At 36.1% G+C, this 57,671-nt stretch carries 55 protein-coding genes, 2 pseudogenes and 2 riboswitches (1 of these 59 running past the window's edge); of the genes and pseudogenes, 45 read left to right on the forward strand and 12 right to left on the reverse strand.

The genetic code is table 11. From position 1 onward, the window contains the following. The 3 genes from FG383_RS03190 to FG383_RS03200 all read left to right on the forward strand — a co-directional run. A partial coding sequence (locus FG383_RS03190) for an acyl-CoA dehydrogenase family protein (protein ID WP_142605407.1) occupies positions 1-305 on the forward strand: 305 nt, incomplete at its 5' end. A gap of 194 nt (positions 306-499) precedes the next feature. Beyond that, entirely contained in the window at positions 500-1,585 is a 1,086-nt protein-coding gene (locus FG383_RS03195; protein WP_142605408.1) for a metallophosphoesterase, read from the forward strand. Positions 1,586-1,614: 29 nt separating this feature from the next. Then, positions 1,615-2,577 carry an MBL fold metallo-hydrolase gene (locus tag FG383_RS03200; RefSeq protein WP_142605409.1) on the forward strand — a complete coding sequence of 321 codons (963 nt, stop codon included), beginning with the start codon at positions 1,615-1,617 and terminating at the stop codon, positions 2,575-2,577. A 398-nt stretch (positions 2,578-2,975) separates the two neighbouring features. On the opposite strand, the gene FG383_RS21085 is transcribed toward FG383_RS03200, so the two are convergent. Further along, positions 2,976-3,086 (reverse strand): putative holin-like toxin, encoded by a 111-nt coding sequence (locus tag FG383_RS21085; protein WP_246096833.1) that lies wholly within the window; start codon positions 3,084-3,086, stop codon positions 2,976-2,978. Between the two features lie 369 nt (positions 3,087-3,455). Here FG383_RS21085 and FG383_RS03205 point away from each other — a divergent pair, with 369 nt between their 5' ends. Then, positions 3,456-4,499 (forward strand): ArsR/SmtB family transcription factor, encoded by a 1,044-nt coding sequence (locus FG383_RS03205; protein WP_142605410.1) that lies wholly within the window; start codon positions 3,456-3,458, stop codon positions 4,497-4,499. Continuing rightward, positions 4,496-5,734 (forward strand): MFS transporter, encoded by a 1,239-nt coding sequence (locus tag FG383_RS03210; protein WP_142605411.1) that lies wholly within the window; start codon positions 4,496-4,498, stop codon positions 5,732-5,734. Before FG383_RS03205 ends, FG383_RS03210 begins: the two co-directional genes overlap by 4 nt. A 485-nt stretch (positions 5,735-6,219) precedes the next feature. Here FG383_RS03210 and FG383_RS03215 read toward each other — a convergent pair whose 3' ends face one another. Next, on the reverse strand, positions 6,220-7,164 hold the full coding sequence (locus FG383_RS03215) for a LysR family transcriptional regulator (RefSeq protein ID WP_142605412.1): 945 nt from the start codon (positions 7,162-7,164) through the stop codon (positions 6,220-6,222). Positions 7,165-7,394: 230 nt separating this feature from the next. On the opposite strand from FG383_RS03215, the gene FG383_RS03220 reads away from it, so the two are divergent. The 13 genes from FG383_RS03220 to FG383_RS03280 all read left to right on the forward strand — a co-directional run bounded on the left by FG383_RS03220 (position 7,395) and on the right by FG383_RS03280 (position 20,587). Next, on the forward strand, positions 7,395-8,111 hold the full coding sequence (locus FG383_RS03220; RefSeq protein ID WP_142605413.1) for an enoyl-CoA hydratase-related protein: 717 nt from the start codon (positions 7,395-7,397) through the stop codon (positions 8,109-8,111). A 104-nt stretch (positions 8,112-8,215) separates the two neighbouring features. Continuing rightward, positions 8,216-9,424: a CaiB/BaiF CoA transferase family protein gene (locus tag FG383_RS03225; RefSeq protein ID WP_142605414.1), complete on the forward strand. Its 1,209-nt coding sequence runs from the start codon at positions 8,216-8,218 to the stop codon at positions 9,422-9,424. 50 nt (positions 9,425-9,474) lie between these two features. Further along, complete coding sequence (locus tag FG383_RS03230) at positions 9,475-10,467, forward strand: Bug family tripartite tricarboxylate transporter substrate binding protein (protein WP_142605415.1); 993 nt, start codon at positions 9,475-9,477, stop codon at positions 10,465-10,467. Positions 10,468-10,660: 193 nt separating this feature from the next. Beyond that, positions 10,661-11,209: an OsmC family protein gene (locus tag FG383_RS03235; protein WP_142605416.1), complete on the forward strand. Its 549-nt coding sequence runs from the start codon at positions 10,661-10,663 to the stop codon at positions 11,207-11,209. Between the two features lie 214 nt (positions 11,210-11,423). Further along, positions 11,424-11,873, forward strand: a complete 450-nt coding sequence (locus tag FG383_RS03240) for a tripartite tricarboxylate transporter TctB family protein (RefSeq protein WP_142605417.1) — start codon at positions 11,424-11,426, stop codon at positions 11,871-11,873. A gap of 97 nt (positions 11,874-11,970) precedes the next feature. Next, a complete protein-coding gene (locus FG383_RS03245; protein WP_142605418.1) occupies positions 11,971-13,464 on the forward strand; it encodes a tripartite tricarboxylate transporter permease in 1,494 nt (497 codons plus the stop codon). 39 nt (positions 13,465-13,503) lie between these two features. Then, positions 13,504-14,355, forward strand: coding sequence for a 3-hydroxyacyl-CoA dehydrogenase family protein (locus FG383_RS03250; protein WP_142605419.1), 852 nt, complete (start codon positions 13,504-13,506; stop codon positions 14,353-14,355). Positions 14,356-14,749: 394 nt separating this feature from the next. Then, on the forward strand, positions 14,750-15,778 hold the full coding sequence (gene splB, locus FG383_RS03255) for a spore photoproduct lyase (protein ID WP_142605420.1): 1,029 nt from the start codon (positions 14,750-14,752) through the stop codon (positions 15,776-15,778). A gap of 238 nt (positions 15,779-16,016) precedes the next feature. Continuing rightward, on the forward strand, positions 16,017-16,817 hold the full coding sequence (locus FG383_RS03260) for an NUDIX domain-containing protein (RefSeq protein WP_142605421.1): 801 nt from the start codon (positions 16,017-16,019) through the stop codon (positions 16,815-16,817). A 92-nt stretch (positions 16,818-16,909) separates the two neighbouring features. Further along, a complete protein-coding gene (locus FG383_RS03265; RefSeq protein ID WP_142605422.1) occupies positions 16,910-17,461 on the forward strand; it encodes a cysteine hydrolase family protein in 552 nt (183 codons plus the stop codon). A 30-nt stretch (positions 17,462-17,491) separates the two neighbouring features. Further along, positions 17,492-18,943, forward strand: a complete 1,452-nt coding sequence (locus FG383_RS03270; RefSeq protein ID WP_142605423.1) for a nicotinate phosphoribosyltransferase — start codon at positions 17,492-17,494, stop codon at positions 18,941-18,943. A 39-nt stretch (positions 18,944-18,982) separates the two neighbouring features. Continuing rightward, a complete protein-coding gene (gene nadD / locus FG383_RS03275; protein WP_142605424.1) occupies positions 18,983-19,597 on the forward strand; it encodes a nicotinate (nicotinamide) nucleotide adenylyltransferase in 615 nt (204 codons plus the stop codon). 555 nt (positions 19,598-20,152) lie between these two features. Continuing rightward, positions 20,153-20,587: a PilZ domain-containing protein gene (locus FG383_RS03280; protein WP_142605425.1), complete on the forward strand. Its 435-nt coding sequence runs from the start codon at positions 20,153-20,155 to the stop codon at positions 20,585-20,587. 264 nt (positions 20,588-20,851) lie between these two features. Here the strand turns inward: FG383_RS03280 and FG383_RS03285 are convergent, their stop codons facing one another. Continuing rightward, positions 20,852-21,856: a nucleoid-associated protein gene (locus tag FG383_RS03285; protein WP_142605426.1), complete on the reverse strand. Its 1,005-nt coding sequence runs from the start codon at positions 21,854-21,856 to the stop codon at positions 20,852-20,854. Positions 21,857-22,117: 261 nt separating this feature from the next. On the opposite strand from FG383_RS03285, the gene FG383_RS03290 reads away from it, so the two are divergent. Further along, the gene (locus tag FG383_RS03290; protein ID WP_142605427.1) at positions 22,118-23,395 is read left to right on the forward strand and encodes a M48 family metallopeptidase; all 1,278 of its coding nucleotides are present in this window, start codon (positions 22,118-22,120) and stop codon (positions 23,393-23,395) included. 67 nt (positions 23,396-23,462) lie between these two features. Here the strand turns inward: FG383_RS03290 and guaD are convergent, their stop codons facing one another. The 3 genes from guaD to FG383_RS03305 form a co-directional block, all read right to left on the reverse strand. Next, positions 23,463-24,830 carry a guanine deaminase gene (guaD, locus tag FG383_RS03295; protein ID WP_142605428.1) on the reverse strand — a complete coding sequence of 456 codons (1,368 nt, stop codon included), beginning with the start codon at positions 24,828-24,830 and terminating at the stop codon, positions 23,463-23,465. A gap of 175 nt (positions 24,831-25,005) precedes the next feature. Further along, positions 25,006-25,200: a hypothetical protein gene (locus FG383_RS03300; protein WP_142605429.1), complete on the reverse strand. Its 195-nt coding sequence runs from the start codon at positions 25,198-25,200 to the stop codon at positions 25,006-25,008. Positions 25,201-25,259: 59 nt separating this feature from the next. Further along, entirely contained in the window at positions 25,260-25,484 is a 225-nt protein-coding gene (locus FG383_RS03305) for a hypothetical protein (protein WP_142605430.1), read from the reverse strand. Positions 25,485-25,805: 321 nt separating this feature from the next. Here FG383_RS03305 and FG383_RS03310 point away from each other — a divergent pair, with 321 nt between their 5' ends. Beyond that, positions 25,806-26,006 (forward strand): cold-shock protein, encoded by a 201-nt coding sequence (locus FG383_RS03310; protein ID WP_142605431.1) that lies wholly within the window; start codon positions 25,806-25,808, stop codon positions 26,004-26,006. 102 nt (positions 26,007-26,108) lie between these two features. Here the strand turns inward: FG383_RS03310 and FG383_RS03315 are convergent, their stop codons facing one another. Next, positions 26,109-27,014 carry a DMT family transporter gene (locus tag FG383_RS03315; RefSeq protein ID WP_142605524.1) on the reverse strand — a complete coding sequence of 302 codons (906 nt, stop codon included), beginning with the start codon at positions 27,012-27,014 and terminating at the stop codon, positions 26,109-26,111. Positions 27,015-27,120: 106 nt separating this feature from the next. On the opposite strand from FG383_RS03315, the gene FG383_RS03320 reads away from it, so the two are divergent. Then, complete coding sequence (locus FG383_RS03320) at positions 27,121-28,095, forward strand: AraC family transcriptional regulator (RefSeq protein ID WP_142605432.1); 975 nt, start codon at positions 27,121-27,123, stop codon at positions 28,093-28,095. A gap of 225 nt (positions 28,096-28,320) precedes the next feature. Here the strand turns inward: FG383_RS03320 and FG383_RS03325 are convergent, their stop codons facing one another. Continuing rightward, positions 28,321-28,923 carry a LysE/ArgO family amino acid transporter gene (locus FG383_RS03325; RefSeq protein WP_142605433.1) on the reverse strand — a complete coding sequence of 201 codons (603 nt, stop codon included), beginning with the start codon at positions 28,921-28,923 and terminating at the stop codon, positions 28,321-28,323. A gap of 107 nt (positions 28,924-29,030) precedes the next feature. On the opposite strand from FG383_RS03325, the gene FG383_RS03330 reads away from it, so the two are divergent. From FG383_RS03330 to FG383_RS03365, 8 genes and pseudogenes are all read left to right on the forward strand, one after another. Further along, the gene (locus tag FG383_RS03330; RefSeq protein ID WP_142605434.1) at positions 29,031-30,446 is read left to right on the forward strand and encodes an aminotransferase-like domain-containing protein; all 1,416 of its coding nucleotides are present in this window, start codon (positions 29,031-29,033) and stop codon (positions 30,444-30,446) included. Between the two features lie 68 nt (positions 30,447-30,514). Next, positions 30,515-30,646, forward strand: a riboswitch (FMN riboswitch). Between the two features lie 148 nt (positions 30,647-30,794). After that, positions 30,795-30,936: riboswitch (FMN riboswitch) on the forward strand. 154 nt (positions 30,937-31,090) lie between these two features. Then, positions 31,091-31,729, forward strand: a complete 639-nt coding sequence (gene ribE, locus FG383_RS03335) for a riboflavin synthase (protein ID WP_142605435.1) — start codon at positions 31,091-31,093, stop codon at positions 31,727-31,729. A gap of 22 nt (positions 31,730-31,751) precedes the next feature. Further along, positions 31,752-32,366 (forward strand): annotated as a pseudogene (gene ribB / locus FG383_RS03340) (3,4-dihydroxy-2-butanone-4-phosphate synthase); the annotation flags it as partial. Between the two features lie 44 nt (positions 32,367-32,410). After that, the gene (gene ribH / locus FG383_RS03345) at positions 32,411-32,875 is read left to right on the forward strand and encodes a 6,7-dimethyl-8-ribityllumazine synthase (RefSeq protein WP_142605436.1); all 465 of its coding nucleotides are present in this window, start codon (positions 32,411-32,413) and stop codon (positions 32,873-32,875) included. Positions 32,876-33,020: 145 nt separating this feature from the next. Next, positions 33,021-33,149, forward strand: a pseudogene (locus tag FG383_RS03350) (DUF4275 family protein); the annotation flags it as partial. 132 nt (positions 33,150-33,281) lie between these two features. Then, positions 33,282-34,100, forward strand: coding sequence for a sugar nucleotide-binding protein (locus FG383_RS03355; RefSeq protein WP_185907833.1), 819 nt, complete (start codon positions 33,282-33,284; stop codon positions 34,098-34,100). Between the two features lie 20 nt (positions 34,101-34,120). Next, a complete protein-coding gene (locus FG383_RS03360; RefSeq protein WP_142605438.1) occupies positions 34,121-34,873 on the forward strand; it encodes a hypothetical protein in 753 nt (250 codons plus the stop codon). A gap of 143 nt (positions 34,874-35,016) precedes the next feature. Then, on the forward strand, positions 35,017-35,241 hold the full coding sequence (locus FG383_RS03365; protein WP_142605439.1) for a DUF6366 family protein: 225 nt from the start codon (positions 35,017-35,019) through the stop codon (positions 35,239-35,241). 317 nt (positions 35,242-35,558) lie between these two features. Here the strand turns inward: FG383_RS03365 and FG383_RS03370 are convergent, their stop codons facing one another. Further along, positions 35,559-37,493 carry a sigma 54-interacting transcriptional regulator gene (locus FG383_RS03370; protein WP_142605440.1) on the reverse strand — a complete coding sequence of 645 codons (1,935 nt, stop codon included), beginning with the start codon at positions 37,491-37,493 and terminating at the stop codon, positions 35,559-35,561. Positions 37,494-37,713: 220 nt separating this feature from the next. Between FG383_RS03370 and FG383_RS03375 the strand changes: the two genes are divergently transcribed. The 15 genes from FG383_RS03375 to FG383_RS03440 all read left to right on the forward strand — a co-directional run bounded on the left by FG383_RS03375 (position 37,714) and on the right by FG383_RS03440 (position 52,865). After that, a complete protein-coding gene (locus tag FG383_RS03375; RefSeq protein ID WP_221887500.1) occupies positions 37,714-38,403 on the forward strand; it encodes an RraA family protein in 690 nt (229 codons plus the stop codon). Positions 38,404-38,544: 141 nt separating this feature from the next. Next, positions 38,545-40,098: an ABC transporter substrate-binding protein gene (locus FG383_RS03380; RefSeq protein WP_142605442.1), complete on the forward strand. Its 1,554-nt coding sequence runs from the start codon at positions 38,545-38,547 to the stop codon at positions 40,096-40,098. 51 nt (positions 40,099-40,149) lie between these two features. Continuing rightward, positions 40,150-40,980, forward strand: a complete 831-nt coding sequence (locus tag FG383_RS03385) for a carbon-nitrogen hydrolase family protein (RefSeq protein ID WP_142605443.1) — start codon at positions 40,150-40,152, stop codon at positions 40,978-40,980. 192 nt (positions 40,981-41,172) lie between these two features. Beyond that, the gene (nikB, locus tag FG383_RS03390; RefSeq protein WP_142605444.1) at positions 41,173-42,096 is read left to right on the forward strand and encodes a nickel ABC transporter permease; all 924 of its coding nucleotides are present in this window, start codon (positions 41,173-41,175) and stop codon (positions 42,094-42,096) included. Between the two features lie 14 nt (positions 42,097-42,110). Next, positions 42,111-43,010, forward strand: a complete 900-nt coding sequence (gene nikC / locus FG383_RS03395) for a nickel transporter permease (RefSeq protein ID WP_142605445.1) — start codon at positions 42,111-42,113, stop codon at positions 43,008-43,010. A 12-nt stretch (positions 43,011-43,022) separates the two neighbouring features. Further along, positions 43,023-44,033: an ABC transporter ATP-binding protein gene (locus FG383_RS03400; protein ID WP_142605446.1), complete on the forward strand. Its 1,011-nt coding sequence runs from the start codon at positions 43,023-43,025 to the stop codon at positions 44,031-44,033. After that, positions 44,005-45,234, forward strand: a complete 1,230-nt coding sequence (locus FG383_RS03405; RefSeq protein WP_142605447.1) for a M20 family metallopeptidase — start codon at positions 44,005-44,007, stop codon at positions 45,232-45,234. Before FG383_RS03400 ends, FG383_RS03405 begins: the two co-directional genes overlap by 29 nt. Before the next feature lie 71 nt (positions 45,235-45,305). Beyond that, positions 45,306-46,271 (forward strand): ABC transporter ATP-binding protein, encoded by a 966-nt coding sequence (locus tag FG383_RS03410; RefSeq protein WP_142605448.1) that lies wholly within the window; start codon positions 45,306-45,308, stop codon positions 46,269-46,271. 249 nt (positions 46,272-46,520) lie between these two features. Next, entirely contained in the window at positions 46,521-47,294 is a 774-nt protein-coding gene (locus FG383_RS03415; protein WP_142605449.1) for a creatininase family protein, read from the forward strand. A gap of 26 nt (positions 47,295-47,320) precedes the next feature. Beyond that, positions 47,321-48,247, forward strand: a complete 927-nt coding sequence (locus tag FG383_RS03420; protein WP_142605450.1) for an AEC family transporter — start codon at positions 47,321-47,323, stop codon at positions 48,245-48,247. A gap of 413 nt (positions 48,248-48,660) precedes the next feature. Further along, positions 48,661-49,914 carry a Y-family DNA polymerase gene (locus FG383_RS03425; RefSeq protein WP_142605451.1) on the forward strand — a complete coding sequence of 418 codons (1,254 nt, stop codon included), beginning with the start codon at positions 48,661-48,663 and terminating at the stop codon, positions 49,912-49,914. Positions 49,915-50,077: 163 nt separating this feature from the next. Then, positions 50,078-51,088 (forward strand): DUF1835 domain-containing protein, encoded by a 1,011-nt coding sequence (locus FG383_RS03430; protein WP_142605452.1) that lies wholly within the window; start codon positions 50,078-50,080, stop codon positions 51,086-51,088. Further along, positions 51,085-51,174: a lipoprotein gene (locus FG383_RS21595; protein ID WP_185907834.1), complete on the forward strand. Its 90-nt coding sequence runs from the start codon at positions 51,085-51,087 to the stop codon at positions 51,172-51,174. Before FG383_RS03430 ends, FG383_RS21595 begins: the two co-directional genes overlap by 4 nt. Positions 51,175-51,544: 370 nt before the next feature. Continuing rightward, the gene (locus tag FG383_RS03435) at positions 51,545-52,015 is read left to right on the forward strand and encodes a DMP19 family protein (protein ID WP_185907835.1); all 471 of its coding nucleotides are present in this window, start codon (positions 51,545-51,547) and stop codon (positions 52,013-52,015) included. Between the two features lie 313 nt (positions 52,016-52,328). Next, positions 52,329-52,865, forward strand: a complete 537-nt coding sequence (locus FG383_RS03440; protein WP_142605453.1) for a DinB family protein — start codon at positions 52,329-52,331, stop codon at positions 52,863-52,865. 67 nt (positions 52,866-52,932) lie between these two features. Here FG383_RS03440 and FG383_RS03445 read toward each other — a convergent pair whose 3' ends face one another. Beyond that, positions 52,933-53,805, reverse strand: coding sequence for a LysR family transcriptional regulator (locus tag FG383_RS03445; RefSeq protein ID WP_142605454.1), 873 nt, complete (start codon positions 53,803-53,805; stop codon positions 52,933-52,935). A 122-nt stretch (positions 53,806-53,927) separates the two neighbouring features. Between FG383_RS03445 and FG383_RS03450 the strand changes: the two genes are divergently transcribed. Next, the gene (locus FG383_RS03450) at positions 53,928-54,857 is read left to right on the forward strand and encodes a DMT family transporter (RefSeq protein ID WP_142605455.1); all 930 of its coding nucleotides are present in this window, start codon (positions 53,928-53,930) and stop codon (positions 54,855-54,857) included. Positions 54,858-55,058: 201 nt separating this feature from the next. On the opposite strand, the gene FG383_RS03455 is transcribed toward FG383_RS03450, so the two are convergent. Together FG383_RS03455 and FG383_RS03460 are read right to left on the reverse strand one after the other, a co-directional pair. Continuing rightward, positions 55,059-56,468, reverse strand: coding sequence for an amino acid permease (locus tag FG383_RS03455; RefSeq protein WP_142605456.1), 1,410 nt, complete (start codon positions 56,466-56,468; stop codon positions 55,059-55,061). Between the two features lie 458 nt (positions 56,469-56,926). Continuing rightward, positions 56,927-57,671, reverse strand: the 3' portion of a protein-coding gene (locus FG383_RS03460) for a LysR family transcriptional regulator (protein ID WP_142605457.1). The gene runs 122 nt beyond the window's last position; only the last 745 of its 867 coding nucleotides appear in the window; its start codon lies off the right edge, out of view; the stop codon is at positions 56,927-56,929.

The raw sequence follows: 57,671 nt of genomic DNA on the forward strand, positions 1-57,671 counted from the left end.
ATCGAGCTGGTGAACTGAAAAACGCTGGCAAACGAAATACACGAGAAACGTCCCTTGCGAAGTGGCAAGCATGTGATTTTGCCAACCAAGCAGCTGATGATGCCGTTCAAATTCACGGGGCAAATGGCTACTCAGACGAATATCCAGTAGAACGTTATTTACGTAATTCTAAAGCACCTGTTATTTACGAAGGAACGCGTGAAATCCATACAGTCATGCAAGCTGAATACGTATTAGGATACCGTGAGGACAAACAGCTAAACAAAATGCTACCTGCTTGGGAGCAAGAATTGATCAAATCATAACTACATCAAAAGAGCATTTTACAGAGTTGACTTAACGTGCGATTAAGAAGTAATCGGCCATATATTAAATGGCTGGTTACTTTTCGTGTTTTTAAGTAGAAATAACTCTCTTATCTTTAGTTTTCATGAAAACATATTTTTAATTAGTTTTTTTGATATAATATTCTTAATATTTTATTTTTGGGGATGAGTTAATGATTGAAGTAAGGCAACTACAATTGGATAAAACAAAACGAATGATAGTCATTTCAGATATACATGCAAATCTACAGCTATTTAAAAATCTTTTACAAAAAGTAGTTTATACAGAGGATGATTATTTATTCGTCAACGGCGACCTATGCGAAAAAGGGCTAAATAGTTTAGAGGTAGTGGAATTTGTTAGAGACTTGTCTGAAAAATTCAGTAGTGTCTATGTAACAAAAGGAAACTGTGATCTAGTCCATCGTTATGTGTTTCATGGAAGTAAGGGCATCATTCCGTATATGAATAGACAAGAGCATTCCATTTTAAATGAAATGCTAGCAAACCATAGTAAAACATTAGATGATTTCAATAACTTAGAAGAATTAGCACACTTTTATCGCCAATATTTTCATGAAGAGATTGATTGGATAGAATCATTACCAATTGCTTATGAAACGGATGATTTTATTATTATTCATGCAGGTATCGAAAACAAAGAAAATTGGAGAGAGACAAAAGAAGAGACTGCTTTATATATGCAAGAATTTTATAACCAAGCGCACCAAGCTGAGAAATTAGTCATCGTAGGTCATTGGCCAGTCGTGAATTATCGTGCAAATCAAATTAGTTCCCATAATCCAATCATCGATCTAAGTAAAAAAGTCATTGCACTAGATGGGGGAAACCAGATAAAGAAAGATGGACAGCTAAACGCGCTAATTATCCATAATGGAACGTATACACATACATACGCCGATGAGTTAACAAGCGAAATGATTGTGCGAAAAGAATTTAAAGATTCGACGAAAAGGGTAGGAACTGTGACATATCCAAATTACGATATGCAAATAATACGACAAGAGAAATACTTTACCCTGTGTGAAAATACGAATCTCGGTATAGAACAATGGATTAAAAATGAATATCTACAATTGGAGAATGAAGCGATACTTTCCAAAACGGACGTGAGCACAACTTTTCTATCTGTTAAACAAGGGGAAAAAGTGTGGATGGTTGATAATGAATGTGATGGATATATTTTGGTTAAGAAAGAAAATGGAGAGGTTGGCTGGTTGCCAAGAAATTGCTTTTGAATTCGGAGGAAGAAAAAGGGGGAAGTGATATGTTAACAGAAGTAGCAGATGGTATACATAAATTAGTGATCAAATTTCCTACTGGAATGGGAGAGGTGAACTGCTATTTAATAGAAGGGACAAATGGGTATACAGTGATTGATACGGGAACTGATTCAATAGAAGCAAAAGATGGCTGGAAAAAGGTGTTATCTTCTGGGATCAAGATAGAGAAAGTGGTCCTTACTCACACGCATCAAGATCATATCGGTCTTGCGAAATGGTTTCAACAGGAGGTAGGGGTACCTGTTATTGTCTCCAATTTGGGATACAAAGAAATGAAAAAAAATCGGGGCTCGCATGGTAGAAATCGATTAAACAGCCTAATTATTAGACATGGGGGTGTTTCACTTCCTCATAAAATAAATGAAGATCCTCCCATTTATGATTTCGAACCGGATAGTTTTTTTGAAAACCATCAGCATCTTCAATTAGGTGAAGAATCGTATGAAGCCATTTGGACGCCAGGTCACGCTCCTGATCACTTTTGCTTTTATAATGAAAATAAGAAGATTATGATCGCTGGTGATCATGTATTAAACAGGATTAGTCCAGTAATTGGTCTATGGTCGGGAGAAGAAGCAAATCCATTGAAAGATTACTTTTTATCATTGACGGAATTGGAAAAATATCCAGCCGACATTACTTTACCAGGTCATGGCGACTTGATTTCTGATCTTCATACGAGAATACACGAACTCGAGGCTAAACATGAACATCGCCTACAACAAGTTTTACTGTCCGTGACAAGTGAAAGTAAAACGGCGTATCAAATTAGCTACGAAGTATACGGAACCGTAAATATCATCCTCAATTTAAGTTCTTTTATGGCAACACTTACTCGATTATTGTATTTGGAATCGATTGGAAAAGTGGAACGTCTGGAACTGGATGAGGTAGTAAGCTTCAAGAGGAAAGTGTATATAGGGGAGATTAGTATTAATAACAATTGAAAGGTAGACAAAGCAAAAATTATAAATCCATAAAGAGGAAAAACTGTGAAAGAATCGTCTTTTTTGTAGTATGGAAACAAATTTCGATTCTAGATTAAGACGTGGATTTTGTATTCTATGCACTTGTGTATTGACCTTCTACACTTTGTTGATTGCTTGATTCGAAAGTAGATTATGTTGTTTTAATAATGGATACGAGGATTTATCTTCGTTATATCACTTGTTTTATATGTGTTTTTGTATGACTATGATATAATGGACATATAATAAAAAAGACTGAGCGTCTCAGAAACGCCCAGTCAATGCAGCTGACATACCGCCTGAAGTGCGGTTGGCCAAGTTGTACGAGTGTTTCTAGAAAAAAGTAACTACCCTACACTTTGGTCGAGCGGAGGGGGTTACTTTTTTTTGTTGGTCTTTAAAGCAACTAAAGCAACAATCGCTGTTAACGTTGTTACTAGAAATATACCAAACTGAAATAGCATATTCATTGCCTCATAAGTTACCAAATCTAGGCACCCCCTTTCTCAAGGGAGTGCCAACCGCCCATCCGCTTAATATCACTGCTACTATTATTTTATCATTTTCACTATTAAATTTCATTAACCCGTCTAACTTAAAGAAGTAAAACATGCAACTAAGATTGTGAGGGAATAGAATCTTCTACGATTTTGAATAGAAATTCATCATTTCCATGAGTTTAGTGTGTAGTTTTATTTTTTTATGGAACTAGCTTAAATATACGTGAATTATACTGCAGACAATCTGAATTATAAGAATGTCTACAGCTTTAATTATCAGAAAAATAAATCTTTTGTTGATTCTATATTTATCGAATGATATATTCAGAGTATATAGAATATTAAAGAGGTGCTGTAATGGAGGTCTTAAATCTAACAAGTAGGAAGAGAGAAACGTATCAAGTTCAATTAAAATACTCCGTTTTATGGGAGTGTGCATTAGGAATTGCTGCAATTACGAATACGCCTATAATTAAAACACTAGAAAAACCAGTGGAATATTGGAAAGAAATAAAAGAATCACTACCTGTGAAACTATTAGTTGAATTAGACTATGTAGAAAACAAAAATACTTGGAAAGCCTTACTGCAGTTACTGCATCAACGAGACTTCACTGATTTAAAGGAGTTTACTAACTATATTCGGAAACTTTCCATGCCAGATTTCATATTTATTTGTATTCCATTTATTGGGAATAACTATCAAGAACTAAGAAGGAATGCCTCATTAGGTGAGCAATTGGCCATGAAGGAAATGATGAAAATTACGAAGGATAACTCCTTTTTTCCACGGTATATTGAATTCATTTGCCAGGTTAATAGCAAACGGTTAAAAGAACATCTTATCAGCGTAATGACGGGATGGTATGAGGAAGTTATTAAGAAAGAGGTGGAGCAACTTCATACTATTTTGCAAATAGATTATGAAATGAAGAGAGAGATGGCAGACAAAATGTCGACTGAAGAACTAGTCGAATGGACGACTGGGGGCATTACGTATTTACCTGAACTTAATGTATCCAATGTATTATTAATCCCGCAATACATTTATCGTCCGTGGAATATTGAGGCAGATTTAGAAAACACAAAAGTATTTTACTATCCAATTGCAAATGAAAGCATTACACCAAATGATCGGTACACACCAAATAATTTTTTAGTATTAAAACATAAAGCATTGGGAGATGAGGTGCGTCTCCGTATAGTTAAATTACTGGAAGAACAAAATCTTACGTTACAAGACATCACGGAGAAATTAAACATAGGCAAATCAACCATCCATCATCATCTGAAAATTCTCAGAGCAGCTAAGTTAGTAGAGATTATCGATGCAAAGTATGCGCTTAAAAGAAATTCGCTAGATATGTTATCAAAAGAATTAGAGTTTTATCTAAATCAATGAATAGGGGGAGAAGTAGCACCTTATGGAGGAACCGTCCGTTTTTAATCGTATGGATAGGTAATGTCATTTCCGAATTAGGCGGTGCATTTGGTACTTTTTGCAATTCAATTCTTATTTATCAGCTGACCAATTCGACGATGGCATTAGGAAGCATGTGGTTACTGTATTTTATACCTTCTCTTATTTTACAATTATTTATTGGCCCTTTTATTGACCGGTGGAGTCGAAAGTGGATTATGGTATTTTCACAGTGGACGAGAGGTTTAATCTTCCTAATACCACTTGCTTCACTAGCAATTGGAAATCTAGAAGTGTGGCATATTTATGCAGTTCAAATTGTAATAGGATTAATAACGCCTATTTATATACCTGCAAACCAAGCACTCACACCAACAATTGTCTCTAAAAATCAGTTAGCAGAAGCAAATGCATATATAGATGGAACTGTCCGATTAATGACTTTTCTAGCTCCGATCTTGGGAGGAATCGTTATTGAGTATATTGGCGTTATACCGACTTTGCTATTTGTATGTGGCACACTATTAACAAGTGGAGCACTTTTACTTTTTATTCAAGAAAAAAGAGTTTCTTTAAGTGTAAGGAAGTCCTGGCTAGAACAATTTATGGAAGGGATTTCTTATTTCTTTAAGCAACGGCTTATCGTCTGGTTAGGAATCTTTTTAGCATTCGTACAGTTTGGAGTAGGCGTGACAATGGTTGTCACCTTACCTTATATAACAAAAGAATTGTCCGGCAGCTACGCTGAATACGGCTATTTTATGGCAAGTTTTCCACTCGGCTATGTAATTGGATCACTACTAGTAGGCAAAATAACATGTAAGAGTCGTAGAGTTTTGATGTTAGGAGCATTGGTGATCGGTGGTCTAACATTTATCGCGCTAGGATTTAACCATAGCATTATTTTGGGCATAATGACCGAGATGATTGCTGGAATAGCGATGGCATTCTTCGGTGTCCATAACATAACCATCTTTCAGCAAACTGTTCCAAACGAATTGATGGGCAAAGTAGCATCTGTCCGACTTTTTATCATTAGAGGGGCAATGCCGCTAGGTGTACTTGTAGGAGGATTTTTAAGTGAACATTGGGGAATACGAGCACTTTACTTTTTAATCGGATCTATTATTTGTACCGTATCATTACTTGGTATATTTCTTCCTTACTTTAGGTTTATGGATGATTTTGATAGTAGGAAAAATAATGGCAGGACATAATTAAAAAAAATAGAAATAGAATACATTGGAACTACTTAATTCAGTTATGAATAAGATTTTATATGTGTACGGGTTTTAGTAAATATGGAATCTCCAATCATAGCATGCTTTTGACAACGTTAAGGGGATTAAAAATTGTCGATGCAAGCGATGCTTTCTTTTGCTGCCATGGAATTTAAAGAAAATGGAAAACTGGACTTGGAAAGGTTCAGAAATGACCTAATAGTGACCTCGGGGAGATCGACTAGTATCGATAATTGCATTACATTTTAAAAGAAGTAAAAAATTCAAAAAGGAGTTCGGAATATTTCATTCCAAACTCCTTTTGTCTACGCTCTTTGATTTATAACTACTAACAAGACCTTTGCTTTAGAAGGGCAATTTAATAAAGAGATGCTTTTTTGTATATTTGGAAAGAACAGGTCCATTACAGATGCGTATTATATAGGGTTATAGACCCTTTTTCCTATTTAAAATGAATAAAGTTATGTTGTTTTTGAATAGTCAGGTAAGTTGTGAACTCTTATAAAGTTTGAAGTTTGGATTTGTAATTCATCAATGAACTTTTTGGAAGCCAATGTTAATGGAATGCTCTTTTTAGTAACAATACCATGGACTGAGTAAGCATCAAAATTTTCTTCAATATAGATTGGAACGATTTGATTACTCAATACATAGGGATCAGATTGTACAGAGACATCGCCATAAAAACCAACTGCAAAGCTTTCTGAGATAACTTTTTTCATTGACTCAGAACTTCCAGATGTAAACACAATATTAATTTTGCCAAAGGGTTCTAGTAAGGATTTCATGAAAAAATTTGTAGAATAACCTTCATTAAAAAGAACAAGCGGGTACTGAATAATTTCTTTTAAGGAAACAGTCCTTCTTTTTGCTAAGGGGGAGTATTGACCAACATATGCTATTGTTTTACTAGTAAATAAGGGTTTAAAAGATAACCTTGGATCTAAGTCTTCATTATATCGCATTGAAACTAATCCAATATTGACCTTTTCTTCCAGTATAAGTTGATTGATAAATAAAGTACCATCTTCAAATACTTTTATTTGGACATCAGGATATTGATTTTTAAAAATATTTAAAGACTTCGGTAAAATATTCAGACAAAAGCTTGGAATTGCACCTATTGTTAAGGAGCCATTCAATTGATAATTTTGAACACTTATCATATCTTTTAACTCGTCAACTTTTCTTAATATATCTCTAGCTTGTTGAATAATGAGCTTACCAGATTCAGTTGGTGTGGTCCCTTGTCTTGATCGAGTAAAAATTTTTATATTATAATCTTTTTCTAAACTAGTTATAGATTGGCTAATCGTAGGTTGTGTTATTTGAAGACTTTCTGCGGCATCGGATATAGAACCAGTATCTGCAATTTCAACAATGTATTTTAAATGATCAATTTTCATGAACTCACTCCTTTTGGATAAGATAATGGTCTCTAATTAGCAGACAGTATACATAATTTACCTATTAAACGAAGTAATGAAAATACTTATCTAAAGGAATTTCCTATAGAAACATAAAAAAGTCGCACTATACAGAATATTATAACATGTGTTTTAATTTTAATTAATACCACTCTTCGATTTTATTTAATGTTTTGGCAATAGAAACTTAATTTGAAAGGAAGATTGCTTTGAAGGAAACTCAAGTGTACAACAATTTCCGATTAGATTTTATGAATGAAAACAAGATTTTGGCGGTTACATTTAATAGACCACCTGTCAATGCATTGATTCAGGAAAGTTATGAAGAATTGAGTTCAATTGTAGAATATGTTAATAATCATTCTGAAATATGTACACTCATTCTTAAAGCAGAGGGGAGAGTTTTCTGTGGAGGTGCAGATACCAAAGTACTAGCAAAAAACACTCCAGCTGAGGATATTATAAGGCGTCCTAAACTTCGGAAAGTTTGGGAAGATTTATATCACTGTGCTGTACCAGTTATTTGCGAATTGAATGGTGCGGCAGTTGGTATGGGGGGGGTATTAGTAGGTTGTTCTGATGTGATTATTTCGACAGAGGCAGGATACTTTGCAATTCCAGAAATCAATATTGGACTTATTGGTGGGGCAAAGGGTTTATCAAGAATTTTACCAGAACAAAAGATTAGAACAATGGCTCTTACAGGTATGAGATGTACTGCTCAAGATGCGTATCGACTTGGAGCAATAGAAGCAATTGTTGAAGAGAGCGAATTAAGTAGCACAGTAATGGAGTATGCAGAAACAATCGCAAGTAAGGGCTACAAGGTGGTAAGAAAGTGGAAAGAATCTTTTGCATTAACTGAACAATTAGGAATGAAAGAAGGTATTATGCTCGAGCAAAGCTTTAACCATGACCTTAAATAAGTTTGTTTAATGTAATAAATACAAAAGGAAGCTTAAGAAATATAATAATTGAGCTTGATTGATTTTAAGGAGAAATTAATTATAGGTGAGGGGGTTGATAGTTTATGAAACCTTTAAGTGGAATAAGAGTATTAGATTTTACACATTATATTGCTGGACCGCTTTGTTGTCAAACTTTAGCGGATCATGGAGCAGAAGTTATCAAAATTGAACCGTTAAATGGAGAACCTTCTAGGTCGGCATGGCCAATTTATGAAGATATAAGTATCTATTTTACTACGATGAATCGAAATAAAAAAGGATTGGCACTAAATTTGAAATCAGAAAAAGGTCAGGAGGTGATTAAGAAACTAATTGAAACCGCTGACATTTTAGTTACGAACTATACTACGGGTGTTCCCGAAAAGTTGGGAATTGACTATAAAACTATCTCTACTATTAATCCGAAAATCAGTATGGTTCATATAACTGGATTTGGTCTAACCGGTGAAAAGAAAGATAAACGAGCATTTGATGGCATTATACAAGCATTGAGTGGGTCTGCACACTTGACGGGTGAAAAAGACGGACATCCAATGAAATCTGGCTTATTTATTGCCGATCATATTGCAGGTTTACAAGGAGTTAATGGCGCATTGCTTGCTTTGCAGGCGAGAGAACGAAGTGGCAAAGGACAACTGGTCGATGTGGCAATGCTAGACTCGATGGTGTCGATGTTATTTGAAAATCTATCCCTTGTTTCTTTGCTTAAACAAAGTCCTAGCCGTATTGGTAACCGAAGCAGAAATGTCTTCTCTACTACCTTTCCTGCCAGTGATGGGTATGTATATATCGCGGCATTGTCACCAAAAATGTGGTTTGACTTTTGTGATTTGATGGGTCAATCTGAATGGGCGAGTGAAAATTCGAAATATAGCACAGTTTCTGGCAGATTAGAAGATTATGATGAACTTGAAAATCAAATAACGCACTGGACAAAAAGCAAAACGGTCATAGAGCTAATTAGATTATTAGAAAGTGCCTCAATCCCTTGCGGAAAGGTCAATTCAATAGAAGATGTACTTAATGATAAACACTTAAAAGATCGTAATATGCTAATTGATATAGAAATTGATGATATAAAAGTAACTGTGCCCGGTGTTGTTGTGAAATTATCAGACAGCCAAATTCTATTAAATAAGAAACCACCGGTAATAGGTGAGAATGCGATAGATATTTTATCTGAGATTGGTTATTCTTTATCTGCAATTAAATCTCTTTATGAATCAGGTGTAATTAATATGGAACAACACGATGCAGCCCATAAAGTTTAATTTCTTTATAATTATCAGAATAATACAAAAATAAAGAGGGGGAAAAGAAATTGAAAAAAACATCTTTTATGTTGCTTATGGCTTTATTTTTGGTACTTATGGCGGGCTGCTCTTCTTCAAGTGTAAAAGGTTCTACAAAGGAATCAACAGTTGAGGAGAAAGATAATTTTCCCGAGGAAACAATTAGGATAATCGTTCCTTATGATACTGGTGGGAGCACTGATACGTCAACACGCATTCTTGCGGAAGCGGTTTCAAAATATCTTCCGAATAACGTAACTGTATTTGTCGATAACAAACCGGGTGGCGCGTCTACAGTTGGTTTAACACAAGTATTTAATGCCAAACCAGACGGATACACCCTCGGAATCACTATGGAGACAGGGCTTGCAATAAAAACACATACGGAGCAATTGCAATATGAATGGGATAGTTTCGAAGAAATTAGTAGATTGGTAGCATCACCACAGTTATTAATTATCAGAAAAGACGCACCATGGGCAGATTTTGAAGAGTGGTTAGCGTATGTGAAGGAAAACCCAGGCAAATATAAATATGCTCATTCTGGAGTTGGCTCAATTGGACATCTTGCAATGGAAGAACTAATTGCTAAAACCGGAATCGATATTATTGGTGTTCCATACAGTGGGGGTGGACCATCAATGCAAGCACTTCTTTCTGGAGAAGTCGAAGGAACGATAGGTAATCCCTACCAAGTGGATGATAAACTAAATAGAATCCTTATAGATACTGCTGCAGAAAAAAGTGAATTATATGAAGCTCCTATATTTAAGGACTATGGAATTGAAATCGGGAACACACCGTGGATTGGGTTAATTGCGACACCAGGAGTGCCCGAAAATCGAATCGAGATTATCAACCAAGCTTTTAAAAAGGCACTAGAAGATCCTGAAACAAAAGAAAAATTGGTTAAATTAGGATTAGCACCATATTATGCGGGACCAGAAGAGTTCAGGGAGACGATTAAGGAAAGATACGATAAGAATAAAGTAATTCTAGAAAATATTAATGCTATTAAATAAATGAGTATTTCTTCATTACTGAAAATATAAAAAGTAGAACATTAAGTGGGCTTCATTGAACGGAAAGCTTGATACTCAGAAGTTAAATATCAGGTTAGAAAATGTTTACAAGTAATAATTTTAACTTAATTGTGTATGTCTAAAAACATAAGTAGATTCATCTTTTAAAAACAAAAATGAGGTGTATAAGTATATGGAAACTATCAATGAAATAAACATATCTGCATTAAAGGGCTATATAGAGGAAGTTAAAGTAAACGCTGAAAGTGCTATGGTAGACTACAAGGTTAATCTTCAATGGAAAGGTGGCACAAAAACAAAGGTTACAACAAATGGAATTAAATTTGGTGATCAAACTTTAGAAAGGAATTTTTCCTTTATTATCGATGAACCGGAACAGCTTTTAGGAGAAAATACGAATCCAACGCCACAAGAATATTTATTGGGTGGTATGGGTGCTTGTATGATAGTTGGATATTCTGTAGGTGCATCCGTAATGGGAATTACGCTTGAAAAGTTAGAAATCGATATGGAAGCAGGTTTAAATTTAAGAGGTTTTCTTGAGGTGGATCCTGAGGCGTCAATTGGGTTTAAAGATGTTAAATATACAATTCGAGTAAAAGGAAATGGAACAAAAGAGCAATTTGAGAAAATTCATCAGAAAGTAATAGATTTTTCCCCTAATCGAGCAACAATTAGTAATGCAATTACAGTTATACCTGATTTAGTTATTGAAGAGTAAAGTATATGTTTTAATAACCACGGAATTTGCTTCCTTGTTTGTGAACCTATTCTTAAAGGATCCATTATAAGAGAAGTGCTATAGCTTAAGTGAAGACTTTGACCTTGATTGTTTTGATACAGAACAATCAAGGTCAAAGTTGTATATTTAATGGAAAAACAAAATATTGTCTGGTGATTTAAAGTGTTACTAATATTATTGATGGGGGACCGCTATGAATTCAAAAAAGGCTACTTATATTGCTTTAACTTTGATAATAATTCTTGGGTTGGTATATTTGAAATCGGCAATAGATATGGGCTACGGAGATACATCAACACCAGGAGCCGGTTTTTTTCCAATATTACTAGTGTGTATGTTAGTTGTTTTGTGCATTGTAAGTTTAATCCAAACGATGATGAGGACAGACGATAAAAAAATTGACTTGCCGAATATTAGATTGATTTCACTAACAGTTATCATCTCATTTTTATTTATTCTCAGTTGGGTATGGTTTGGTTACTTTTACATTAGTTTGTTTGCCTATCTTCTTATATTAATGACAGTTTATTATTTTGAAGAAATGAATAAAAAGCGATTTGGTAAAAATTTAGTAATATCTTTGGTGCTTACAGTGTTAATTTATGGAGTCTTTGATTACTTATTAGGCTTAAACCTTACTTAATCAAAAAAAATCTTCATACTTAAAAGTTGAATTCTGAAACAACAAACTGTAGCTCTCTGGAAAGTGTGGACAATTTAATATTAAAGGAGTTGAAGGTATGGAGATGTTCAATTTTGATGTAGCAAGTTTATTTTCATTTTCTACTTTGTCCGCAATAATTTTGGGGACTTTAGTAGGGATTTTAATAGGGGCATTACCAGGTTTGGGTGCGGTACTTGCGCTAGTACTTATGCTTCCTCTTACTTATTCTATGGAGCCGATGGCTGCAATTCTTCTATTATTGGCAACTTATCAGGGAGCTGAATATGGAGGTTCAATCTCTGCTGTTATTCTTGGAATACCTGGAACACCAGCAGCATTAGTTACAGTTTTCGATGGTAATGCAATGGCTAAAAAGGGGGAACCTGGAAAGGCTATTGCTTATTCTTTAACAGCTTCTGTTTTTGGTGGTTTGGCTGGTGGGTTAGCACTAATTTTTCTATCTGCTCCACTTGTTAAGTTTGCCCTATCAATAGGGGAACCTGAATTTTTCCTAATTGGGTTACTTGGATTATTTGCAGTTGGTATGCTAAGTTCTACCGATATTGTAAAGAGTATGATTGCTACTGTGTTAGGTTTAATGGTTGGAACGGTAGGAATGGACGCTTTTACAGGGGAAACTCGGTTTACTTTCGGAAAAATTGAATTAATGGAAGGTATCGATTTAGTGGCATTATTAGTCGGTATGTTCGCCATTTCAGAATTATTACTAATGGTAAGTAAAGATTTAAAAGTTAAATATAAAACTGACCAAAAGGGTGTAAATAGTTTCATTACTAGGTTAGAAATGAAGAATGTAAGAAAAGTTATAAAGCCTATTACTATTGGTTCGCTTGTTGGGATTGTGGTTGGAATTCTTCCTGGTATGGGTGCCGGTCCTGCTTCTTGGTTTTCTTATACACTTGCAAAAAAGGCTTCGAAAAGTCCAGAAACCTTTGGTAAAGGAAATCCTGAAGGGATAGCAGCGCCAGAAGCAGCTAATAATGCAACGGTAGGTGGAGCTTTACTACCGTTATTAACGTTAGGAATTCCCGGTTCTCCATCTATCGCTATTATTATGGGAGCATTTATCATTCATGGGATCCAACCAGGACCGAAATTATTTACTGCTGAATCGGATTTAGTTTATGGAATTTTATACGGATTTCTATTAACAACTGTAGCTTTATACATTCTTGGTAAATTTATTACAGCTGGATTTGTAAAGATGCTAACAATTCCTAATCCAGTATTAATACCATTAATCCTAGGTATATCTTTTATAGGTGCATTTTCAGCACGTAGTTCATATTTTGATGTTTGGCTTGCACTCATTGTTGGGATTATCAGTTTAGCTTTAATTAAACTAGACTTTTCCCTAGCCTCCTTCGTCTTGGCCCTAATCTTATGTCCTATCATTGAAGAAAGTTTCCGCCGAAGCCTAATTCTATCTCAGGGAGATTATTCTATATTTTTCACTCGTCCAATTTCACTTATTTTGATTGTAATCATGATAATAATCCTTGGATTCGGGATTAAGGGTGCTGTAAAACGTAAAAAAGTAGCTGCCTAATTTTTATACAGAATATAATTGTAATTTAAATTGAAAGGGATGAATTTATTGCAAATTACTGTTGTAGGTGCGGGTGTAATGGGAAAGGGACTTGCTTATAATTGTGCAGTTTCTGGCCACGAAGTATTTTTGAACGATAAGAATGAAGAGATTCTTGCAAAAGCTAAAAAAGAGATTGAGAAACTACTAGAAGTAAGTTTTCAAAAAAGTTTTATTACTGAAGAAACATTCGAAAGTGCTAAAAATTCGATTAAGTTCGAATCTGAATTGAATATTGCAGCAAAAGACGCAAATCTTGTTATCGAAGCAGTACTCGAGAATATGGATTTGAAAATCTCGATATTCAAGCAACTTGATCGAATTTGTAACCCTGAAACCATACTAGCTACAAATACATCAACAATGAGCCCAACTGAAATTGGAGCTCAAACATCACGTCCTGATAAAGTTGTTGCTATGCATTTTTTTAACCCAGTGCATAAGATGAAATTGGTTGAAGTGGTTCGAGGATTGGAAACATCCGATGAAACAGTTGAGTTTGCTAAAGAGGTTTCTGCATCATTGAAAAAAGAAGCGGTAGAAGTAAATGAGTTTCCTGGTTTTGTTACTTCTCGCATGAATTGCTTAATTGGAAATGAGGCAATGAATATGCTAATGGAAGGCGTAGCATCTGCGAAGGATATTGACAAAGCAATGAAACTAGGACTTAACCATCCGATGGGACCATTGGAACTAGCAGATCTTGTTGGACTTGATACGAGACTTCGCAATATGGAATATTTATATCAAACGCTTGGGGAGAAATATCGTCCTTGCCCGTTACTTGTTAAATATGTGAAAGCAGGTCGCTTGGGTAAGAAGAGCGGTAGCGGTTTTTATAAATATAACTAGTGGATGTGAATAGAATGGAAAAATACAGTAATTTGTTGGTAGATAAAAAATAAACCTGACGAATATATTTCGTTCATTCGAACAATTGTAAATGCTTGAAAAGAAGTGTGCTCATTTCTATTTAAGAAGTTTCATTTTCAATTCTAACTATATAACCATAATTTTTATTTAATGTTTGAAGAATATTAATAAACTAGTTTATACCATCTTATTTTAGGTTTATGGATGATTTTTCCAGTAGAATATAATAGCAGGACATAATTAAATTTTTAAAATTTCTCAAACACTCACCCACAATTAAGTCCTTCTCATAATTTCTCGCTTTTAAGACAAGCTATATAAAAAGAGAAAGGTGATCGAATGGATAATAATTATGGAATAGGTAAATTGCTATATGAATAAACCCTTCACACCACAGCTTGTCTATTTTGAGCCGAATGCACTTGATTATCCTCTTGGAAAAGAACTGAAGGAAAAGTTCGAGAAAATGGGGATTGAAACGCGCTTTACGACGTCGCATAATCAAATTCGGGATTTACCGGGTGAGACGGATGCTCAAAAATATCGTATTGCAAAATCCACTTTAGTCGTGGGCATTCGAAAAACATTAAAATTTGATACGTCCAAACCTTCTGCCGAATATGCAATCCCTCTTGCGACAGGTTGTATGGGGCATTGTCATTATTGCTATTTGCAAACGACGATGGGCAGCAAACCATATATTCGAACATATGTAAACGTGGAGGAGATTTTTGAAGCGGCTGATCGCTACATCGAAGAACGCGCTCCAGAAATTACTCGGTTCGAAGCTGCCTGTACATCTGATATTGTGGGAATTGATCATTTAACGCATTCATTGAAAAGAGCAATTGAACATATTGGTCAAACGGAACTAGGTAGGCTACGTTTTGTGACGAAATTCCATTTTGTCGACCATTTACTAGATGCCAAGCATAATGGCAACACGCGATTCCGATTTAGCGTAAACGCTGATTATGTCATTAAAAGTTTCGAGCCAGGTACTTCTCCTCTCGATAAAAGGATCGAGGCTGCAGGAAAAGTAGCAAGAGCTGGTTACCCACTAGGCTTTATCGTTGCTCCCATTTATCTACATGAAGGCTGGGAGGAAGGCTATCGCCACTTGTTTGAGCGACTTGACGAGGAATTGCCCCAAGATGTTAGAGAGGATATTACATTTGAATTCATTCAACACCGGTTTACGAAGCCCGCGAAAAAAGTGATTGAAAAGAATTACCCAAAGACAAAATTGGAATTAGATGAAGAAAAAAGACGCTACAAATGGGGCAAGTATGGTATCGGTAAGTATATTTACCAAAAGGACGAAGAAGAAGAAATAAAATCTCATCTATACGGCTATATGGAAAAGTATTTTCCTAATGCCAAGTTAGAGTATTTTACTTGAGCAATAAAAAAATGCGTATGGCCCCGGACAAACTGGGGCTATTTTTGGTGTGTAACAAAGCAGAATAAAAAACAGTTAGCTGAATTAACATTCAATTAAGTATTCAGATTCCTCTTATATGTAGAATTTTCTTAAAACATTTTTAATAAAAGAGTTGCAAAATATACGAAGATGAAATAATATATAAACAAATAGTAATTCATTAATTACAAATTACTAAAAAGAATGAGGTACACAAATGATGAAGTATAAGACAGAAGAGGAATTTCTGAAGAACTATGATTCTTCTAAATACCGCACACCAGATGGTTATACATCGGATATCGCTATTTTTACGATTGTATCTGAAAAAGTATTAGAGAAAGCTCCTCCAAAGATGACACTGAATATTATGCTGATCAAACGAGCTGAAAAAGATAGTGATAATAATCCGAATATCGAAGGAGGAAAATGGGCGCTTCCTGGTGGTTTCGTAGATGCTCCGAAAAAAGAAACGGCTTACATGGCGGCAAAGAGAGAATTGAAAGAAGAAACAAATGTAGAAGGCTTGCATATAAAGCATTTTGGTGTTTATGACGAATTTGGTCGCGATCCTCGTGGATGGATGATTTCAAATGCCTTTTACGCGATTGTTCCTGACCAAAACATAGGGCAGCGACAAGCAAATGATGATGCTGCAGAGGTGGAATTGTTCGATATCGAAGAAGTATTCAAGTTAGATTTAGCTTTTGACCATCGTAAAATAATTACCGATGCGTTGAAGTCCATAAAAAAAGAGATGATTCAATCAACGGTAGCTAAAAATTTTCTGCCGAAAGAATTCACATTATCTGAATTACAAAGGGTACTCTTGACCGTGGGAGAGGATCCACGTATTTCCAATGATTCTGTATTTTTTACGAAAGCACCAAAGCTTCCATTTATCGAAAAGGTAATGGATGAAGAAGGAAAGCCGAAAAAAACAAATAGAAATTCATTTAGACCGTCACAGTTATATACATTTAATGACTTTGAAATTATTGAATCCATTTATCATTAGGAAAGTTACTTTCTTTCCTAATTATTATTAAAAATAGTAATTTGTAATTCTTTAATTACAAATTCAAAAACTAATTATGAGGTGAAGAAATTATGCAAAAACGTGCACTGATTAACATTGATTATACGGAAGACTTTGTAGCTACAAACGGTTCTTTAACTTGTGGAGAACCAGGTCAAAGATTGGAATCAAAAATTACCAAGCTGACGGAGGAATTCATTGCAAATGGAGATTATACGGTATTTGCTGTGGATGTCCATGAAGTCGGGGACAAATATCATCCAGAAACGAAATTATTTCCCCCTCATAATATTAGAAACACAACAGGTAGGAATTTATATGGTTCTTTAAAAGATGTATACGAGACAAACGAAGGAAGAGATAATGTTTACTTCATGGATAAAAAAAGATATTCAGCATTTGCTGGAACAGACTTAGAAATTAAATTGCATGAACGAGGAATTTCAGAGATACACTTAGTTGGTGTTTGTACAGATATTTGTGTGCTCCATACAGCAGTGGACGCTTATAACAAAGGATTTCATATTGTCATTCATAAAGATGCAGTAGCTTCTTTTAATCCAGCAGGAAATGAATGGGCATTAGGGCATTTTGAAAATTCACTTGGAGCAAAAGTTCTTTAAAAGTCAAAGTAATTAAAGGAGGAAAACAAAATGAAATATGCAGATGATAGTTTCATGTTACACACAGACCTATATCAAATTAATATGGTGGAGACTTATTGGAAGGATGGCATACACAATAAGAAAGCTGTTTTTGAAATGTATTTCCGTAAACTTCCGTTTGGAAATGGCTACTCACTGTTCGCAGGTTTGCAGCGTATCATTGATTTTATCGAAAACTTCGGGTTTTCGGAGAGCGATATCGCGTATCTACGGGAGGAAGGGCATTATTCCGAGATGTATCTTGAATACCTTAGTAACCTTACATTCACCGGAACGATTCGTTCCATGAAAGAAGGAGAATTGGTATTTGCTAATGAACCTATCTTGGAAATAGAAGCACCGTTAGCAGAAGCTCAACTAATTGAAACTGCCTTATTAAATATAGTGAACTTCCAGACATTGATTGCAACAAAAGCTTCCCGGATTAAACAAGTGATTGGTGAAGAGGTGGCAATGGAGCTCGGTACTAGACGCGCTCAAGAATTAGATGCGGCAATTTGGGGTACTCGGGCTGCTTATATCGGTGGATTTTCTGCTACAAGTAATGTCCGTGCAGGAAAATTATTTGGTATCCCTGTGGCTGGAACACATGCCCATGCAATGGTGCAAGCTTATCAGGATGAATATGTAGCTTTCACAAAATATGCAGAAGCACATAAGGATTGCGTTTTCTTAGTAGACACATACGATACGCTGCGTTCTGGTGTTCCTAATGCTATTCGGGTAGCCAAGGAATTTGGGGATAAGATTAATTTTATAGGGATTCGATTAGATAGTGGAGATATGGCTTACCTTTCAAAAGAAGCAAGAAAAATGTTAGATGAAGCTGGCTTTACAGAAGCGAAAATTTCCGCTTCTAATGATTTAGATGAATACACGATTATGAACTTAAAAGCACAAGGGGCTAAAATTGATACTTGGGGTATTGGGACAAAATTGATTACCGCTTATGATCAACCCGCTCTAGGCGCTGTATATAAATTAGTTTCTATTGAAAATGAAACTGGAGAAATGGTTGATACGATTAAAATCTCTGCTAATCCAGAGAAAGTAACGACACCGGGACGGAAACGAATATATCGTATTATTAATAACGTCAACGGTCATGCAGAAGGAGATTATATTGCTTTAGCTCATGAAAAGCCACAAGAGGAAGAACGTTTGAAAATGTTTCATCCGGTACACACCTATATTAGTAAATTTGTAACTGATTTTACTGCAAGAGAGTTGCATGTAGATGTAATAGCTGGCGGTTCTGTCGTTTATGAATTACCGACAATTCAAGAAATACAACGCTATGCAAACGAAAATCTAAATTTATTATGGAATGAATATAAGCGCACCATGAATCCAGAAGAGTACCCAGTCGATTTGAGTCAAGCTTGTTGGGATAACAAGATGGAGCGAATCCGTGAAATTCAAGATAAAGTGCTAAGATAACATTGTAATAGTGGAACAAGGGATTTGGAGGAATCAGTAATGGCTAAAATCGGTATTTATGGATCTTCATTTGATCCAATTACAAATGTACATTTATGGACGGCAAGCACTGTTGCTCATCGCTGCAAATTGGATAAGGTGATTTTGTTGCCTTGCTCAAGTAAAAGAAAAGACAAAAGATTGAAAACGGAAGATGAGCATCGTTGGAATATGCTTCAACTGGCTATTGAAGATGATAGTCGTTTTGTTGCAGATGATCATGAAATGAAGCAAGATGCTTGGAATATATATACGTATGACACAATGGTGCATTTTAAAAAGAAATATCCAATTGATGAAGTGTACTTCATTATGGGAGCAGATTTATTAGTGGATATTGCAAAAGGTGAATGGGCCAAAGGAAGAGAGTTAGTTTCTGAAAATAAATTCATTGTGATGGCAAGAGAGGGAGTAGATATGTTATCAACCATTAGTCGCTCTGCAATACTTAGGAACAATGATGATGGTTCAACCTTCCATTTAGTTGATAAGGGGTTGGCTATGGAGATTAGCTCAACGTATATTCGTGAAGAATTTGCTGTGGGTGGAGAACCGAAATATTTATTGCCGACTTCATGCTATGACTATATAAAAAAACATGGACTATATAGTTAAGGTGAGTTGAGATGAGTTTAGCAACTTCCAACAAACGATTAACACGTTCCTCAGTCATTCGGAGATAACCCCACTTGGTGTCAGAGCGGACTTTCTGATAGTCATGGCATGAGAATAGAATACAACCTATATACCTCATGCTCAGTAAAGCGCCGAATGAAAGGCCTGTGGTGGAATGAAAAAACATAGCGTATTGGTGTCGGATTATGGTGCATTTTAAGGTACTCAAGAGCGTTTTATGTTAGATTCTGCGGTTTCCCAGGAAATATTTCGTTTGTGAATTATCGCTTATTTCTTAATGAGCTACAAGAAAAGTTTAATACAATCGGAGTGTTACAAGGCGTGAGTTAGATAAAACGGTTGGTATAACAATATTCTATCGTGTATTAAGCGGATTGGACAATTTGAATTTCAATCCTGAAAGAGATACTCCCTTATTTCTAGGTGTATCTCTTTTTTTGAGTACTATTAATATTTATTTCGATATTAATGAAATTCGTCAAACTGTACTTTTTAGCTGCAATAAAATTTTTAAATTTTCAGGGCCAATGAACAATGGATGTAAGTCTATTCGGGATAGTTTTAGGTCTTGCGGCAATGGGTTCTTTAAAAACCCAAAAGGAGATGGAACCGTCCCCAGTCCAAGAGCGAAGAGGCTATTTTCGAATCGACTTCCACTACCCATTAGAAGCGTTGATGACCATTTCGGAATTGAACGAGAAAAAGGTTCAATTAGGAAACACAAGAATATTAGTTGAAAATTTGGGCCCAGCCGGATTACGTTTTTTATCAAAGATTAAACTACCTGTAAGTTCGGATATACTCTTAAAGTTTCAAACTACTATGGCTGATGAAGGCATGACCCTTTACGGAACGATTATCCATGATTCAGAACTAGAAGGATTGAATCGATATGGTGTTGAATTACTTGTGGATGAGGAAGAAAGAGGGAAACTTATTAAGCGGTTCAATCAGTTGCAGGTGCATTAAAGAAAAAGCCAGCTTCTGCCAGGGTATCCATTCGTTACAGAGAATGTGTTTACTTACTTTAAGCAGCTGTAAATAAAACCCGATTTTTAACAACCTTTTTTTGAAGAAATTGGGGATCAACCGAGAAATGTCTTCATAATAAGCTCATTTCCATAGTTAGTATGACAATATCATTATAAGTGTGGAGAAAATATCCTTTGTAAGCTAAACTATATTAAATCCCGCAACCCAATATATGAGTTGTGGGATTTTAGCATTTTTTGATTATACTTCTTCTTGGAAGTAGATTTTATAAAACTTTCGGTTGGTTGTTTCATCATAGCCAACTTCAATTAGTTCCTCTACTTGATTGATATCACGAACATTTACTTGAATTTCAATGTTGGAGTCGAGTTTAATTTTACGCTTATACGTTTTTTCTACTTTTTCGATCGCACTTTCGGAAATTACTGTTTCGTATGGTTTTACCGAGTTTACGATGACTTCTTTTTGTACTGGATCTGCCTTTTCAAATACGGTATCAATAAAATCATGTACCTGGAATTCTTCTTCAGTCCTAAAATAATCGAGCGTTTTATTTAAAAATCCTAATTTCTCCGTATTCGTAAAACTTTCTTCTTTTAAAATATATTTTTTGCATTCTGTTAACGCTAAATTCGTTTTATGGTAATGTTCATCTGCTACTTTAATTTTTAAAAAGCGTTCTTGCCAGTAGATAACATCTTCTTTCTTTTTTGTTTTTATAAAGACAGCGGGTGCTTGATCCGCTCCCATATCCACGATTATGGCCATATTATTGAGTTTCTTTACGTTAATACCGTCGACGCCATTGACAATCATTTTGTTTTGCTCGTTTTTCACATCTAAAAACATTTCTTTTTCTTCTATTTTTACGATGGCGATTACCTTTTTTACTTCCGTAGACATTAAACAGTTTTCGAACAGTCCAATAAACAAGTCTCCACTTTTAATATTGGGATGCCCAGATACGCTGTGTAAATGTGCGGCGATATGTTTTGATTGTTCCAGAAAGCTATCGTTATTATCGAAAATGGATGTCACATATGTATACACTTCATTTAACCCAATATTTGTTTCGTGAAAAAATTCGTATTGTTGCTCCAAATCCATTTTGTTAAATGCTAATTGTGTAAAGGCTGCTTCTAGCAATACTTCTGGCTGAGAAAATGCCTCTTCTCCTAAAACAAGCGCATCGCTTACATTATGAACGACATACTGTGCTAATTTACTTTCACTTACTTCTAGCATGGTCTTCACCTTCTAATCATTAGTTGTAGATAGTTTACCTTATCATATCTTGGATACTATTTGAATGGAATATTTTTAAAAGTCACTTTTAAAAGAGGGAAATTAAGGTAAGTTATACAATTGACTAAATATTGAGGTGATAAGACGGACTATGAATTACTGAAAAAAGAGTAAGTAACAAAGTAGATTGGAAAATCTGGTTCTATCTTTTACTTTTCTGATTACACTAAATAGAATAGGTGAATTGGGAGGGAAGAGAATTTGGCGAAAAAATGGGGAATAACAGCACTATTGGTATTTGGATTATATGCTTTAGTTATGTATGTTTATATCTTCCATAGTGGAAGTGGGGATATACCAGCAGGGTTGAAAGGGACTGTTGCGGATCCGAATGTTTTTATGACGGAGCGTGAATTGTATCTGAGTGAGGAATATTCAAAAATAAGAAATTTCCTCTTTTTTGTAATCACTCCTCTTGAATGGCTTATCTATTTATTTATTCTCATTACTGGTCTTTCTCAAGTATTTGAAAGATGGCTTCCACTAAAAAACAAATGGGCAATCGTGCAAAATGCAGTTTATTTATTTTTACTGTCTGTTTTCCTTTTTATCGCATTATTTCCAATAGATTATTACAGATATTATTTAAGTAAGTACTACGGAATAAGTACGCAAGTTTTTTCCTCATGGATGCGGGATAATGTCATTGATTTTTGGGTTACGCTCGGAGAGACTGTACTCATAGTAACCGTACTTTATTGGCTAATTAATAAAAGCACAAAGAGATGGTGGCTACATGCTTGGTTGTTAATGATTCCTTTTACGATCTTCCTTATGTTTATCCAACCAGTCGTAATCGACCCATTATATAATGATTTCTATCCGCTTACAAATAAAGAATTAGAAACGAAAATCTTAGCGGTCGCTGAACAAGCAAATATTCCAACAGAGCATGTATATGAAGTGAATATGGCGGAAAAGACAAATGCGCTTAATGCCTACGTTACGGGGATTGGAAGTAATGCAAGAATTGTATTATGGGATACGACGTTAAGCCGATTATCCGAAAATGAAATTCTCTTCATTATGGCACATGAAATGGGGCACTATGTGGAGAAACATATCTATTTCGGAATCGCAGGCTATCTGTTAACGACGCTTGTAGGACTTTGGTTAACAGCGAAACTAATGCCTTGGATCATCACGCGTTTTGGACGTGTTTTAAAAATTAAGCGACTAAATGCAATTCATTCGCTTCCATTATTTTTACTTATTACATCGTTTTTATTGTTCGTTTCAAGTCCAGCTTCAAATTATGTTTCTAGATACCAAGAGACTAGAGCAGATCGATATGCGATGGAGTTAGTGGCAGATCCAGAGGCAGCTGTGAGCACTTTCCAGGCACTGACGAAGGCTGGATTAAATGAAGTGAATCCGCCGCTACTCGTGAAATGGTTTCGATATGGTCATCCGACGATGTTAGATAGAATAACTAACGTTGCTGGTGAAAAAGAAACAATGGAGCAAGATGCCCCTTAAGTTTCAATAAATATACTTAAAAGATAGAAGTAGGAGGTGCTAGAACAAGCTAGCGCCTCCTACTTCATTACATGCGTGAATGTACTTTTTCACCTTGAACCCAGACTTCACGAATATTTTCCGGACGAACTAAATACATTATTTTTTGGAAGACATCGTGCAAATCTTCCTCTGCGTTAAAAATAGGAAGTTTTGCGGTCGCTAATTTCGTATCAATGGTTTGTACATCCCATGCATAATTTTCTGCTAAACGTCCGATTGGCAAGCTTAAACCTTCTCCTCCACCAGCAGTTGCCAAGTAAAAAGCTTCGTTAATCGTAATACGCGAATTTGGCACACCGCGTTCACTAGCAGGAAGAGCGGTATTCACACCATCTTCTAACATTCTAGATGAGATCACAGCCTGTCTAGCATTATCGAAAAGACTAGGAGAAAAACCACCGGAAATATCAGAGCCTAAACCAATCTCCACACCTTTTGCATGCAAATGAGCGATCGGAATAACGCTATTGGCGAAGTAAGCATTCGATATTGGGCAATGGCAAACGGCAGTTCCTGTTTCCGCAAAAAGATGTGCATCGTCATCATCTAAGAAATTACAATGTGCCATTACAGACTTATCACCTAATAGACCAAAATCATTCAAGGCAAAGGCATCGTTCTTTTGGAATCGATCTTGTACATAGCCATGTTCCCAATCACTTTCACTGCAGTGCGATTGAATATGGGTGTCGTATTTAGCAGCAAGCTCACCTAAACCTTTTAAAGCATCATCTGTACAACTTGGGATAAAACGAGGTGTAACTACGGGATACACACCTTGTTTAGTTGACTTAGCAAGTTCTTTTACAGCTATAATAAACTCTTCTGTATCTTCTAATGCGGTTTGCGTACTAGCATCGCGATAAAAGTCCGGATTTTGATCAGGATTATCCATGACAACTTTCCCAACTAGACCGCGTTGTCCTTTGTTCGCACATATTTCGGCTAGCATGAAACTTGCTTCTTTATGTACAGTTGCAAAATAAAGAGCTGTAGTCGTTCCGTTTGCTAGTAGCGTATTTACTACATCTTCATAGACATTTTTGGCAAATTCTAAATCCGAAAACTTCGACTCAATTGGGAATGTATATGTATTTAACCAATCATAGAGTGGAATATCTAGTGCTGTTCCAGATTGTGCCCATTGCGGAGCGTGCACGTGTAAATCGACAAAACCTGGTAAGAAGTACTGACCTTCAGCTAAGTGGTGAAAGTTTTCTGCTCCTTCATAAGAATTTAGTAAAACTGGATAGTCGGCATCTTCTGGTGCCACAACTTTCTCAATCATTCCGTTGTCATTAATGCAAAAAAGATAGTCTTTTAGAATTTTGACTTCTTTTGGTGACTCGCTTGTAAAAGCAGTCCCTTGAAAAACTTGCGCATATTTAATCATAAACTACACCTCATTGGTCGTATTTTAACAATATAATCGTAATTATAGGGCAATAAGAATAGGGCGTCTACGGTTTTTTAGGTTCGCTACAATGTTAAATAGATAAAGCCGAAGTTAAATACTATTTTTTTAGGGAAAACACAATAAAAGCGAGAGTGTAAATAGCTCTCGCCTTTCATATATGATTACTATGGTTGGTTTGTGATGCTTGCTTTTTTCTTTTAGAACTAAATTCCTCCGCAAACTCTTCTTCTAGATTATTGTTCGAGTCGTGGTTATTACTATTGGTTTTGTTTTTACTTTTGTTTTTGTAAAGATCTAAATTATTATGCGTTCTTTCATTCATTGTTTTTTTATTGTTTTTACTCATAGAAGTTCACCTCTTAGAGTTTATTGTGCTTCCTATTGGATATTTTATTCTTAAAGTGCTTATCTTCTTTTATTCTTCCCAAGGTCTTTCGTACTTGCTTTATTTTTATCTACTATTTTTTCAAACTCAATATAAACGTGATATGTGTTTTCATCGATTTCCATCACACTAATAACTTTTCCTTTCCTACCTTTAATCTTTATAGCTTCATCTACTGTAGGTATACTTCTTAACGCTTGATTGAGCACTTTAGTCTTGTTTTCATAAAAATGAACGGCAAACATCCCTATATCCCCTTTAATTCGTAATTTTACTATCTTTGAATTAACTCATTTTATGATTCTGAAGGGGATATAGAACTTTAAAATTAAATATAAGTTATTTATGAAAAAACAAGAGGGCGAAACATTCCAATTGCTCAAGCTGGCTAAATAGTTCAATCTGTTATATAATATGGATAGATAATTAAATTACTTTACTAGAAAATATGAATTCACATATTGTAAAAAGTAATCGCATTCGTTCGTTACTTTTTTAATATGTGAATTTTTTTATATCTGTTGGAGATAATATATTATTCAATATATTTTATGGAGGTTTTTTAAATGAAACAAGGTACAGTAAAATGGTTTAACGCAGAAAAAGGTTTTGGATTTATCGAAATGGAAGGCGGAAGCGACGTATTCGCTCACTTCTCAGCTATCCAAGGCGACGGTTTCAAATCACTTGACGAAGGTCAAAAAGTGGAATTTGAAGTGGAAGATGGTCAACGTGGACCACAAGCAGTTAACATCGTAAAACTTTAATTCTTTGGAATTAGGTCAATGTTAAGCGTAAATTGGAGACACTCTTTTATGGGTGTCTCTTTTTTGCGTCTTTTTTTACTTCTATGATAATTGTTTTTGTAACTAGGACGACTTTCTGTTGATTGCCAATAATAAGATCATCCCAATGATACAAGCTGTACCTACCCACTGAAATATTCCAAAAGGTTCTTTTAACCAAATGACTGTTGTTAAAACAGCAGCTAGTGGTTCTAAACTCCCTAACAGGCTTGTTTCTTTAGGAGAAAGACTTTGTAAACTTTCAATATAAAACCAAAAGGCTATCATTGTGCCGAATATGATGACGAATATTAAGTAGAAATAGGCTTCCATCGTTAAAGAACTCAAGTCTAATCGCCAAGGTGGATGGATGAAACTTAATGCAAAACCACCGATAATCATTGCCCAGCCAACGATGACTAGGGAATCATATTGTTTTAGTAAAGGAACGGCATATAAAGTATAAAATGCGACAGATAGCCCGGATAAAATACCCCAAACGATTGCAGGAGTAGGCACTGAAAGTTGAGAGGGAGAGCCATTTGTTAATAGGAAAAAACAACCGACTAATGCAAGGGAAACAGTTATCAAATCTTGCTTTGTTAAAACAGCTTGTCTTCGTAAAATTAAGTAAACGATAATCATGACCGGAGCTAGATATTGTAAGAGAGTTGCTACTGCAGCATTGCCATGCTTAATGGATGCCATATATGTATATTGAACTGCAAGCATACCGAGTAAACCAAAAATAATGAGTTTAGCAGCTGCCTTTCTATCTTTCCACACACCTAATATTTGAGAACGATCTTTTACAAAAAATTGAACGAGTAAAAGTAAACAACCGGCTATTAATAATCGTGTCGTTACGAGCCAATTGATATCAATAGCAAATTGTTGAAAGAGCTTTTGTGCAACAGTTCCACCAACTCCCCAAAACATTGCACCCGTTATGACAAGAAATAATCCAGTTTTTCTAGTAGGTCTATTCATCATTTCATCACCTTCTTAAATGTAATAATAGTATTATAATAAGTGAAAAAATGTTTTAATGATACTTAAACTGAATAGAAAAGTATAAATATATTGAGGTGATACAGTGCAAATAAAAGATTTCAAAGTGGATGAAACCTTAAAAGAGTTAACGAAACATCATACAGTCGTACTACCTATTGCATGCTATGAAACAACCATTGCTCAAAATATTCATGGATATATACCACTTCATTGGCATGAGGAAATACAATTTGTTTTGATTGTAAAAGGGGAAGCCATCTTTCAAATAAATGAAGAGAAACTAGTTGTGCGAGAAGGCGACGGGCTGTTTATAAATAGTGGCTGCCTTCATATGGCGGAGGAAAAGAACCAATCAGGATGTGTTTATATTTGCTTAAATGTAGATCCTCATTTTCTGTTACCACAAGAGCTGCGGGCTACCTATGTATATCCCTATATTCAAGCTACTAATATACCTTACTTATATATAAACGCAGAAGACTTATGGGGGAAGAACATTTTAGATGCTTGTATAAAAATTAACCAAAGTATTCAACGAAAGCTACCATACTATGAGATCGAAATTACTGGACAGTTAACGTTCATATGGCAGAACTTAATCATGAATGGTTTAAAATTAGAATACGATCAGACAGAAATGCTAAAAAGTCATCGAATGAAACAAATGTTAAATTGGATACATCTACATTATACAGAGAAAATCAGGTTAGATGATATCGCAAGAGCAGGTCAATTGAGCCGTTCTGAATGCTGTCGATATTTCAAACGAATATTAAAGACAACCCCGTTAAGTTATGTAATGGAATATCGAATTCAAAAAAGTTTAATATTACTGCAACAAGCAGAATCCAATGTAACAGAAGTTGCCTATCAAGTAGGGTTCAATAGTACAAGTTATTTCATCGATAAGTTCCGGAAGTCGATGCATATGACACCATTAGTGTATAAGAAAACTAAAGGGGAAGAGCAGCTACGACATCGTGATGTGTGCTTGCGAAAGGATTTATATTATCCTGAAATAGAAAATGTGGATGAGAGTATAAATCAAAACGAATGATGAATTTTTTCTCCGATATGAAAACGTCTCAAAAGATGTGGTTAGCTTTTGGGACGTTTTTTAAAGTTTTGCGTAGCATATTATACGTTATTGGCTACATACTGAGACGTTTTGCAAGATAATCAATCCAAATCGCAAATTAGCTTCTCCTAATCGCAAAATAGAAACCCCAAATCGCAAAATAACACTTCATAATCGCAAGATAGATTTATAGGGATTATAAATTTAACGCAAACCTATTAATAGATAAACTGCCGTACACCATATAAAAATAGCGGAGCATTTATTGAAAATAGTCATCAGCTTACCTGTCCCATCGAGCTTTTTCATCGTGGCTCCGGCAAATGTCAATCCCAAAAACCATAACCAAGATACCCCGATACAAGCCGTTGTAAATAACAATTGCTCTGTCCCGACGTACTTTAGGGCACTAGTCCCGATGACCCCAACCGTATCTAAAATAGCATGTGGGTTTAACAAAGAAACAGACATTGCAAAGACAATTTGTTTCTTCGCTTTTAAACTTTTCCCTGTTTCCAGCCCAGCAGGTTTGGACTTCCAAATCGAATATCCCATGTACAGTAGAAAAAGGATACCTACAATCATTAGTCCTAATCTTAAGCCCTCAAATTGCAGGACAATAACAGACAAACCAAAAACCGCAAGTAAGATTAGAAAAGTGTCACAAATCGCAGCTGTGATTGTAGCAGGAAATGCCTTTAACAAACTTGGTTGGGAGGCTCCTTGTGAAAAGATAAAGACGTTTTGTACGCCTAAAGGCAAGATAAGTCCAAATGCTAATAAAATACCATGTAATATTGCTTCCAATTTCAAAAACTCCCTTCCAATACTAGTTTAGCTATGTTACAACTAGAAGAAAACAACCAATTGGATGGTTTAGTAACCAACCAATTTATGAAAAGGGGATTATTATTTTGCAATGGAAACCAGATCGTCATTCCCATTTGTCTCTTCATATTCAAATTGTTGACTGGATGAAAACACATATAGAACGTGGGGAATGGACAGTAGGAACGAAACTTCCCCCGCAACGAAAGCTAGCCGAGTTGCTAGGAGTGAACCGAAGTACGATCATTGATGTACTAGATGAATTAAAAGCGGATGGATTGCTTGAAATGAAAAGAGGGGCTGGCACTTTTGTATCCAATAACTCATGGAATGTGTTACTTAATAAATCACAACCAGACTGGCATAAACATATACAAGCAAGTATTCATAAACCAAATTATCATACAATCCAACTCATAAATGAATATGAACAAGATTCTTGTATAATTAGGCTTGGTACCGGTGAACTTTCACCGGATTTACTACCAACGAAGCTTTTAGAACAATCACTTCAATCTATTTCATTAAACGCACGAGATATCGGTTATTCTGAACCGAAAGGAAGTAAAAGACTGCGAATAATTTTAAGTGACTATTTGCAGAAGCGAGGAATACATACTTCACCAGAAAGCATTTTAATCGTTTCAGGGGCACTGCAAGCTTTGCAATTGATCTCTGTTGGTTTACTTGAACAGCAATCGATTATTTTTCAAGAGCATCCATCTTATTTAAATTCGGTTCATCCGTTTCAATCAGCTGGTATGCAAATGGTATCCGTTAAGCGGAATGAACGTTTAGCTGAAACGTTAAAAGCTGGAAGCGGGAAAAAACAATCACTTTTTTATACGATTCCGACTTTGCATAATCCAACAGGGAGTAGTTTAACGCCTGAGGAGCGCAAAAGATTATTGGAAATATGTGCAGAACTACAAATACCAATAATTGAAGATGATGTGTATCATGAATTATTGTTTGAGGAATCACCACCAGCCATGAAATCTCTAGATCAAACGGGACAAGTTTTATATGTAGGAAGTGTTTCGAAAACATTAAGTCCGGGACTCAGAATTGGCTGGGTTGTTGCCCCTGAACCCGTTATTAATCGACTGGCAGATATTAAGATGCAGACGGATTATGGGTCGAGTGCATTTTCACAAGAAATTGTCGCTCATTGGCTTTCTTCTGGTTTATATGAGGAGCATGTTGCAAGCCTACGTCAGCAATTAAAAGGGCGTTCCTTGTTCGTGGAGAGTATTCTTAATGAAAATTTCCGTCGAATTGCTACATGGGAGAAATCAATGGGAGGCTTCTATATATGGCTAAGATTCAACGAACCAGTTGTAAATAAAGCGTTATTCTTGAAGCTCATAAAGCAAAAAGTCCTCATTAACCCCGGCTATATATATGATCCGAGCGATTTACATCATATTCGACTTTCCTATGCTTATGCCACTTTGGAAGAGTTAAAGGAAGGATTATATATTCTATTAAATAATATATAGTGTATATTGCTTAAGTTATTTTACGTGAATTTTCGAACTACAAGTGTTATACTACATTTTATAGATGAATAATCCTTCGGGGTCGGGTGAAATTCCCAATCGACGGTGATGCAAAAACTGCTAAGCCCGTGAGCCTTTTTAAGGCAGGATTTGGTGCAACTCCAAAGCCGACAGTATAGTCTGGATGGGAGAAGGATGTAGCAAGTAAGCTTATTTCCTTATGGGGTAAAATATACCTCTAAAGGTTTATTTAGTGATGCTTTCAACATAAATTTCCTAATCACCCCCGTAGAGATATGTCTATGGGGTTTTATTTTTGCAATAAAACCGAAATAATTTCATAAAAGTGTATTCCTTCGGGGTCGGGTGAAATTCCCAATCGACGGTGATGAAGAAATTCTAAGCCCGTGAGCCTTACTTTATTTAAAGATGGGCAGGATTTGGTGCAACTCCAAAGCCGACAGTATAGTCTGGATGGGAGAAGGATGTACGAGCAAGCTTATTTCCTTATGGGGTAAAACAACACCTCTAAAAGGTTTATTTGTCGATGCGTAAAACATAATTTCCCAAAACTAACCCCTTAGAGCTGATCTATGGGGTTTTCTTTTTGAACAAAATTTCTTTACAGAAAAGAGGTGTTTTGTATGTTCACGGGAATTGTAGAAGATTTAGGTAAGGTCAAATCGATGAAAAGCGGGCCTAATAGTATGCAGCTAACATTAGAATCTAAAAAGATTGTAGAAGACATCCACTTAGGTGATAGTATTGCAGTTAATGGTGTATGTTTAACAGTTATTTCTTTTTCTAATCATCTATTTACGGTAGACGTCATGCCTGAAACGGTAAAGTCTACAAGCATTCGGTCTTTGCAAACTGGACATGTCGTTAATCTGGAGCGAGCAATGCCTGCAAACGGTCGATTTGGCGGTCACTTTGTTTCTGGACATGTGGACGGAACGGGCGTTATTTTAAGAAAAAGAAAAGTAGAAAACGCAGTGTATGTAGATATTGGCATCAGTGAAGAATTGAGTAGGTACTGCATGCTAAAAGGATCGGTAGCAATCGATGGCATTAGTTTAACTATTTTCGATGTTCAGCCGAGACAGCTCACTGTTTCGCTTATACCACTTACATTTAGCGAAACAATATTAGGTATAAAAAAAGAGCAAGATGTCGTCAATATTGAAAATGATTTACTAGGCAAATATGTAATCAATCATTTGGATCGAAAGAAAGAAAGTTCGCCGATTACGATGGACTTTTTAAGACAAAATGGATTTTAAGATGTTAAAGGAGGTATTTTATATGTTCCATACAATTGAAGAAGCACTCGAAGATTTAAAAAAAGGGAAGATTATTATCGTTGTCGATGATGAAAGTCGTGAGAATGAGGGAGATTTTCTAGTGTTGGCAGATTACGCGACACCAGAAAATATTAACTTTATGGCAACACACGGTCGTGGGCTGATTTGCACACCTATAACGCAAAAGTTAGCAGATCGTCTTGAGTTGAATCCGATGGTCGAACACAATACGGATAATCATCAAACGGCATTTACGGTTAGTATCGATTATAAAACAACGGAAACAGGTATTAGTGCATTCGAGCGTTCTGAAACGATTTTACAATTGTTAAATGAAGAATCGGTTAGTTCAGACTTCCGTCGCCCTGGGCATGTGTTTCCACTTATAGCAAAAGAGAACGGAGTACTGGAGCGCCCAGGTCACACCGAGGCAGCAGTTGATTTTGCGAAACTTTGTGAGGTTCAACCTGCAGGCGTGATTTGCGAAATTATGAGTGTCGACGGCTCCATGGCGAGAGTTCCAGAATTACATACTATTGCAGAGACACATGATTTGAAGTTCGTGACGATTGAAGCATTAGTAAAATATCGACAGGAAAAAAGTACTAAAGCGACGGTTTGATTTTAAAAAAACATATTTTAACATAGGAGAGATGAAGAATGGGTAAAGTATTTGAAGCAACATTAATCGGAACAGATTTAAAAATTGGGGTAGTAGTAGGTAGATTCAATGAATTTATCAATGGGAAATTATTGGATGGTGCAATGGATGGATTGAAACGTCACGGCGTTGCAGAAGATAATGTGGATGTTGCATGGGTACCAGGTGCGTTTGAAGTACCTTTTATCGCAAAAAAAATGGCCGAAACAAAAAAATATGATGCGATTATCGGTTTAGGTTCTGTTATTCGTGGTTCTACGACGCATTATGATTATGTTTGTAATGAAACGGCGAAAGGCATCGCAAGTGTCGGTTTAACAACAGGTGTTCCAGTTATGTTCGGTATTGTAACAACAGAAACAATTGAACAAGCGATTGAACGTGCTGGTACGAAAGCTGGAAATAAAGGCTATGATGCTGCGGTATCCGCAATTGAAATGGCGAATTTGAATCGTTTGTTTTAATTAAATAATTTGATGAAAAAAAAGCGCTATCGTATTACAAATATGATAGCGCTTTTTGATATACTAAATTGTATATAACTAACTAGTATGAAAAGTCATGGAAAGATAGTTAAAGAATGAGGAAAATTTATGGAGATATAAAGAATTAAAGGTACAGGAAATACCAAAGTGGGGATATTATCTCCGCGAGCAGTGGCGGAAATGTTTTGCAAGCCATCTTTCAACTGAAGTACAAAATGCAATTGGGATCGGAATCTTCCATTTTATTAATTGATTTCAAATTAACGATAGGTAAATTATTGAGTAATGATGATTTTTTCGACCTCAAGTGAACTAAATATCTACTTGTTATGAATATAATCGAAGAAGCTGTTGCTTTATGAAAATTTTAGAAGGAGGTTTTATGTTGAAGAAAATTTTAATTTTGGGTGCTAGTGGGTTAGTTGGAAAGGCTATTGCTAAGGAATGTTTAAATGATTTTGATGTATATGGAACTTACTTTTCATCGAAAACAAACCTACCGGACGAAAAGCAATTCCAATTAAATATCCAAGATGAAAAAATACTACGTGACATACTTAATTTAGTTCAGCCTGATATCATTGTTTCCACTTTACGGGGAGATTTTGACGAACAATTAAAATTCCATAGGGTATTAGCTGAGGAATTGAAAAACGGCGATAGTGTACTTTACTTTTTCTCCACTACAAATGTTTTCGATGGAGACTTGTCCAAGCACCATAGCGAGGAGGATGAACCTATTTCTAAATCTGAATATGGTCAATACAAAATCAATTGTGAGGAAATGCTCGTACAATATCTTGGAAATCGTTCAAATATTATTAGAATCCCAGGAATGTGGGGAAAGAATTCACCTCGATTGAACACTATGAAAACGAATATTGAAACAAATAACCAGATTCAAGCCTATTCTAATTTAGAATGTAGTTTTCTATTAGATGTACACTTAGCTCATCAAATGCGCTTCATCTTTGAAAATGATTTAAGAGGAATATTTCATTTAGGTGCAGTAGACATGGTAAATGAATCGGCATTCCTAGAAAACTTAGTTAACCAACTTACTACTGCAGAGGTAAATATTCAGCGTAACCATTATCAAGACAAAGAGAGTACTTATTATTTCGGCCTCGTGTCAAATCGTAATGATCTTCCAGATTCTCTTAAAATTACGAATCAAGAAATTATTTCTCACTTGATACATTAAGCCTTATAGGGGAAATTGAAATGGAGAGGGTGTTTATGAAATATTTCTGTACAAATATCATATTTTTCATATTGATCATGAGTGGATGTTCTAATAATGGAGCAGAGAATGATTTAAAACAAGAAATTGAACAGTTAAAGCAGGAAAATGCAAACTTATCAGTAGGTAAAGAGAAATTAGAGTTAGATTTGAAAATAGTTAACGCGGAATCATCTAGAAAGAATGATCGATTAACTAGTGAAGTAAGTTCCTTGCAAATGGATTATGAAAAGCAACAAGAATTAATTAATCGGTATCAGAAAGTATTTGAATTTCCCATTTCGAGTAATCGTACCATCGCCGATACTTTAAGTATTTTTTCACCTGATCAAGTAAAAAAGGATAGCCAAATCGCGGGACTAATCGTTTCAGAAGTAAAAAAGGAAGCAGTTAATGACGCAACAGGTTATTTCATTAAATTTACTGGTGAATTTGAAGTCAGGGGCTCCATCATTCATGATATAAGTAGTGAAGGTGAATATTCCTTTATAGTTAAAGAAAATTTAGAAACGATACCACACACATTATGGCAATTTGAAAATGGAACAATCTACTTTGATATTACAAATGATGAAGATTTAAGAAAATCACTAGGCAACAAATTGGACGAATTGCCTGAAGAGGGTCAACTAGATATAATGGGTGTTTTTAAAAATTATTCGTATAACGAAGTACTTGAAACGGACTTCCTGCCGAGTTACGCTGAATTTGTCAGATTAATATCTGCGAATTGATCATTGATTTGTAGGGAGGGTTTCTTGTTCAACTAAAGTAGTTATGGAATGCGAAAGCTAAATGTACAGTTATGCTGCACCATTTCTCTATAAGGAATAGTTATGAAATATTACACCGAAATTATTCCTAGGGGGTGTTTAGTTTGAATAATCACGAGGAAACGCCTGAAGAAAAAAGAGAACGATTAAGACAAAGTGAGTTAAAAAATAATCCGACTGGTTCTCTAAACGATGCATTAAATAGAGGAAGTAATGGGAATTTAACAGATTTAACAGGTGGTATGGGCTGGAAAGGTACAGGAATATTAATTGTTGTTTTAATAGTTGGGTATGTTTTATATAAATTGTTTTTTCATGATTTTGCTTAACCCCAGAACTTTTGCTGTCCCTCACTTTTTCCGATTATTTTGGTCTATTACCAATAATATCTTCTTGAATAAAAACGAATGTTCGGCATATAATAAGAACAAACGTTCTTTATCGGAGGAGAAGAGAGACGATGCATGAAGGTTTAAAAGATCGAAAAATTATATGCATTGATAATGGAAGGAGAATACCCATTAAAGTGGATACTCTCCTCATTAAATTTAAAAAGGGTTCTTAGTTATATAGGTTAAATATTAATTAGATGACATCATGCATCTATGCAAAAACACAAGGGAAGTAAGAAAGGATTAGCATACATTTATCTAATATTTAATTCTTTTAACTTCCTATATAAAGTGGTTCTTCCGATTCCAAGTTCTTCGGCTAAGGCTGTTCGATCGCCATTTTGGATGTCTAAGTATTTTTGAATAATGGATCTTTCCGCCTCTGCTAAACTATCTTTATAGTTATCCTTTAGCACAAATTCAATTTTCTCATTTTCCGCTAGATGATGTAGTTGAATTTCTTCGATACATTCCTCTAAAAGCAGTCTATAGTAATCTAACTTGTTTCTGTTTGTTTCAGCTAAAATGGTAAATCGTTCAAGGATATTGTAAAGTTCTCTCACATTCCCCGCAAATCGATACGTCAGCAAGTCCGCACAAATGTCTTCGATTAAATGCTCAATTTGGCTAAAAAGTTCTTTTCGATGTTTCCATATAAAGTGTTTGGTAAGGGGAACAATATCTTCCGGCCGCTGTCTTAAAGGAGGAAGATTAATTTTTAAAACGTTCAGACGATAGTATAAGTCAGCGCGGAATTTGTTTTCTTGTACTAAGTTTATTAAATTCTCATTGGATGTAGCGATAATTCTAATATTAACCGGAATAACCTTATGACCGCCAATCCGAACAATTTCTTTTTCTTGTAGTGCCCTTAATAGCCTGGCTTGAAAGTGAATGGAAATGGAATTGATTTCGTCTAAGAAAAGAGTTCCAGGATGAGCTAGCTCAAAAAGTCCCTTTTTTCCATCTTTCGCTGCACCTGTAAATGCCCCTTTTTCATAGCCAAAAAGTTCACTTTCTAAGAGTGTTTCAGGTAATGCGGCGCAATTGATGGCGACGAAAGGATATGCTTTCCTGTAGCTATGATTATGGATACTCTGGGCAATTAGTTCTTTTCCTGTACCAGATTCTCCAGTTATTAAAATGGTAGAATCGGTTCTCGCAAACTTTTTAGCTTTTTCTATTGTGTGATGAATGATTTCACTTTTGTAAATCAAGTTACTAAATTCATTTTTGGCAACTAATCCTTTTGATTCAGTCTCGACCCTATAATTATGTTCGATTTGTTGAATTTCCGAAATATCTTGCAAAGTGATGATATTGCCAATTTTTGTTCCTTTTTGAGTAACAGCCACTTTACTAGTGTTCAAAGTAATGTGATCAAATTTTATAATTTTGTTTTGAAAAGCTTCATCTTGCGTAATTTCTCGAATAGAGCGATTTGGTATGATTTTTAACAGGCGATCGCCAATAATATTTTTTTTTTGTATATTAAGAAGATTCCAGGCCGATTCGTTAATAAGGGTAATCTTATCTTGTTCATCTGTTGCGATAATTCCATCTCGTACCGAATCAATAACAGCCTTAAGATGCTGCCTTTGATTTTCTTCCGCCCTTTTAAAGTGGATAATTTCAATTGCACGTTCAATGGATGCAATGATACTGACTTCGGAATATATTAATGTGCCTGATAGTCCATATTCTTTCGCATAAATAACCCCAGTCCCTGTACTGATGACTGTTCCTTTTGTATTTGAATAGGTTTCAATTTTCTGTCGTAACTCATCCTGTGTGTTGTAACTAATGTAGTGAAGTTGAACTTGCAAAAGCTCTTCTAGAATCGAATAATCATATTTAAGCTCTTCAAGGTCAGGCAATGTTATGGCAATTTTGTTTGAAAAGGGCAAAGATTTTTGAACAGCAAATAACATATCGATTGGTGTTACTTTTAGTTTTATAACGGGGATACTCGTCCGTTTTTCAAGAAATACTTTGAAAAAATGCCCTGTGATAATTATATCTGTTTCATTTTCTTCTAATTTAGTCAAAATCCTTGGGAGTGTAATAGAAAGGTCCCCTCCACAATCGAAGACGGTGATTTCAATATCACTATTTTTAAACTTTATCGTTGAGTTTCTTGCTAAATTCACGAATTCCCCTCGTCCCACAACCGCAATTTTTGTTTTCATATAGCCCTCCAACTAAAAGTTTTTATTTGTATATCTGAATATTTCGACTAAAATCAAAAAATCCCTTTTTTAAAACAATTGTTTCAGTTTTGGAACACTGACTAGTTCAGTTTCGAAAAAATAACTGATAAATCAGCAAATTGAAAGTTGGCACGGAAGTTGCATTAATAGATAACAAGAATATTTTCTGAATGTTCTTAATTTAGAAAGGGGGATGTTTGTGTTTACTGTTAAGCCAAGAGTTCAAGGGGTTACTCCAGAATTAGTTGATTTGTTTCAAGACGTTGGTACATCCACGATTGGTCATCTTACTGATTTTGGATTTTTAAAAGGGTTAAAACCATTATTTAGACCAATCCACTTCGTAGGTAATGCTGTAACAGTTCGTCTTCCACATATGGATTCAACAGCTGTCCATAAGGCTTTGGATTTTGTTGAACCTGGTGATGTCCTTGTCATTGATATGTCGGGGGATGTGGAAAGATCTTGTTTTGGGGGGATAGTATCCTACGCTGCAAAAGCTAAAAAAGTGGCAGGTGTCATTGTTGCTGGAAGCATTAATGATGTTGAGGAAATAAAGGAGATTCAATTGCCGGTATTTTCACTAGGAGTGAGCCCAATCACTACACGCATTCTCGGCATTGAAGGGGAAATTAATACAACGGTAAGTGTATGTGGGGTAAGTATTCATCCAGGTGACCTAGTGGTAGCTGATAATGATGGTGTGTTCATTATAAATCCAAAATCTGCAGCTAAATATGCGGAAATTGCGATAGAAAAGCAGCTAAGAGAGCCTGAGACAAAAAGGAAGATTGATTCTGGTATTTCGCTTGCTTCTATAAGTAAAGCTGATCGATTTTTTACGACTGAAGGGCAATCAGAGAGCAAGGAACCAACAAAAGTAATATAAAATAACATTCTGATTTTGCAAAATCAGCCAAGAGCATGTATATATCATCGGTTTCATTTTACTGCACCGGTGATTAATTTGTACATTAAATTACCGATAATTTAATTTTATACAATAAAATCATAAAGGTGGGAAATAAGAGTGAGGAGAACGAAAACTTTTAAATTTTGCTCTATCATGCTGTTGTTAGTATTTCTAGTCATTATGAGTGCATGTAAGTCAGCTGAGTCATCTTCATCAAGCGCAAAAAGCGATAAGAGTATAGTTGTTGCATTAACTGGGGAAGCGAATAGCTTAGATCCACATAACACGACAGATACAGCTTCTAAACAAATATATTCAGTAATGGCGGAAACATTAGTAAGTTTGAATGAAAATGGAGAAGTAGTACCACTTTTAGCGAAGAGTTGGGAAAATTCTGAGGATGGGAAGACTTGGACATTCCAGCTTGAAGAAGGGGTAGAATTTACAGATGGTACTCCATTTAATGCAGAAGCAGTAAAAATTAACTTTGAACGTGTCACAAACGAAGAGGACAAATTAGCAAGATATCCTATGTTAGGTCCATATCTTGATAGTATTACGGCTAATGGCGATTACGAAGTTGTATTTCATTTGAATAGTCCTGTAGGTCCTTTTTTGAATATTCTTGCTTTCCCTTCTGGGAGCAATATTATTAGCCCTAAAACAATCGCAGAAGGTATAGAGTCAATTAGAACAAACCCAATTGGAACAGGCCCTTATAAAATTAAAAACTGGTCACCTGGAACTGATACCGTTTTTGAAGCAAATCCTAATTATTGGGGTGGAACTCCACAATTAGACCAGATTACTTTTAAGGTTGTTCCTGAAAATGCTTCACGTGTACTGATGCTAGAAACTGGTGAGGTAGATATCATTTCAGACGTTCCAGCTACAGATATTGAAAGAATAAACAATAGTGAAGAGACAAAAGTAAATTCAATCGAAATCAACCGTACTTTGTATGTTGGAATTAATAACTCAGTAGCTCCTTTTGACAAGGTGGAAGTTCGCCAAGCATTAAACTATGCGATTGATAAAGTTGCGCTGACAAATGATTTATATGAGGGTCGAGTGAAAGAGAGTTCTGCCATCGTATCTTCTAAGGACCAAATGTATAGTAATGCGGGTACTTATCCATATGATTTAGAAAAGGCAAAGGAATTGTTAAAAAAGGCAGGGGTCAAGGAAGGTACTAAAGTAAGACTTGTAGCTGCGGGCAACGCTGTTCGAGATCATAAGGCTGGACAATATGTTCAAACTAGTTTGCAACTACTAGGATTTGATGTTGAGTTTCAAATGTTGGAGCTGAATGATTATTTAAATACTTTAGATGATCCAAGTAAATATGAACTCTATTTAAGAGGTGGGATTGCAAACACAAATGATGCCTATGACATCCTAAGGGATAGTTTTTATTCTGATAGTAAATATAATTATGCCCGTTATATAAATCCAAACATTGATCAGGCTATAGAAAAAGGTGCTATTGAGCCTAATATAGAAAATCGTAAGAAGATTTATGAAGAAGCATTTAAGGATATTAAAGAGGATGCTCCGTGGATTTTCCTTTATGAGGATACTGTGCACATCGGGATGAGGTCAAACATAGAAGGCCTGATTGTCCCACCAACACATCTTTGGAATTTCACAGAGGTACGCAAATCAAACTAGATTTATAGAGATATTATATAAGCAACTTTTAAAAAAATAGGAGTGAATAAAATGTCTTTTCAAATTGTAATGGCTCAGTTAGGTTCTTCAGAAAATAAACAAGAGAATTTAGAAAAAGCTGAAAAAGCATTGAGGGATTCAACAAATCTTTATGGGGCTGATATGGTTGTCTTCCCAGAAGCATTCATGAGTTATTTCGAAGTGGGAACACCAACAGAAGTAAAAATAAACGATGCTGAACCAATCGAAGGACCATTTGTATCTGCGATGAGTGAATTAGCAAGTAAATATGGGGTCTGGGTTGTATTTGGCATGCGTGAGAGTACGGAAGATGTAGATGATAAGAGAGTTTATAATTCAACAGTAGTTATAAATTCATCTGGCTTAATTGAAAGTGTTTATCGTAAAACGCATTTATATGATGCATTTGGAGGAAAAGAGTCAGATACTATTAAACCAGGTGATGCCTTATTCGAACCGATTGATACGCCTTTCGGAAAAATTGGATTGTTTGTTTGTTATGAATTACGATTCCCTGAAATCGCTCGTCATCAAGCGCTAAACGGGGCTGATATCCTTATTGTTCCTTCAGGTTGGGTAAAAGGACCGTTAAAAGAACACCATTGGGAAAATCTTGTAACGACACGTGCGATAGAAAATACTGTTTATGTAGTCGCTTGTGACCATGTGAATGATTACTATATGGGACAGAGTATGGTCGTTGATCCTATGGGAGTGGTAATAGCAAAAGGAAATGAAAATGAGTGTTTGATTCCGTGCCGAATCGATTTAAAGCGTGTTCAGGAAGTTCGAAAAAAACTCCCTTCTTATATACACCGTCAACCAAGCTTATATAAGGGTGCAGGGATTTATACATCCTGAAGTTTAATTGTCCGATCCTATTTAGCGTTTTTAAATGATTGTTAATTTCGAAGAGTTTAACTAATTTTACAAACTTTTTATAACGGAAATTGGGGACTTATTTTGTACTAGTCCCCAATTTACTTGGCTGCAATAGTTTTTGCTCACTCTAAATTAAAATGAAAAAGTGCCATAGATTGAGGGGTGGATAGATTGTCAATATATCTTGTTAAACGTTTATTGCATTTAATACCTACTTTAATTGGTGTTACATTATTTGCTTTTTTACTAGTAGCTGCTGTGCCCGGGGATCCAGCGCAAATCATTGCTGGGGAATCGGCATCTGAAGAAGAGGTGCAGATTATTAGGGATCAATTAGGCATTGACAAACCCTTATACCAGCAATATATAAGCTATGTCACAAATATCTTCAAGGGGGATTTAGGAACATCCTTGCGATCCAGCAAGCCCGTCTTAGATGAAATTTTATTGCGTTTTCCTACAACCCTCATTCTTACTGTCATGTCCCTGGTAGTGATGATTATCGTAGGGCTAATTGCAGGAATTGCTTCTGCCACAAAGCCAAATAGTATAAGGGATAACGTTTCCATGATGATTTCATTATTTGGAATTTCAATGCCGGTTTTCTGGATGGGGATCATGTTTATTCTTCTCTTTTCCTATTACTTGCCGTGGTTTCCTTCAGGTGGAAGTAGCGAATTCAAACACTTTGTCCTACCTTCGCTTGTCTTAGGGCTTTCTGCATCCGGAATTTTAGCGAGACTTACAAGATCAAGTATTCTTGAAATTGTTAATCAGGATTTCGTCCGAACAGCTCGAGCGAAAGGGGTTAAAGAAAAGTATGTCATCTACAAGCACACTTTGAAAAATGCTTTAATTCCGATTATCACCATTGTTGGTATGGAATTTGGCGTTTTATTAGGTGGAGCGGTGATTACAGAGACAGTATTTTCAATGAATGGAATTGGAAGATATGTTGTTGAATCCATCCAATTTAGAGATTTCCCAGCTATTCAAGGAAGTATTCTATTCATTTCAACGATTTTTGTTTTGGTGATTCTGCTTGTTGATCTTTCTTATAGTATTGTAGATCCAAGAATCCGATACGAAAATTAGAAAGGGGCTTTTAGATGGAAATAATAGAAAATGTGGTGTCACAAAAGGAAGTTGTTGCACCTGCATATGTACCACGTTCTCCATGGAAAATGATGATTCAACGTTTTAAAAAGAATAAGCGTGCGATGATAGGGTTGTACATTACCTCATTATTTGTCATTTTGGCCATATTTGCTCCGTGGATCTCTCCATACAATCCTTTTGAGTACAATATGAAAGCACTGCTACAAGCACCTAGTTTAAGTCATCCGTTTGGAACAGATCAATTTGGTCGCGATGTTTTATCTCGAATTATTCATGGTTCCCGTATTTCCTTAATGATTGGAATTGTTGGAGTAGGGATTTCTATCATAGTCGGGGTGACATTAGGAACAATGGCTGGCTATTTTGGCGGGATTTTAGATTCGATTATTATGAGAATCATGGATATCCTTTTGGCGTTTCCTGGATTTCTATTGGCACTAGCTATCATTAGCATTCTAGGACCAAATATGGTGAATGTTATGATTGCGATTGGTATTTTCTCTATTCCTACCTTTGCTCGAATTATGCGCAGCTCGGTCATTTCTATTAAATATAAAGAATTTATAGAAGCGACTAAATCGCTAGGGGGCAGTCACTTGTTTATCATCATCAAACACGTGATACCAAATTGTATTGCCCCAATTATTGTCTTATCTACGATGAGAATTGCGACAGCTATTTTAACAGCTGCAGGTTTAAGCTTCCTAGGATTGGGAGCTCAGCCACCTTCACCAGAATGGGGAGCAATGTTAAATGAGGGTAGGGAATATATTAGAGCTGCATCCCATTTAAGTACAATCCCAGGATTAATAATTATGTTAGTCGTACTAGGTTTTAATATGCTAGGGGATGGCCTGCGTGATGCTCTAGATCCACAAATGAAGATTTAAGGGGGAGTGACTTTGGAAAGTTTATTAGAGATTAATAATCTTAAAACTTACTTTTATTCCGAAAACGGTGAAGTTCCAGCTGTAGATGGAGTCAGTATTACAGTTAAAAAAGGGGAAACATTAGGAATTGTAGGAGAATCTGGTTCAGGAAAAAGTGTCACGGCATTAACAGCTATGAGATTAAGTCAAGGAAAGGTAATGGGCGGCTCCGTTAAATTTAAAGGAATCGATCTCCTATCCTTATCTGATGAAGAGATGAGAAAAATCCGTGGAAAGGAAATAGCGATGATTTTTCAGGAGCCCATGACATCGCTAAATCCAGTATTTACAGTAGGGAATCAAATTATGGAAGCCATTCAAACCCATATGGACGTTGGTAAGTCTAAAGCCAAGGAGAGAGCAGTTGAACTACTAGCCCTAGTAGGGATTCCACGGCCAGAACAAATTGTGAACGAATATCCTCACCGGCTGTCGGGGGGCATGCGGCAGCGTGTCATGATTGCTATGGCAATGGCTTGTAATCCGAGTCTATTAATTGCGGATGAACCGACTACCGCCTTGGATGTAACAATCCAAGCACAAATATTAGATTTAATGAGAGACCTTAAGGAAAAGCATAATACGGCAATAATGATGATTACCCATGATTTAGGTGTAGTAGCCGAAACGTGTGATCGTGTTTGTGTTATGTATGGAGGCAAAGTAGTAGAAGAAAGTGATGTTCAGGAGATTTTTAAAAACCCAAAACATCCTTATACACAAGGTTTGCTGAAATCTGTACCTACTTTAATAGATTCCGAACAACAGACAAGGCTTTATTCGATAGAAGGAAATGTGCCGATTCCTGGGTCATTGCGTGAAGGTTGTTACTTTGCCCCTCGCTGTGAATTTGCAATGGAAATATGCAGAACAAAAGCCCCTGCATTTAAAGAGGTGGAACCGGGGCATTTCAATCGCTGCTGGCTTCATGAATTGGACGAAAGGGGGGAACTCGATGTTAAACAATTGGTTGAATCAAATTGAAAACATGTTTGACCAAATGGTGGAGTGGCGAAGGTATATGCATCAACATCCAGAACTTTCCTTTCAAGAAGTAGAGACGCCAAAAATGATTGCCTCTATTCTTGAAAGTTTTGGAATCGAAGTTCGTAGAAATGTGGGAGAAAGAGGGGTTGTTGGGATAATATATGGAGGTAAACCAGGAAAAACAATTGCTCTTCGTGCTGATTTTGATGCACTTCCTATCCAAGATGAAAAGGACGTTCCTTATAAGTCTAAAGTAAACGGAGTAATGCATGCTTGTGGACATGACGGGCACACGGCCACTCTTTTAGCTGTAGCAAAAGTTTTACAAGATAACCGAGATCAACTTGAGGGTAATGTAGTCCTCCTTCATCAACATGCCGAAGAAAAATGCCCAGGCGGTGCGATTGCAATGATTAAAGATGGGTGCTTAGAGGGAGTTGACGCGGTATTTGGAACACATCTATTGACTAAAGTGCCCACAGGCTTTTATGGGTACAGAAAAGGCTATACCATGGCTGCAAGTGACCAATTCGCCATTAAAATTCATGGAAAAGGCGGCCACGGGGCATCTCCACACGAAACGGTTGATGCGATTGCTATTGGTAGCCAAGTAGTCAATCAATTACAGCATATTGTGAGCCGACAAGTGAATCCCTTAAAATCTGCTGTTGTATCAGTAGGATCATTCCACGCGGGAAAGGCCTCGAATGTAATTGCGGATTCAGCTGAACTAATTGGAACAGTTCGTACCTTTGACGAAGATGTGCGAGATCAGATTAAGAGGGAAATGGAAGTGATTGTAAATGGTATTTGTTCAGCCTTTCATGCTACCTACACAATCACTTATGAGAGTGGATATCCTGCCGTATATAACCATGCAGAAGAGACGGAAGCTTTTGTACAGGCAGTTGAGAAAAACATAGGAGAAGATACTCTTATTGAAATTGATCCATCAATGGGAGGAGAAGATTTTGCATATTATTTAAAACAAAAACCGGGAATGTTCTTCTATACTGGGGCTCGAAATGAAAGTATCAAAGCAAAGTATCCTCATCATCATCCAAAATTTACTTTTGATGAACAAGCTATGGTAATGGCTGGCAAGGGATTAATAAGCATTGTTCATCATTATCTAGTTTCGGAAGCTTCGAAGGCAGAGAAAAAGTCTGATACTGAAGCGGAGAAATCCTTCATATAAGAAAGGGATCGATGTTTGAATTTTTGTTCAAGCGTCCTATACATTTACTTTGGATAAAAAGGGGGCTTAAAATGAAGCAATCATTAGTGGAGATTAAGAATTTCAAAAAATATTATTCAAGCAAAAGGAGCTTTCTAAATCGAAATGTCAGTTATGTAAAGGCAGTTGATGGCTTGAACTTCACTATTTATAAAGGGGAAACTTTAGGGTTAGTAGGCGAAAGCGGTTGTGGAAAATCGACAACAGGTAGAGCGATTTTACAGCTTCAACCACCGACTGAAGGAGAAGTGTTATACGAGGGAGAAAATCTTGTCGGAATGAACACAAAGGATTTGAGAAGGGTTCGAAAGGAAATGCAAATGGTCTTCCAAGATCCATACGCTTCTCTTGATCCTCGGATGACAGTCGGGGAAATTATTTCAGAACCTCTTGAAATTCATAAAATAGCTTCAGGTAAAGAAAAAAACATTCGTGTGGATGAATTACTCGATACGGTAGGCTTAAGCAGCTACCATGCTAAACGTTATCCTCATGAATTTAGTGGAGGACAGCGCCAAAGGGTAGGTATTGCGCGAGCGTTAGCGCTAAATCCAAAATTTATCGTGGCGGATGAGCCAGTATCGGCACTCGATGTTTCTATTCAATCACAAATTGTGAATCTCTTTCAGGATTTGCAAGAGCGGTTTGACTTAACATATTTATTTATTGCACATGATTTAAGCGTCGTGAAACATATTAGCGATCGCGTGGCTGTAATGTATTTAGGTCGAATTGTTGAGATGGGGGATAAGAAAACTTTATTTAGTCAACCTATGCACCCATATACACAGGCGTTGTTATCGGCCGTTCCATTGCCGAATCCAAATGTAAAAAAAGAAAGAATCATGCTTCGTGGGGATGTTCCAAGCCCTTCAAACCCACCAAATGGATGTACGTTCCATACTCGTTGTAGTCAATGTATGGAAATTTGTAAGACAGTTCAACCAGAGTTTAAGGAAGTAGATGGGCGTATGATTGCGTGCCATTTATATAACTAAATAAGGTTTACTTTTAACTTCATTCAGTAGAAGTCTCCCACTTCTTTAAGTGGCAAATAGTAAAACCATTCAGTGGTGGTTCAATCTCTGAATGAAGTTAAAGCCTCCGGCGGATATCACAGATTTTACCGAGCAAGCTTGATAAAATCTGGGCACAAATACGGAAAGGCGCATTTGATTGTAGGAGATTGGATTACTAATAAATTTTTAAAACTGAATATTAATAATATTATAAAGGATGGGTTGAAAATGACATTTAAAAAATCAAATTTTCTAAAAGAAATGAGCTGGACTCGATTTGAAGGAAGAAAAAAAGATACGGACCTTGTAATTATTCCTTCAGGTGCATTTGAAGTATATGGCTACCATTTACCGTTGGGAACAGATACACTCGTTTCCGTAAAGATTGCAGAAATTCTTGCTGAACGTGTTAATGCTATTATTGGACCTACGTTAGAGGTTGGTGATTCAACGGCCTTAGAGGAATTCCCAGGAACAATGGTAATTAAGGCAGAAAATTTCAAACAATATTTATGGGACACAGTAAAAAGCTTAGAAAAATGGGGATTTAAAAAATTCCTTTTTATTAATTCTCACGCGGGAAATGTACCTATTATTAATCAAGTAGCTAGGGATTTACAGTCTAATTCGGAAATTCAATGCGCTCAAATTGATTATTGGCGTTTTATAAAAAATCATGATAATGGGATTATTGAGTCCGGAGAGTTAGCACATACACATGCGAGTGAAGCAGGTACTTCCGTGATGATGTATCTATATCCAGAACTTTGTGATTTAGAAAAACGGGTAAACGAACCACCGAAAACTGGAGACGATTATCCAGACATTATTAAATACATTCCTTTTTCTGAGAAAACGGACTCTGGCACAATCGGAGATGCAACATTGGGAACGAAGGAAAAAGGGGAGAAACTTGTCAATCGCTCGGTCAATCGAATTGTTGAATTTTTAGTAGAAAGCTGGGAGATTAAAGAGCTTGAGGAGCAAGTTTTAGAAGTGTAAATTTTGAAGTGTTGACTGGAGACAAAATGGAATTTTCTTTAATTTTTGAATCAATCTTTATTATTAGTATTATGATTGCATTAGGATCGTTGATATCGAGAACATTTCCATTCAATAGTGATACACGTAAACTTTTAGTTAGTCTCATTGTCAATATTGCAATGCCATCTATTATTCTTTCAAGTATATTAAATGTAGAAATTAATAGAGAAACCTTTAAAATGATTGCAAATGTTTTTATTTTATCTGTCATCATTAATCTGCTTGGAATTCTTATTGGCTGGTTATTTTCGAACACCTTTTATCGTCATTCAACCAAGAAAAGAGAAATTGCCTTATTGTCTGGTCTAGGGAATACGGGGTTTATTGGAATTCCTTTGTGTGCAGCGCTTATTGGTCCAGAAGGAGCACTATTCGCTGCAATCTTTGATGCGGGAGTAGACATTACCCTTTGGACGATTGGCGTGCTAATTATTCAGAAAAACAGGCGGTTTTCGTTCAAGTCATTAAAGGAATTAATAAATGTTCCAACTATAGCAATTGTATTTGGTCTTTTTATTGCATATTTCAACATGAAACCACCTGCAGTTTTCATCGAATTAGCGAATCAGCTAGCAAATCTCGCAGCCCCGTTAGCCATGTTTTACATTGGTATTCTTGTTATGAATTTATACCGGAAAAAGACTCAAGATTCAGATCAGGAGATTTGGGTTCCTATTGTTGTAAAGCTAATTGTTTTACCTGCGTGTGTTGCATTAATGGTTAACTATTTGTATCTTAAAAGTGATATCTTACAAACGATACTAATTCAATCTATGATGCCGTCACTCACACTTGCATCTATACTATTTGCCAAATACTCTGCAGATGAGAATATGGGGGCATTTACGACTGTGCTATCGACTATAGTTGCTTTAATTACGATTCCGCTTATGCTTTATTTATTTTTGTGAGATATGAGATTGAATTAATAGAAAAATGACAATTACCTCATACATGATCTTAACGATTTAGTATTTGATCCATAATATTAGCTTGTAATTTTGAGGTTTTTGTCATCTGTTCGTTTCAATAGTTAAAACAGGTCCCTTAAAGATGCCATAATGAATTCTAATATGACTACTTTGAAAATTGTGCTGTTCAATATTTTTAGATTCGAAAGTGTAGAGGATGTTCGAAGATATATTCAATAATGCAGTTACGACCTTACTGATAACTGCCTAAAAACCCTTATGCAATCGTCCTTGATTCTTTAAGTGTTTTTTTCAATTATTTTGGTCTAATACCAATTAAATCTTCTTGAATAAAAACGAATGTTCGGCATATAATAAGAACAAACGTTCTTTAGTGGAGGAGAAGAGAGACGATGCATGAAGGTTTAAAAGATCGAAAAATTATATGCATTGATATACGGAGCTTTTTCGCAAGCTGTGCGGCTGCAGATGCAGGACTCGACATTATGCGCACGCCAATTGCAGTAATCGGAAATTTAGAACAAAAAGGAAGTATTGTGCTTGCGGCATCTCCCATGATGAAAAAGAAATTTGGAGTGAAGACAGGAACACGGCTCTTTGAAATTCCAGATCATCCATCGGTTCATTTAATCGAACCGAAGATGGAGTTTTTCGTTCGCGTTTCCATGGAAATCACACGTTATCTAAATCAATTTGTTCCAACCGAAGCAATTCATGTGTACAGCGTCGATGAATGCTTCGCTGATCTGGGAGGAACAGAAAAATTATGGGGACCGGTAGAAAGTACAATTAAACAAATACAAGATGGGCTATATAACCAGTTTCAATTACCATGTGCGGTTGGAATGGGACCAAATATGCTCATGGCGAAGCTTGCACTGGATTTGGAAGCGAAAAAAACAGGCTTTGCGAAATGGGCGTATGAAGATGTGCCCCAAAAATTATGGCCTATTACGCCACTCTCCAAAATGTGGGGAATTGGCTCTCGTTTAGAAAAAACATTAAATAATATGGGAATAATAAGTGTTGGGCAATTAGCAAACACATCGCTTGTGACACTGGAAGCTAAGTTTGGCGTAATGGGAAATCAGTTGTATCATCATGCGCGGGGAATTGATTTGTCAGAACTTGGTGCTCCTTTAGCAGAAGGACAAATTAGTTACGGCAAGGGGCAAGTGCTATTTCGTGATTATCGTTCAAAAGAGGAAATAATGACAGTCGTATTAGAAATGTGTGAAGATGTGGCGAGACGTGCTCGCGAAGCCGAAATGGTCGGAAGAACGGTCCATCTCTCCATTAATTACAGTCAAGATGCATTTGGTGGAGGGTTTAATCGCTCTCGTTCGATTGATGAGCCGACGAATGCCACGATGACCATTTATAAAGTATGCGAACAAATTTTTGATGAATTTTACGATCACAGGCCCGTTCGCAAACTGTCGATTTCCATTACGAATCTAGAACCCGAGTACTCCATGCAACTGAGCCTATTTGAAGAGGACAACTGGAAAGTTCGAGAACTGGGAAAAACAATGGATTACCTCCGAAGTAAATATGGCTCTAATGCCATATTGCGCGCCGTTTCCTACACGGAAGCAGGTACGGCGAGAAAACGTGCAGGGTTACTTGGTGGGCATAAGAAATAATGGAAGACTGAACGTTTGCATGCGTTTGGTCTTTTTTATTTCCTAGAAGGACTTTCTAGTCTTGAAGTAGAACAATTATAAATGGAGGGAATCTATGGAAAATAAATATGTGTACAGTATAAGTGAAGTTTGCATATTACTGTCGATAAGGAGATTGATTTCAATGATACATAAAATCAAAAAAATCGTAGAGCAATTGTCGGAGCAAGAAGCAAAATCATTGTTATTGCTAAATTTGTATCGAATTCAACTACTAGAGGAAACAAGCTATTCAGAAAGCGAATTCACTGAAAAAATGAAAAAAGAATATCGGGAATTGCTACAGTCTTCCACAAATCAAAAACAACAACCTTATCATACAATACATATTGTTTTTGGAGATTCTGCAGCAGGAAGCCTAAAGATGGCACTTCCAAATGATGAAAAAGTGATTCAATTTTCAGATCTGTTTTCTATCGGTCCCGTAAACCAACTACACACTGAAGACGGAATCAAACAACGAAAAAAGTGGTTGTTTTTACATATTAATATGGACGAACAGCGCACACATACTTATGTAGAAGATTTTCAACAAACATTAATGGAAATAAGTAACATACCAGAGCATATACCAATTTACATTTGGACAGCAAACAATGCCCATGAACAAATTGCTGCACGATTTGTCTTGCAAATCCTGAAAGAAAATAAAAATAATGTTCATCTCCTTAACATCAGCACTGCATTCCAACATCTATGGCCCACCATGATTCCAGTTCATACTGGGGAAGTGGGAAAGGATGAATTAAAAAAGATCTACAAAATGTACAAAATTGACCCACCATTAACAAACTTGCTTCGTAACAAACTTGCAGAAGAATGGGAAAAACTTGCCGAAACAACAGAAGTACTGCGTATTTGGCAGGACGACCAAATTATAAGTGTGCCAGAAAGTTATTTCGATGCATTTATTATTGAAAAAGCTCGTTATTTGCATAATAAACAAACGAAGCCCGACTTTATGAAATCAGCACGACTAATCGGAGAAGTACTTGGACACTCGAATCAATACGTTGGCGATGTATATTTCGAATATAGGGTTCGCCAGCTAATTTTACAAGGAGTATTTGAAATAGAAGGCGTTCCAAAAGCAATGCGATTTTATAGTGTGAAATTGAAAGGAGAACTAAGTTGAAAAAAATAATCATTGGTTTCCTAGCCATTATACTTTTAACAGGCTGCTCAGAAACTACGCATAACAATTATACATTTACTGGATAAAGTGAACAGTGGGAAGCACAGTACGCTTATAATGGGACTGAAAAATGGGGAGAAAAAGAGGGAAGTAAAACGTATTCAAGCGAAGATAGCTATGAATTCACCTTGAAGTACAAGGCACTTTAGGAGAATTATCTTCCTTACAGACACTTGAATATTCATATGAAACAATTAGTAGTAGTGGAAAAACAACAGAAGAGTTCACCGAGCCACCAACAACTATCATATTCAAATCCCAAGGAAGTTCTAAAGGTGCTGCAAAGGTAAGTGAAGACGAAGTGATCAAGGTTACTGTAAAATGGAATGACTTGGAAGAATCTATTTTGTTAGAAAATAAAAGCAAATGATAGAGTAGGGATTTGGAGGGAATTCAGTGAAGGCTAAAATGAAAAGAAAAGATTTATTGAATACGAATGATATATGGAATGCGATGATTACATTGATTGGTGAATATGGATATTCAACAGAAAATAAAGTATTAAACGAAACATTTATTGTTTTTCAATATTATTCTGAGCTTGAAAGTGGAGGTCATGAAATCTTATTTACATGGTTTTCGCAACATATAGAAAAAGTAGGAATAACTATTTACTTGCAAGAACTAATAAATATTCTAGAGAAGATTGGTGCACATGATTATGCACTAATTGAAAAAAATTATGGGGAAGAAATGTGGAGAAAGTTCGTGGCTTTAGAAAATGGCGAGATTGAAGAAAATGAATTTTATCGTGTTATTGAAAAAGCGGACAACGAATATAACAAACTTAATGGAAAGCTAGGAGAATTGTTAGAACCCTATTTTATGAGGATTCATACCGATTTAATGGATGTGGTTGAAGATTAATTTGCAGAAGGAGCAATTATGAATAGAGAAAACGGCGAATATCAAATACAGGTCAGAGAGGGTAGCTTATGGTGAAGATTTATTAAAAGGACAACCCGTTATTATTCACGTTATAGACCAATGTATCTAGCTTCATTAATTAGGTTCAAGAAGTCTAGGTAGAGGATTTAATATGAGACTATGTGCTAGGATCCGTGCTTTTACTTGTAAGAAGATATAGATCATATTAAATAATACTCCACTTAATTAGTAAAATGAATAAATAGGTGGTTCACCGAATATGTAAAAGTATTAACTATAAAGGGGAATATACATGCACAATATGCTTTCGGAAGACGAGTACGCATCGAATTATTCAAGCTATGTGAAATTAGTACCTGATGGAGATATACTACCAACATTAACAAAGCAAATAGAAAAGACCATTGCTTTACTACTCGACATTTCGGATGATCAAGCCCATTTTCGTTACGCCTCTGAAAAATGGAGTATAAAAGAAGTGATTGGTCATATGGCAGATACAGAGCGAATAATGGCATATAGACTTTTAGCCATAGCGCGAGGGGATACTGTTTCTCTTCCTGGTTATGATGATAAGAAATACGTCCAAAACGCATCATTTGATAAGCAGTCAGTAAAAGACCTTCTTCAAAATTTGAATGTCGTACGCCAATCCACCATTCACCTAATTAAAAGCTTAGCGAAGGAAGATTTGCTTCGCCGCGGGACAGCGAATAATACAGAAGTAACTGTCCGTGCACTAATAGCAATTATTGCTGGTCACGAGCTTCATCATTGTAACATTATAAGAGATAGATATTTTGGTGATGAGGCGTATCCGAAAAGCTGAAATTCAAAGAGTTGGCTCAACTAATGTGTGGAGTCAACTCTATTTATATTTTGTAAGTACATAAATGCTATTTCACTTCTAAGTAGCGTTCCACATAATGTAGAAATTTTTCTGTCGCAGGAGATATATGCCTTTTAGAATTCACGGCAATCCCAAGGGAGCGGTAGCAAGGTTTGTCCAGTTCTAGTAAATGCAGATTACGCTTTTGCCCACGAATTACGAGTTCCGGTAGTATACTAACACCTAATCCTTTTTCAACCATAGCCAGGATGGCATAATCATCCCCAGCAGTAAATTTAATATCTGGTTTAATCGATGCTTTTTCTAAAATACGATTGATATCATCATCTCCGCCTTTTCTAGGCATGATAAATGGTTCTCTCTCAATTTGACTTAACATAAGTTTCGTTTGAGAACTTAACGGATGATTAGTAGGGAGTACTACTAGCATCTGGTCTTCATGCAATGGTATTACATCCAGCGTATCTCGTGTTGGAAGGGATAAAAAGCCACAGTCAATTACGCCATCAGCAATCCAATCCTCAATTTCACGATAATCTCCTTCACATAGTTCGATTTCAATATTTGGATAATCCTGTTGAAAATCCTTCAAAATAGCAGGTAACCAATTAACGGAAACACTTGTAAACGTACCGATATGGATAGTTCCAACTTCTATACCAAGAATAGCAGCAACTTCCTGCTCTAGATGTTCATTCCATTTCAATATTTCCCGAATGGTCTTCAGAACTTGTTCGCCGTTCACCGTTAATTTCACTCCGGAACGGCTTCGAGCTAGCAATAAAAATCCAAACTCTTGTTCCAAACTGGAAATCGTATGACTCACACCAGATTGCGTGTACCCTAGAGCATCTGCTGCTTTGGTGAGACTTCCAAGTTCGACTACTTTCAATAAAACCTTATACTTACTAATGCTCAAAGTTTCTCCCTCCACTTTCTATTACATTAGGTTTACTCATGCTACCTATAAGAAACATTCGTTTTACTTGTTCATTATAGCTTAGTATACTGAATTTGTTCTATAGAAAGGGGGTTTTGAAAATGAAACCATTAAAGGCAGATCTCTTGATTTTATTAGTGACAATTTTTTGGGGTTCATCCTACCTTTTTATGAAAATGGGATTGGATTCAATAGCGGAGTTTAATTTGATCGCACTTCGGTTTGGATTGGCTTTTATCCTTGCGGGGGCCATTTTTTTCCGTCGTTTGTTGCGCATTGATAAAACAACGATAAAATATGCGGCGCTTTTAGGATTTATTTTGTTTCTCGTGTTTACATCCATTACTTTTGGATTAAAAACAACGACCACCTCTAACGCAGGCTTTATAGTAAGCTTGACGGTTGTGTTTGTACCGCTTATTAGTGCGTTAATATGGAAGAATAAAATAGAGGCAAGACTAACGATTAGCATTATGCTTGCGATAATAGGGATTGCTTTTCTAACTATTCAGCTCCCTTTTAGCATAACGATTGGTGACTTCTTATGTATGGCAGCGGCATTCTTTTATGCCGCGCATATAATTGTGGTAGGCTTCGCCGCTCAAAAAGTAGATACGTTAAATCTTGGGATTTTACAATTGGGGTTCGCAGGATTATTCGGCTTAGTTTTTTCCTTCATCTTTGAAACACCAACATTGCCGGGTTCAACGAAAGGCTGGTTCGCCATACTAGCACTTAGCATTTTGTGTAGCGCTCTAGGATTTATACTGCAAACCGTAGCACAAAAATATACATCTCCTGAACGTACAGGTCTTATTTTTTCTCTCGAACCTGTTTTCGCCGCTTTTTTTGGTTATTTGTTTGCACAAGAAATCATGAGTTTAAAAGAATATATAGGTGCTATTCTAGTACTGCTCAGCATTACCTTGTCCACTATTAAAAAGAAGGATAGTGCAGAAGAGTTGAATGTAGAAAAGAATAACAGAATAGATTGTATAGATCTTACTAGAGATTTGGAGAAGAGCACATGAGATCCAAAATGAGCCGTAACTTTTAATAAGAGTAACGGTTTTACGAGGACTCATATTATAATTGCCGGTCATGAGCTTCCTCTTTGTAATTATTATGAAAGACAGGTATATTAGTGGCGAAGCGTATCCAAAAGCTAATTGAATAATGATTCGAAAAAGACGGTATCGCTACACGAAGCGATACCGTCTGTTCTATTAGGACTAGCGAATCGTCCTTGAGGAAGCTTGTAAAAGACCTTCCTGCAATTCCCCGACTCTATCTTTCTTACGAACAAAAATGAAATAAGAAATAATGGTCAAGCCAGCGATCAGCAAAGTGAGTAGAGCTTGTATGCGCAATGATTCAATGATGAGCATTGCGATATAGATTCCCGTGATAACGATTATCGTTGCATACGTCAAGTAAGGGAATAGCCACATCTTAAGTTGAAGTGCCTCAGGGTTCTCCTTTTCTAACTTTCTTCGCATCCGTAAATGAGAGAACGCGATTACGAGGTAGACTAATAGCGCCACAGCCCCTGATGAATTAATTAAAAATAAAAATATTTTGTCAGGAGAAGTATAACTAAAGATCACTGCAATATATGAAAACAATGTACTGAATAGTATTGCTCGAACAGGAACACCTTTTTTGCTTAGTTTCAAAAACGCTTTTGGCGCATCGCCTTTCTTAGCCATACCGAACAACATCCGAGAATTTGCATATAAAGCAGAATTTAAACAAGAAAGAACGGCAGTCAAAACAACAAAGTTCATAAGCTGTGCCGCTGCTGGTATACCGATGTAATCAAGTACCGCAACGAATGGGCTGACAAGAATGTTGGCAGAGTTCCATGGCAATAATGTGACGACAATAGCAATGGACCCAATGTAGAAGATAAGAATTCGCCAAATAACGCTATTGGTGGCAATACGTACAGCTTTTCCAGGATGATCGGATTCACCAGCCGCAATTGCAACTATTTCAGTCCCCATAAATGAAAAGATAACAACTGTGATTCCTAGTAGAACTGAACCAAATCCAGTAGGTATGAATCCACCTTCCCCTAATAGATTCGCAGTACCAGGAGCCCCTACGCCAGGATACCAACCGAAAATGACACAAAGACCGAGAACAAGAAACAAACCGATACTAATAACTTTAATAAGTGAAAACCAATATTCGAATTCACCAAAAGACTTCACGGAAAAAAGATTTGTAAGCGTTAATAAAACAGTTAAAATGAGTGCCATTAACCAAAGTGGGAAATCTGGAATCCAATATTGCATAATCGCCGCTCCCGCAATCGCTTCGATCGCAATGACGACGACCCAGAAAAACCAATATAACCAACCGATAGTAAAGCCTGCCCAAGGTCCTATCGCTTCGTTTGCGTATGTTGCAAACGATCCACTAGTCGGATAGGCAGCCGCCATTTCTCCAAGCATTCTCATAACCAATACGACAATTGCTCCCGCAAATGTGTAAGATAGAATTGCCCCTGGTCCAGAAGCGTTAATTACTGCACCACTACCGATAAATAAACCTGCTCCGATTACACCTGCAATTGAAATCATACTAATATGTCGGATCTTCAAGTCCGATTTTAACTGACCTTGTTGACTCGTCATTTACATTCCCCCTTGTGAAAGTCGTGATTCCCCCAAAAAATGTCTATACTTTTTGTAAATCTAGCTTAACCTCTCCATAAATTGATGTGCAAGTATTATTACCTCCCTTCAAAAAAGCGCTTTCATTTTCTAGAATATTCTTATAAGTTGTCAGTTAAATTATACACAAAACAAAATAAATTTTTCTGGACAAGTTGTAAATGGATATGAAATTGAATTATACAGAGTGTTAAAGAGACTCATAGCTAAAGTGCAAAAGTAAGAATATGTGAGGGGAAAATCTATTAGTATATAGTTGATATAAAGAATTCCTTCGAACGAAACTTGCTTCACTACTTCGGTAAACCACTAACCAAAAGCTAAACTGCTAATCTTATTGCTAGTGGTTCCCCTTTAAAATACATTTTTAATCAATTTATGTAGACATTTACTTGTCCGTTTTTTATTTCATTTCTTTTTTATATAGTTTGATAGATTTCCTTAACTATGGAGATAAAGCTTTTAGTCGCATGCGATGTCTGCTTTGTAAAACCTAAACCAATAATTCTATAAGCCTCTTCTTCAAATTCAAGCGCTGTAATACCATCTGGAGCGTTTTTTAAAACAAGTTCAGGTCGGATATTGATCCCGATATTTGCTTGTACCAAAGCAATGATTGACTGGTCATCCGAAATTTCAAATTTAATAATTGGGTCGATTTTGAATTTGCTAAAAAAAGTTATAACCTCACTATCCCAACCTCTTTTAGGTTTAATTAATGGGTATTCCTCGAGTTGCTCAATACGCATTGCTGTTTGTGTTTGTAAAGGGCTGTCGTTTGAGACGATACAAAACAACTTATCTTTGTGTAATGGTAAAAATTCAATATTTTTCTTAGTAGTTGGGGTTGTGAAGCAACAATCTAATTCCCCTAACTGGACCGCATTTTCTAGACTTTCGTAATCATCTTCCAATATTTCAACGATGATTTCGGGATGTTTCTTCTTAAACTCCTTCAGTATAGTAGGAAGCCAATGCGTCGTTACACTAGCGAATGTTCCTATTTTTATAACTCCTGAATCTAATCCGTTTAATGCGTATGCATCCTGAAGCAAGTTATGGTGAGCATGAATGATCGTAAGTGTATGCTCATATATTTTTTCCCCTTCACTCGTTAGTTTAATCCCTGTTCGATTTCGGAGTAACAAATGCAACCCCAATTCA

Origin of the sequence: Psychrobacillus soli (genome assembly GCF_006861775.1) — a bacterium.
Classification (GTDB): domain Bacteria; phylum Bacillota; class Bacilli; order Bacillales_A; family Planococcaceae; genus Psychrobacillus; species Psychrobacillus soli.

What these genes read in the sequence shown, in the direction of transcription:
- FG383_RS03370 (WP_142605440.1), bottom strand. Translation starts at nt 37,493, where the DNA reads ATGAAAACAAAAATTGCGGTTGTGGGACGAGGGGAATTCGTGAATTTA.
- splB (WP_142605420.1), top strand. Translation starts at nt 14,750, where the DNA reads ATGAATAAACCCTTCACACCACAGCTTGTCTATTTTGAGCCGAATGCA.
- nadD (WP_142605424.1), top strand. Translation starts at nt 18,983, where the DNA reads ATGGCTAAAATCGGTATTTATGGATCTTCATTTGATCCAATTACAAAT.
- FG383_RS03300 (WP_142605429.1), bottom strand. Translation starts at nt 25,200, where the DNA reads ATGAGTAAAAACAATAAAAAAACAATGAATGAAAGAACGCATAATAAT.
- FG383_RS03420 (WP_142605450.1), top strand. Translation starts at nt 47,321, where the DNA reads ATGGAATTTTCTTTAATTTTTGAATCAATCTTTATTATTAGTATTATG.
- nikC (WP_142605445.1), top strand. Translation starts at nt 42,111, where the DNA reads ATGGAAATAATAGAAAATGTGGTGTCACAAAAGGAAGTTGTTGCACCT.
- FG383_RS03425 (WP_142605451.1), top strand. Translation starts at nt 48,661, where the DNA reads ATGCATGAAGGTTTAAAAGATCGAAAAATTATATGCATTGATATACGG.
- FG383_RS03235 (WP_142605416.1), top strand. Translation starts at nt 10,661, where the DNA reads ATGGAAACTATCAATGAAATAAACATATCTGCATTAAAGGGCTATATA.
- FG383_RS03405 (WP_142605447.1), top strand. Translation starts at nt 44,005, where the DNA reads ATGTTAAACAATTGGTTGAATCAAATTGAAAACATGTTTGACCAAATG.
- FG383_RS03310 (WP_142605431.1), top strand. Translation starts at nt 25,806, where the DNA reads ATGAAACAAGGTACAGTAAAATGGTTTAACGCAGAAAAAGGTTTTGGA.
- FG383_RS03200 (WP_142605409.1), top strand. Translation starts at nt 1,615, where the DNA reads ATGTTAACAGAAGTAGCAGATGGTATACATAAATTAGTGATCAAATTT.
- FG383_RS03225 (WP_142605414.1), top strand. Translation starts at nt 8,216, where the DNA reads ATGAAACCTTTAAGTGGAATAAGAGTATTAGATTTTACACATTATATT.
- guaD (WP_142605428.1), bottom strand. Translation starts at nt 24,830, where the DNA reads ATGATTAAATATGCGCAAGTTTTTCAAGGGACTGCTTTTACAAGCGAG.
- FG383_RS03270 (WP_142605423.1), top strand. Translation starts at nt 17,492, where the DNA reads ATGAAATATGCAGATGATAGTTTCATGTTACACACAGACCTATATCAA.
- FG383_RS03455 (WP_142605456.1), bottom strand. Translation starts at nt 56,468, where the DNA reads ATGACGAGTCAACAAGGTCAGTTAAAATCGGACTTGAAGATCCGACAT.
- FG383_RS03440 (WP_142605453.1), top strand. Translation starts at nt 52,329, where the DNA reads ATGCACAATATGCTTTCGGAAGACGAGTACGCATCGAATTATTCAAGC.
- FG383_RS03305 (WP_142605430.1), bottom strand. Translation starts at nt 25,484, where the DNA reads ATGTTTGCCGTTCATTTTTATGAAAACAAGACTAAAGTGCTCAATCAA.
- FG383_RS03450 (WP_142605455.1), top strand. Translation starts at nt 53,928, where the DNA reads ATGAAACCATTAAAGGCAGATCTCTTGATTTTATTAGTGACAATTTTT.
- FG383_RS03245 (WP_142605418.1), top strand. Translation starts at nt 11,971, where the DNA reads ATGGAGATGTTCAATTTTGATGTAGCAAGTTTATTTTCATTTTCTACT.
- FG383_RS03410 (WP_142605448.1), top strand. Translation starts at nt 45,306, where the DNA reads ATGAAGCAATCATTAGTGGAGATTAAGAATTTCAAAAAATATTATTCA.
- FG383_RS03415 (WP_142605449.1), top strand. Translation starts at nt 46,521, where the DNA reads ATGACATTTAAAAAATCAAATTTTCTAAAAGAAATGAGCTGGACTCGA.
- FG383_RS03240 (WP_142605417.1), top strand. Translation starts at nt 11,424, where the DNA reads ATGAATTCAAAAAAGGCTACTTATATTGCTTTAACTTTGATAATAATT.
- FG383_RS03360 (WP_142605438.1), top strand. Translation starts at nt 34,121, where the DNA reads ATGGAGAGGGTGTTTATGAAATATTTCTGTACAAATATCATATTTTTC.
- FG383_RS03210 (WP_142605411.1), top strand. Translation starts at nt 4,496, where the DNA reads ATGAATAGGGGGAGAAGTAGCACCTTATGGAGGAACCGTCCGTTTTTA.
- FG383_RS03260 (WP_142605421.1), top strand. Translation starts at nt 16,017, where the DNA reads ATGATGAAGTATAAGACAGAAGAGGAATTTCTGAAGAACTATGATTCT.
- ribH (WP_142605436.1), top strand. Translation starts at nt 32,411, where the DNA reads ATGGGTAAAGTATTTGAAGCAACATTAATCGGAACAGATTTAAAAATT.
- FG383_RS03385 (WP_142605443.1), top strand. Translation starts at nt 40,150, where the DNA reads ATGTCTTTTCAAATTGTAATGGCTCAGTTAGGTTCTTCAGAAAATAAA.
- FG383_RS03195 (WP_142605408.1), top strand. Translation starts at nt 500, where the DNA reads ATGATTGAAGTAAGGCAACTACAATTGGATAAAACAAAACGAATGATA.
- FG383_RS03285 (WP_142605426.1), bottom strand. Translation starts at nt 21,856, where the DNA reads ATGCTAGAAGTAAGTGAAAGTAAATTAGCACAGTATGTCGTTCATAAT.
- FG383_RS03215 (WP_142605412.1), bottom strand. Translation starts at nt 7,164, where the DNA reads ATGAAAATTGATCATTTAAAATACATTGTTGAAATTGCAGATACTGGT.
- FG383_RS03280 (WP_142605425.1), top strand. Translation starts at nt 20,153, where the DNA reads ATGGATGTAAGTCTATTCGGGATAGTTTTAGGTCTTGCGGCAATGGGT.
- FG383_RS03430 (WP_142605452.1), top strand. Translation starts at nt 50,078, where the DNA reads ATGATACATAAAATCAAAAAAATCGTAGAGCAATTGTCGGAGCAAGAA.
- FG383_RS03205 (WP_142605410.1), top strand. Translation starts at nt 3,456, where the DNA reads ATGGAGGTCTTAAATCTAACAAGTAGGAAGAGAGAAACGTATCAAGTT.
- FG383_RS03265 (WP_142605422.1), top strand. Translation starts at nt 16,910, where the DNA reads ATGCAAAAACGTGCACTGATTAACATTGATTATACGGAAGACTTTGTA.
- FG383_RS03250 (WP_142605419.1), top strand. Translation starts at nt 13,504, where the DNA reads ATGAATTTATTGCAAATTACTGTTGTAGGTGCGGGTGTAATGGGAAAG.
- FG383_RS03315 (WP_142605524.1), bottom strand. Translation starts at nt 27,014, where the DNA reads ATGAATAGACCTACTAGAAAAACTGGATTATTTCTTGTCATAACGGGT.
- ribE (WP_142605435.1), top strand. Translation starts at nt 31,091, where the DNA reads ATGTTCACGGGAATTGTAGAAGATTTAGGTAAGGTCAAATCGATGAAA.